This window comes from Streptomyces sp. BRA346 (assembly GCF_052851135.1).
The window spans coordinates 1-54,914 of record NZ_JAIWIH010000042.1 but is presented as its reverse complement, the minus strand read 5'-3'; the positions used below and the strand labels follow the sequence as shown (position 1 = coordinate 54,914).

The following is a 54,914-nucleotide window of genomic DNA, read 5'->3' as shown; positions in this document are numbered from 1 at the left end:
GCTTCGCCTCCGAGGTCAACCTCACCGTCCTGGACCACCAGAACGTCCTCGACGACTCCGGCCTGATCGACGACGCGACGTACGACGACATCGCCTCCACCTTCTGACGCCGGCACGTATGGCACGGCGTACGGCAGACGCAAGGCGGGCGGGCAGAGGACAAGGTCTCATCTGCCCGCCCGCCCCTGTCCGGCGTCAGCCGTTCCGGTAGCGGAGCAGCAGCATGGCGGCATCGTCCTGCAACGGGCCCTCCACATGCTCCATCAGATCCCGCCGCACTGCGGCCAGCGTCGCGTCCGGGGCACGGTCCGCGAGTGAGCCCACCCGCTGCTCCAGCGGATAGAAGCCTCCCGAAGGAGCACGAGCCTCGGTCACCCCGTCGGTGTAGAAGAGCACCTGGTCACCCGGTGTGAAAGGCACCTCGTACGGCTTCGGCCCCGATGTCTCGTGCATTCCCAGTCCCAGCGGCAGTGCCCGCCCCGGTGGCTCCAGATACCGAACCTCCCCGTGCTCCGGCAGAATCAGCGGCGCGGGATGACCGAAGTTCAGCAGGGTGATATGAGCGCCGTCTCCCGCCTGGGCCAGCACAGCCGTGACGAACCTCTCCCGGGTCAGATGCCGTTCCAGAGCCCGCTCCAGTCGTTCACCGACGGCCTTGAGGTCCGGTTCGTCGTACGCCGCCTCACGGAATGCACCCACGACCACGGCCGCGGTTTCCACCGCCTCCAGCCCCTTGCCCTGCACATCCCCGACAATCACCCGCACCCCCTGTGGCGAGGTCACCACCTCGTACAGGTCTCCGCCGATGCGGGCCTCGGCCACGGCGGAGGTGTACGAGACCGCCACCCGCAGTCGCCCCGCACTCCGCGGCACCGGCCGCAGCAGCACCCGCTGGGCCACCTCCGCGATCGACCGGACGCTGGCCAACTCCGCCTCACGCCGCTGCCGCAACACCGCCGCCACGAGACCAGCGGCCGTGACGCCCGCCACCGAGAGCAACGCGGTGAAACCGCGGCGGGTGCCGAACAGGCCGTCGAACACGCTGAGCCCCAGGCACAGGACGACAGCAACCACACCGATGACAGCCGTGCGCCGCCACCCTCCGGTGAGCCCCGCGAAGGCCGGCCCCAGCGACACCAAGGGCAGCAGGCCCACCCCAGGTCCCGAGGTGAGGTCCAGTACGGCCACGACCGCCATCACCCCGAAGGGTAGAACGGCCAGGAGCAGGGAGTCCTTCGGATCGTTCTCCTCAGCCAATGAACACTCCCGGGGCGTCGCGTGGAACGTGTACCGCCGCCACCGGCGCCGGCGCAGGCAGTGGACGGATCTCTTGAGCCTAAGCAATGGAGTGGGAATACGGGGGCACATCCCGGACACGACGTGATCAACCCAAGCTCGTGATCGCTCCACCGGTGGGAGCCCCGCGCCCCAGGAGGCGGCGCGAAGGCGACGACCGTCGGCCCTTGCGCTCAGCATCCGCCCTTACCCGCAGGATGCCGGACTTGAAGCACCAGCAGGCCGTAGACGACGCACGCGAAGCCCTTCGTCCCGAACCAGACCGCCGCCAGCTTCTCCCGCCGCGCGAAGCGCGCGCCGACCAGCGAGATCAACAGCGCGCCCAACACCGGCAGCGCCGCGAACTTGCTCAGCTCCGCCGACCGCCTCGCGGCTCGGCGCCGAGCGCCGGGAGCCGCATCAGTCCGTTCACTAGCAATGCAACACAACGCGACGCCCAGCGCCAAGCCGCAGACCGCACCGACCTGGAAGGACGTCGTCCAGTCCAGCCCCGCCAGGAAGTGGGTGATGAGCGCCATCCCCACGAACCAGGGGATGCACAAGCCAAGCACGCGCGGGGTTATGCCAGGCGCCGCGCAGGGCGAGGAACGAGGCGTGCATGCCGTCGGTGAACGGCACCGCTCGCACGACGCGGCCCTCGCCATCTACCTCATGCGCCGCAGACGAGGGTCAGTGCCCTGGGAGGGCACTCCACACCGACATCACCCGGCCGGGCCGCAGAATCCTGATTTTGCGCCCTTCGCACGACGGGCAGCGTGCGTGCGCCAGTGGGGATTCGACTCGGTGCCCATGGACGAAGTAGACGGTATGCCGCAGACCGTGGACATCAGCCGGGTGCCGGATCTCGTACTCCTCCTCCCAGCCATGCCCGCACGTGAGACAGACGAACGCATAGGCTTCGAGAGTCGAGTCGCCTGCTTCTCTCCCGTTCATGATCACCGTCCCTACCGGCCCGAAGGAGCCAGAAGACTGCCCTTCCCTTCTAATTATTGCACTATGCAAACGGGTCGTCGAGGTTGAGCCCCATCGCTTGGCGAGCTGACCACACCGCCCTTGCGGCGGAAGGCCGCCAGGTGACCTCGGGCGCTGGCCACGGCCTTCTGTACGCGGGTGGAGCCGGTGACTCCGGTCATGCCGTCCAGGGCTCGTGGCCAGACGCGAGGGTGGACACCGGGTCGCCGCCAGTAGCCGGTGTCGCGTCCCGAGGCGAAGAACCATTTGGTGCCGCGGGCCACCGTTTTCTCCTTCTCGCCGTTCTCGTAATAGAGGCGGGCGGCAGGGTCGACCCGGTGGGTGCGGAGCTCGCCGGTTGTGGTGTCGACGGTCTGGGTGTGCTCGGCTTTGGAGGGAGCCTTGGGGACGGTCGCGTCGCCGACGAGAAGCTGGCGTCGTTCGGGCCGGCACCAGTTGCGGGCGGTGTCGATGGGGAACAGACCTTGCTCCAGCGCCTGCTGGATGGCACGACGCTCGAAGAGGCCTTGCAGCACATCAACGTTTGGGGCCAGAAGATGCTCCTCGGCGTACAGGTACTGGCCGCGGCTCGGAGGTGTGGTGGGCAGCAGGGCTGCGGTCCTGCGCCCTGCGTTGCGACGTACTGATGCGCGCAATCTGCTCCACTGCTTGTCGGTGAGCGCACCGACAGCAGAGCGTTTGGATCCGGTGACGGGCATGAGCGAAGCGAGCAGTAGGCAGACGACAGGCGGGTAGCGGCAGGGACAGCCGCCCGTCTGAGGCGTTACCAGGTGTTCCGCCATTTCGTAGCTGAGGGGGTACTCGAGGCAGTCCTCGATCCTGTGGGGCTCGAATCATCGGCGCGCCTGGTCAAGAGGCATATCTGTACTTGTTGATCACGCCGCCGAGGAGGCGAGTGCGCAGGACTTTGCGGCTGGTCGGCTCCAGGACTGTAGGTGGTGGCCCGTGAGCTTGGGGGAGTAGTTGGCGTCGGGCCCGGTGGGGGCGGTGCGCGTTGTAGTGCCTCTGGTACGCGGCCAGGACCTGGCGTGCGTGAGCTTCGCCGAGGATGAGTGTGTGGTCGAGGACTTCTCGGCGGAGGGTGCCGATCACTCGTTCGTAGTGGGCGTTGGCTTTGGGCGCGCGGACCGGTGTCTTGATGATCTCGATGTCCTCGGCCTGGAATACGGCGTCGTGGAGGAAGTCGCAGGCGATCAGACCGGTGGCCTGCGCAGAGAGGAATTCTCGCCAGGTTGGGCCACTGCGGTGGGGTGTCGGATCGATTCCTGCGGCGTGGAGGATCTGCCAGGCGGTCGACGCGGCGATCGGGTGTCCGAGCCGGGCCAGTTCACCTTGAATCCGGCGCTGGCTCCATCGGCTGTTCTCGCGGCCGACATCCGGTAGAGAAGCGACACGACCGTCGAACCAGGATCGCAGTGCTACGCGGAGGCCGTGGCCTTTTGACCAGCAGTGACGATTATTCGAGCCCGACAGGGTGAAGGCACCTGGGGTGAACGTCGAGGAGAACCGAAGACTTGTGACCAGGCCCCGACCTGCGCGGATGATGTACCGGCATCCGCAGTGCCGATCATGGTGCCGGCGGGCTGCCCCACGCGAGCCGCACTGATCAGCCAGTCTCATCGAGCGGGCCCCGCGCCAGTTCCGCAGCGTCGTGGTGTTGACCCCGAGGTCTCACCGCTCCCCGGCGACCATGGCACCCGTCCCCGTCAACAGAACGCTGTTCTCGTCAGGAGTGGAGGAAGCCGAGGTCCACGAAGCCGGGCTCCTCCTCGTCAGAGTCCATGTACGAGTCGACGTCCGAGGCTGCGGCGAGGCGCAACTGCCAGGTGCGGATGACGCTGTGCAATGGGGTGAGGCTGTAGCTGTGGCGAGAGTCCTCCAGGGCCTTCGCCCAGTCCCGCTCGAAGGCCGGTGCCCAAGTGTCGGCACGGTGGTCGGTGCGCAGCTGGGCATATATCTGCGCGGGGGCGGTCGGGGCCGGCGGGGCGATGGCTTCCTCAGGCTGCGTGCTCATCGGTTCCTCCAAGCGGGTGGCACCGACACGATAGCCGCCATCGGGATGATGGAAAAGAGGTGCTCACTGCTCCAACGCCCTTTCTCAGTTCAGGAAATCCCCGGGTTCCTCCTCCTGTCCCTCCTCTTGGCGCCGGCAGTCGTCGGCGACTGCCGGTTAGTCGCGTTCGGCGTTGTTCTTCGGATGAGAACTCAGACGCCGCCTCAAAGCATCCAGCGAGCCGCGCAGAAGGCATCTCTCATCTGTACGAGAGGCACTCTTATACCGCGGATTCGATGAGAACTCACGGCAGTCGCCTCCCCGCGAAGCGGCTCAGTCGGCAGCCGTCATGGTGAGGGGAAGGCTGGTGGTGCCCCGGATGAAGTTCGACCGCAGGCGCCGTACCGGGCCGGAGACCGCGAAGGATATTCGACGGTCGGTCATGTGCCGTACCAGGATGCCGAGTTCCACCTGAGCCAGCATCGCACCAATGCAGCGATGGATACCAACGCCGAACGACAGGTGCCGGTTCGGTGTACGGGTGATGTCGAAGGTGTCCGGATCAGGAAAGCGGGTCTCGTCGAAGTTCCCCGAGGCGTTCCACAGGGTCACGGTGTCACCGTCCTGGATCAACCGACCGTCGATGGTGAATTCGCGGACGGCCTGGCGCATGACGTAGGCGTTGGTCGAACTCCAGCGGAGCATCTCGTTGACCGCGCTGTCCGTGAGTTCCGGGTCGGCCTGGAGAAGTGCCTTCTGCGCCGGGTTCTGGTGCAGCGCGAGAATGCCGGCGCAGGCCGTGTACGAGGAGGTCTCGTTGCCGCCGACGGCGACATTCAAGCAGTTGAAGAGGATGTCCTCCTCCGGCCAGGGGCGTCCGTTCCGCCGGGCTTGCAGCAGCATGCTGACGAGGTCGTCCTTCGGGTTCTTCCTGCGATCCGCCAGAAGTTCCGCGAAGAATTCGAAGATTTCGGCTTGGACCACCGCGAGCCCGATCCGTTCGTCCTCCCCGGGGTCGACGAAGACCGGGTCCCGGAAGCCGATCATGCGCCGGGTCATGCCGATGAGCTCATGGGCGTCGGTGTGGGAGACGCCCATCATGGTCATGATGGCGCCGGCCGGGAGCTCCGTGGCGATGTCGGTGGCGAAGTCACAGCCGCCGTCGGCCACGGCGCGGCGCACCGCGGTATCCACCAGAGTGGTCACCTGGTGAGCGATCCGTCGCAGCATCCCGTTGCTGAAGGCACGGTGCACCTGCTGGCGGATGTGTCGCTGGCGCGGGAGGTCGGAGGCCACGAGCATCCGGCCGGCGGAGGGATCAGCGGCGCTGCGGAACGATCCGCCCAGCATGGGCCCACCCTCGGAGCTGAGCGAGGTGTGATCGTTGTACGCCGTCTCGATGTCCGCGTACCTGGTGAGCGCCCAGAAGCCGCCGCCGTCGGGGAGCGGGTGCCAGTGCACCGGGTCGTTCTCCCGCAGTTGCCGGAAGATCATCGGGGCGTCCTCGCCGAGGAACAGTTCGGGGTCGGTGAGGTCGATCGTGGGCGTGGTCATACGAGATCGTCCTCCTTCTCGGACAGCACGAGACCGGTTTTGGAGCGGACCAGATCGGCAAGTGCCGACAGCTCACTGGTCACCAGGATTTCCCGGTTGCTCACCTCCACGCCCAGTTCCTTGACGATCCGCCGCCGGAGCCGGAAGGCCTGGAGGGAGTTGCCGCCCAGAGCGAAGAAGTCATCGGTGAGGCCGACCTCGTCCACCGAGATCAGGTCCTTCCAGAAGTCGGCGAGCCGGATCTCCACCGGGTCACTCGGTGCCACCCGGTCGGCGCGGTGCTTCTGGTGCTCCGTCACGATCTCCCGGAGCCGTCCCAGATCCCGCTTGCCGCGGTCGTTGGAGGGCATCTCCGGGATGCTGATGAAGGCGCTGGGAACCATGTACTCGGGCATCGAGGACGCGGCCGCTTCCCGCAGGTCGGCGAAGGAACTGTCGCCGTACAGCACCACGAGTGCGGCGAGATAGCGGTCGACTCCCTCTCCTCCCACGACCACGGCCACATCACGCACATGGTGGTGACGGGCCAGCTGGCGTTCGACCTCTCTCGGCTCGACCCGGTAGCCGCGTATTTTGACCTGGTCGTCCGCCCTGCCGACATAGCGCAGCAGTCCGTCCTCCCCGCGTACCGCCAGATCCCCGGTGGCGTACAGCCGGCCGCCCGGAGTGCCGTGGGGGTCGGGAAGAAACCTCTCCGCTGTCAGTCCCGGCTGGCCGTGGTAGCCACGGGCCACGCCCGGGCCCCCGATGTGGAGTTGCCCGACGGAACCCGGTGTCACCTCGTCAAGATTGTCGTCCAGGACGTACAGGCCGATCCCCTCCAGCGCGCGGCCGATCGGCACGCTGCCGTCGTGTTCCGCATCGGTGACCGGGTGGGCCGAGCAGGCTGTGGCCGCCTCAGTGGGGCCGTACAGGTTGACCAGTTGCCCGGTGAAGCCTGCCGCGAGCAGGTCACGGCAGGCGCCCGGCGACACCACGTCGCCGCCGGTGGCGAGGATCCGGAGTGAGGAGAAGGTCTCCGGTTGCTCATGGGCCAGATGGTTGAAGGCCAGCGTCGGTACGAGCATGGCGGTGATCCGGCGCTGCTTCAGCTCGCGCCGCATGTCGCCGCTGATCAGGTCCGGCATGGTGGGCAGGGTCACCACTTCGGCGCCTGCCGCGAAAGCGCACCAGGTCTCCCAGTGGAAGGCGTCGAAGGCGAGGTTCGAGACATGGCCGACCCGGTCTTGCGGAGTGAGCGCGGGCAGCGTTGGGTTTTCGGCGAACTGGACCAAATTGCGGTGTTCCAGGAGCACCGCCTTCGGTATTCCCGTGGATCCGGAGGTGAACAGCACACTCGCGGCCTGCCGGGGCGTGGCCGCCGCGGCGGGTCCGGGCTTCGGATCGGCGTGGTCGTCCGCCACGTACTCCATGACCCGTGCCGTGGCCAGATCGTCCAGCCGGCCTGTCATCTCCGGGTGGGTGATCACCACAGAGGCGCCGCTTCGGTCGATCAGCAGACGCAGCCGGTCGTCGGGGGCCGCCGGGTCCAGCGGCACATACGCGGCCCCGGTCTTGAGGACGGCCAGCAGGACGACGAACGGGGCGACCCCGCGGGGCAGCAGATAGGCGATGTGGTCGCCGGGGCGGACGCCGCGTGCGAGGAGCGCCTGGGCGAGCCCGTCCGAGCGCCGGTTGAGCGCAGTGTAGGTGTAGGTGAGCTCGCGGTCGGAGACCGCGGGCCTGGCCGGATGGCGTTTCACCGTACGGCTGAAGAGTTCCAGCAGGGTGCCCTCGTCGCCTTCCGGCGGGGCGAGGGCGCCGGGGAGCCGTTCACGGCCGCGCCGGTCGGCCTCTGCCAGGCACGAGGCGTGACTGCCCTGATGGCCGGCCGGCCGCCAGCCCGGTGGGACCGGCCGGGTCACGGGCCAGACGCTGAGGTCGCCCTCGGTGTTCTCGACCAGCGAGTGGTTCGCGGAGCCGCTGTCATGCATGGACGTTCTCTCCTGCTCGGTGGGGGGAGGCTGCCGGCACGTCCGCCGACAGGGACGGGATGTCGACCCGGATCCGGAATTCCTCCGCCATACGGAGGAATCCGGGGCGCCACCGCAGGTTTTCCGGTTCCGTGGCGAGGGCTATCCGTGGGTAACGCCGCAGCAGGGTTCCGATGGCGCACTCCGCTTCGATCTTGGCCAGCCTGGCTCCGAGGCAGTAGTGGATGCCATGGCCGAAGCCCAGATGGATGGTGTCGGGCGACCGGGTGATGTCGAAGCGGTCCGGGTCGCGAAATGCCCGTGGGTCGCGGTTGGCAGCGGCGGTGGCGATGATGACGGACGAGCCCTTGGGGATGGTCACCCCGCCGATCTCGATGTCCTCCAGGGCGACCCTGTTGATGCCCGGGTTGATCGGCCCGTCGTAGCGCATCACCTCGTCCGTCATGGAGGACAGCAGCCCGTGGTCGGCGCGCAGGGCGGCCATCTGCTGGGGGTTCAGGTGCAGGGCGAGGACCGCGTTGATGATCAACTGCACCGTGGTCTCGTGCCCGGCGAAGATCATCAGGCCGGCCATCGCGACCAGTTCCTCCTCGGAGAGCCGACCGCCCTCCTCGGTGGAGTGGATGAGATCACTGAGCATGTCGTCGCGGGGATCGTCGCGTTTGTCGGCCAGCAGCTGTCGCACGTAGCCGTCGAAAGCCTCCAGGTTCCGGATGGTCTCACGGGCCCAGTCGTCGTCGTCCATGAAGCCCGCGAGCACCGCGGCCGCGCCGCGGAACACCTCGACGCCGTCCGCCGGCACGCCCAGCAGGGTGCACACCATTCGGATGGAGAGCGGGTAGGCGAGCGTCTCCAGCAGGTCGAACTCGTCCTGCCCGGCCACCGCGTCCAGCAGGGTGTCGGTGACTTCCTGGACCGTGGGGCGCAACGCCTCCATGCGCTTGGCGCTGAACGCCCTGACGACCAGCTTGCGCAGCCGGGTGTGGTCGGGCGGGTCGAGGTTGGCCATCGCCCGGCCCTGTACGGCTTCGGCCCGCTTGATCGCTTCGGTGACCAGGCCGGTTTCCGGCCCCTGGGGGTTCTCGCCCTGGCCCATGACGGCGAAGAGGTCGCTGCTGAACCGGAGATCGTTGAGCGCCGCCAGTGCCTCGTCGTAGCGGGTGATCAGCCAGCGTGGCCGTCCCAGGCCGTCGAGGAACTCGGCCCGCTGGACCGGGGCTTCCTCCCGCATACGGTGGAGAAGCGGAAAGGGGTCGGCGTTGAACGTATTCGGGTCGATCGTCACCATCAGTGATTCTCTTTCTGCGATACGGGGTCGTGCTGCCGCAGGGCCCGGTTGAGATGTCCGGCGAGGTCCGGGGCGTTGCGGCCGTCCATCACGGTCCAGTGGTCACCGGCAATCGATCGGACCTCCACGGCGGTGTAGAGGCTGCTCAGGTCGCGGCGCAGCCGCAGGCGGGCGCGCTCGTTCACCCCGGCCTTGAGGATGACGGCGGGGCAGCGGACCGGTTGGGGGACGTAGCGCAACATCGCATCGATGCTGCGGTTGTGCACGGAGACGAAGTTGCCGGCCGTCTTCTCGTGCCGTCCGGCCCTGGCCCGCTGCCTGCGCCAGCGGGTCACGTCCGCGATACGGAGTATCCGGTCGTCCGGCTCTGAGCTGTCCGCGCTCACCGTCGGCTGCGCGCCGCCGAACCCGAACACCGCCTGGGTCTTGTAGACCAGGCCGCCGAGGAGAAAGCTGGGCTGGGTGGCCATGGGCATTCCGCCGGTGTTCGGGAGATATCCGTCCACCCCGATCAGCACGGCGACTTCCCCGCCGTCGGTGATGATCTGACGGGCGATCTCGTGGCTGAGCATCATGCCGAACGACCACCCGCCGAGCAGATACGGGCCGTCCGGTTGGATGCTCCGGATCAGCTGGACATGGTGGTCCGCGATGTCTTGCAGCCGATTCAGCGGCGCGCGTCCGTCGTGCAGACCTGGGGTCTCCAGGCCGTAGAAGGGTCGGTCGCCGATATGTTTGGCGAGTCCGCGGTAGCACAGGGCGCTGCCCGCAGCTGGGGCGGAGAAGAAGAGCGGGGTGCCCTGGCCGGTGTCGTTCAGCACCATGAGGTTCGGTGTGCCGGCCAGTGTGGTGGCGGCCGTAGCCGACCGGTGCGGTGCGGTCTGTGGCTGTGTCCGGTGTTGTGGCCGGTGCTGTTCCGGCTGCGGTGTGCCGGGCTGCGGGCGCGGTGCGGAGCCGACCAGGCCCGCCAGGTATCCGTAGGTCGGGTTACGGGTGAAGTCGGACATCGGAACCTGTATCCCGCACACGTCCCGTACCCGGGCCAGCAGATGGACCGCGGCGAGCGACTCGCCCCCGAGGGCGAAGAAGTCGTCCTCGGGCCGGGCCTGCGGCACACCCAGTTCGTGACGCCACAACTCCTCCAGGGCGGCGGTGGTCCCGCCCGGGGCAGCGTCGGCCGGGGCCGGCTCCACCGCCTCGGCGGCCGGGGCCGCCGGCGGGGCTTCTTCCGCGCGAGGGGCCGGGGCGGTGTCGGCCGGCGCCGAACGCGCGGGCCGCGGGGCTTCTGGGACGTCGGTCGGGGCCATGGCCGGTGTGGCGGAGGCCGGGACGGTGTCCGGAATCTCCGGTGCGCGCAGCCGGACCGTGCGCGGCAGCCAGGGTTGGCCCAGTGCCTGGGGCAGCGCGCCGAGTACCGCGGAGCCGAACCGGTCGGCGTGCAGATGTGTCCAGTCCGCGTCCGCCGGGGAGTCCAACAGGGCGCGGGTGGCCCCGTCCAGCGGGCCTGTGCTCAGCAGCACGCCCGGGGTGGCCGCGAGTGGTCCTTCGGAACGTAGGGACTTCCAGCGGGCCGTGGCGTCGAGTGCCGCCCGCTCGTCGGGCGAGCGCAGCACGGACAGCACGAGATCCGCGTCGGCGCCGAGCGGCGTGGCGGGGGCCTCGTCCGCCGTGGGGGAGGGCGCCGCGATCATCAGCGTATGGTCCGAGGGGACGCCGTCCGGGACCACAGTGATCTCCGGCAGTCCCGACTCCGCGAGGGCCCGCTGCCAGGTCGCCGTGTCCAGGACGATCGAGGTGCTCCGCATGTCGTCGTCGAAGTCCCACCAGCCCGGTGCCAGTCCCCACAGCAGATGGCTCCATCGCGTCACCTTGGTGACCTCGACGAGGGAGAGCGCGCCGGCCGGTGACAGCAGGTTCCGCAGATGCCCCAGGGCGGTATGCACCGAGGGTGCGACGTGGATGACGTTGTACGCGATGATCAGGTCGAAGCTGCCCGCCGCCAGTCCCTGTTCCACCGGGTCGCGGGTCATGTCGTAGGTGGAGAAACGCACCCCGCCGATGCCCTTGGTACGTGCGTACTTGGCGGCCCTGCGCACCAGCAGCGTACTGATGTCGGTGAAGTGGTAGTCGACATTGTCCCGGTCCTGCCAGCCTTCGAGCAGTTGCCAGGTGAACAGGCCGTGTCCGCCGCCGACCTCCAGGATCCGCAGCGGGCGGTCGCCCCAGGTCCGGTGGAGTGAACGGACCGTCTCCTGAAGGGCGTTCAGGCAGAAGCCGCCGTCGTAGATCTCCAGCCGGTTGTCCGGCAGCCAGGAGCGCAGCATGCTGTCGTCGCCGTCCGGCCAGAGCACGGCGACCGGTTCCTTCTCACCGTCGAAGACCGCGGGCAGTTCGGCGGCGATGCTGTCGAGAAGCCGGTGCAGGCCGTCCACCTCTCCGAGGCCGGCGCCCGCTGCCAGCAGTTCCTGCGGACCGGTGACGACCCGGTAGCCGTCATCGGTGCCGCTGCCCGCCGGTTCGGGCCGCAGGACGTCTTCCTCGACGAGAGAACGCAGCAGGAAGTCGAAGAAACGGGGCAGCCGGTCACCGGCGTTGAGCCGGCGGCGCAGTTCGGGCCCGGCGATCCGGTCCCCCGGGCGCAGTCCGGCGCGGTCCAGGACGAAGCGGGCGATGAGGCCGCCGCAATAGCGGTCGACCGCGGCCGTCAACTCGGGCCGTTGGGAGAGCCTGGCGGCGCCGGGCCGCCAGGTCTGGGCGGCCGCCACCGCGCCGGGAGACGGCCGCGCGGGCAGGGAGCCACCGCCGAGCAGGGCATTGACCCTGACGCCCGCCGAGGCGAGGTCCGCGGCGAGCACGGTGGCGTCGGGGTCGTCGGTGACCAGCGCCACCCGGGGGGTGTCGGTCACCGGCTCGACAGGGACCGACTGGGGCAGCAGGGACCACCAGCCGCTGCCGCGCCAGGCGTAACGGGTGGCACCCGGCCAAGGGGCGGGGAGCCAGTCCGGGCGGCCGTCGTGGCCTATGTCCAGGAGCGTGGTCCGGTCCCCGGCGGCCTCCCGGTGGCTGAGCCATTCGGCAGCCGCCGACTGGATGCCGACCGGTCCTGTGCTGTCGTCCAGGACGTCGAACAGACCCCTGCCCAGCAGCAGCAGGTGGACTCCGGCGGTACGGGCCCGGTCGGCGAGGCCGGTCAGCGCGTTCCAGTCGTCGTCGTCCGGCAGTTCGGCGACGACGACGGGCGCGGTGAGCCCGGCGAACCGGTCGTCCGTGGCCGGCAGGCCCAGTTCGGCGGCGAGTGTTTCACCGACCGCCGCGGCGCTGGTCGCGGACAGTCGCCTGGAGACCGAGGTCCAGGCGTCCGTGGTCAGTGTCGGGTGGGGCCCCGCGGCGGGGGACACGGGCTCGGGGCCGGGGCGCCCTGCCCCGGCGGGGGCGGCGGCGGTACCGGCCGTGGGGGTGGGCCGGGCGGGGAGCGGTTTCGGCTCGTAGGGGTGCGCGGGCAGTTCCGTGATGGAGGGCTCGTCCTCGTCCAGCAGCCCGGCCAGGTCGACGTCGACTCCGTACTCCCAGAGGGTGGCGCAGAGTTCCAGAACGCTTTCGGTTTCCTGGTCGGCGGCCCTTCCCAGGGCCGGGACGGCAGGGGTGGCGGTGTTCCAGCCGGGGTGCATCCGTACGGCGCGCAGCGTGCTCTGTCCGGGGCCGAGTTCGACGACGAGGTCGCAGGGGGTGTCCAGGAGCGAGCCGATGGCGCGGTGGAGCTGGACGGTACCGCGCAGATGGCCGGACCAATGGCCGGGGTCGGTGAGCTGTCCGGGTTTCACCGGCTCGCCGGTGAGGGTGGAGACGACGACGGTGTCCCCGGTGTCCGTGGCGCCCGTGGGGGTGGTGGCCACCTGGGCCCGGAGTTCCTCGGCGGGGCCGTCCATCATCGGCGAGTGCGAGGCCCGGTCGATGTCCAGAAGCCGGCAGGACCAGCCCTCGGCGACCCAGGTCTCGTACGCCTTGGTCACCGGTTCCGGCTCGCCGGACAGCACGAGCTGATGGGGGGCGTCGATGGCGAGGGTGACGCCGTCCGGCACGTGGAGCTCCTTGCCCGGCTGCCGTACGACGGCGACCATCCGGCCGGGGGCGGCGGACAGCATCGCCCGGCCCCGCAGGCGGACCAGGGCCAGGGCGTCCGGGAGGCTCCAGATCTCGGAGAGCGCGGCGGCGACGTACTCGCCGACGCTGTTGCCCATCATCGCCGCGGGCCGCACTCCCCAGGCGCGTAGCTGACTGCCCAGCGCGTATCCGAGGGTGAACAGGGCGAGTTGCTGGAAGGTGATGTCCTCGACGGGGGCGGGCCGGCCGGTGACCAGGGCTGCCAGGTCGATGTCGTAGCGTTCCAGGACGATCTGCGCGGCCTCGTCGAACACCCTGCGGAATTCGGGCAGGATCCGGTGGGCTGCGGCTCCGGCGCCCTGGTAAAGGGTGCCGTGGCCGGGGAAGACGAAGGAGACGGCGGGGGTGGTGCCGTCGTACCGGACCGGATCGCGGGGTGTGCGCAGGGCGGCGGCGAGTGCGTCCCGGTCGGCGGCGACGACCGCCGTGCGGTGGGACAGCCTGCGTCGTCCTTCGGCCAGGGTGAAGGCCACGTCGCCGAGGCCGTCCCCGGAGGAGCTGGTAACGGACGCGGCGGGGGCGGGCGTGGCGATCGCGTCGGCGACCGATGTCCGCAGCTTCTCCAGCGCCCAGGTGCTCTTCGCGGACAGCGGGAAGATCCGGGGCCGGACGGTCTGGCCGGGCCGGACGGAGCGTGGCGCGCTCTCCAGGACCACATGGGCGTTGGTGCCGCCGATGCCGAAGGAGCTCACACCGGCGAGCAACGGCCCGTCGGTGTCCCATGGCTGTACCTCGGTGGCGATCCGGAAAGGACTCTGCGCCAGGTTCAGGTCCGGGTTGGGCGAGCGGTAGTGCACCGTCGGGGCGATCTCCCGGTGGCGGAGCTGAAGGACGGTCTTGATCAGTCCGGCGACCCCGGCGGCCGCGCCGGTGTGGCCGATGTTGCTCTTCACCGCGCCGAGCCAGGTGGTGCCCACACGGTCGGTGCCTTCCCGGAAGGCCGAGGTGAGTGCCGCCACCTCGATCGGGTCGCCGACCTTGGTCGCGGTGCCGTGCGCCTCGATATAGCCGACGTCGGCGGGGTCGACGCCGGCCCTGCCCAGGGCCAGCCGGATGACGTCCCGCTGCCCGGTGACCGAGGGCGCTGTGTAGCCGACCTTGGCTCCGCCGTCGTTGTTGAGCGCCCAGCCGCGGATCACCGCGAGGACCCGGTCCCCGCTCGTCAGCGCGTCCTCCAGGCGGCGCAGTACGACCACCCCGGCCCCGCTGCTCGGCACGGTGCCGCAGCCGGCGGCGTCGAAGGGACGGCAGTGCCCGTCCCGGGACATGATGTGGCCCTCGCTGTACTGGTAGCCCGTCCACTGGGGCAGCCGCAGCGATACCCCCCCGGCCAGGGCCACGTCGCAGTCCTGCGACAGGAGGCTGCTGCATGCCTGATGGATGGCGACCAGGGAGGTGGAGCAGGCGGTCTGCACCGCCATCGCGGGGCCGTGCAGCCCCAGCTTGTAGGCGACCCTGGTGGCGACGAAGTCCTTCTCCACCCCGATCACCCGGCTCAGCAGTTCCCCGTCACCGGGTGCGTGATCCGGCGTGATGTCGCTTCCGGCGTAGACCCCGATCCAGCCGTTCAGCCGGTCCGGGTCGATGCCGGCGTCATCGAGGGCAGTGGACGCCACTTCCAGGAACACGCGCTGCTGCGGATCGATGGTGGCCGCTTCGGCCGGGCTGTAGCCGAAGAAGGAGTGGTCGAACCGGTCACCGCCATCGATGGTGCCGCGCACGGGGATGTAGTCGGGGTGCCGGCTCAGTGCGGGATCCACCCCGGCCGCGAGGGACTGCTCCACGGTGAACCGGGTCAGTCCTTCCCGGCCCGCCCTGAGATCCGCCCAGAAACCGGGGATGTCCGTGGACCCGGGCATGCGCGCGGCCATGCCGATGACCGCGATCTGCTGATTCGTCGTCATGAGTTTCGGTTCCTCCGGGGAGTTCCATGCGCAGCGGGCGACTGCCGCGGTGCGGGGGATCGCCAGCGGGCGGCCCGTGCGTCGATGTCGTCACGGGAAGCCGGTGAGGACGCGGCCGCGCCGTCGCTTCCTGGAGTGAGGAAACGGGCGAGCTGGCGTACCGTCGGGAATTCGAAGAGCCGGTGTACGGGGATCTCCCGGTCCAATTCCTTCAGCAGACGGGCATGCAGAGTGGCCAGCTTCAGGGAGTTGCCGCCCAGGTCGAAGAAGTTGTCCGCGGCCCCGACCCGTTCGAGGTCCAGGACCGCTGCCCAGACGGCGGCGATCCGCCGTTCCAGACGATCCGAGGGTTCCACCCAGTTGCGCGCGCCCGCCAGGTCGTCACGGCCGGGCCGGGGCAGCCGGGCCACGTCGACCTTCCCGTGCGCGGTCGTGGGCAGTTCGTCGAGCCACATCAGGGCATCGGGCACCAGGTGCGCGGGCACCCGGGCCGCGAGCCCGTCCAGGACACGTCGGCTGTCCCGGCCGCCCTGGGCGGCGGGGACCACATGGGCGACCAGGGTCGTCGCGTCCCCCGACACGTAGGCGCGCTGCACCAGGGGATCGGTGAGCAGTCCCGCCTCGACCTCCTGGGGTTCGATCCGGTGACCGCGCACCTTGAGCTGGCGGTCCATACGGCCGAGGAACTCCAGTGTTCCGTCCTCCCGCCAGCGGGCCCGGTCACCGGTCCGGTAGACGGGGCCCGGGGCTCCGTCGGGGCCGGTCGGCAGGAACCGCTCCCGGGTCAGCTCCGGGTTGCCCCGGTACTCCAGGGCGATGCCGACCCCGCCGATGAGAAGTTCACCGACCACTCCGGGCGGGCAGCGGCGCCCGGCCGGGTCCACGACGTATACCGACTTGCCGGTGATCGGGCGGCCGATGATGTTCAGCGGCGCGTCCTCGGGTGTCGGGCCGGGCTGCCAGGTGGCGACCACACTGCCTTCCGTGGGCCCGTAGTTGTTGGCGACCCGGTAGCCGAGACCGGCGGGCGGGCGCCGGGTCTGGGCCGCGGCGGCGAACAGCATCCAGCGCAGCGCGGGAAGGTCTGCTCCGGTTCCCCACACCGCCTCTGCGACCGGAGTGGACAGATAGGTCATGGTGATGCGCCGCTCGGCGAGCCACGGTGCCAACTCGGGCACCACGACGCGCTTCTCGTGGGCCACCACACAGGCTCCGGCGGCCAGATAGGGCCAGATCTCCCACTGGGTGGCGTCGAAGCCCACGCTGGACAGATGGCTCGCCCGGTCCTGAGGCGTCACGTCGTACGCCTCGGCGTGCCACAGGGCGAGCTGGGCCAGGCCGTGGTGGCTGAGTACGGCTCCCTTGGGCCGTCCGGTCGTCCCTGAGGTGTAGAGCACGTAGGCGGGCGCTTCGGGGTCAGGGGTGTGCGGCTCGGGCGCCGCGGTGTCCCCCTCGTACGCGGACGGGTCGCCGACGTCCAGGACCGGGATGCGCCCGGTGTCGGGACGTCGGCCCGGTCCCCTGATGACGGCCCCGGCCGCGACGTCCTCGAGGGTCAGCCGGATGCGCTCGTCCGGGTAGTCCGGGTCGATCGGGCAGAATGCGCAGCCCGCATACCAGGTGGCGAGCATGGCCGTCACCAGGTCCTCACCACGGCCCAGGACGATGGCCACGATCGGCTCGCGTCCCTCGACGGCGATCCGGATGCGGGCGGACAACTGTAGGGCGCGTGCGTGCAGTTCGCCGTAGCTGAGAACGCCCCTGGAGGATTCGACGGCCGGTGCGCCGGGCTGCTCGGAGATCCGCTCGGCCAGCAGCGCGGGCAGCGTGGTGGCCGGCGCGGCCGGTGCGCCGTTCTCGAAGGCGGTGATCCGCCGGTACTCCTCGGGGCCGAGCAGAGGCACCGCGTCGACGCGTTGCGACGGCGGGCCGCACAGCGCCTCTATCGTCCGGCCCAGCAGTCCGGCGAAGGCCCGGGAGACCTCGACGGAAATCCGGTCGCCCCGGTATGCGATATTTCCGGTGAATCGTCCGTCTTCCTCGCGGAAGCTCACGGTCAGCGCGAACTTCGCGAGATGGTTCGCCTCCGGGTCCTCGAAGACATACGGGGTCACCTGGCCGGGGCCCACCGGCACCGGGGTCACCGGCTCCGCCTCCACCGCGAGCATGACCTCGACGTAGGGGCTCCAGCCCGGGCGGCGCGGCGGGTTGAGGCGCTCCACCACGTCCTCGAAGGGGACCTCCTGGTGGTCGATCGCGTCGAGGACGGTGTCACGCAGCCGACCGAGGAGTTCGCCGACGGTCTCGCCCTGCCGGGTCGTGGACCGCAGTACGGCGGTGTTCAGCAGCGGCCCGATGACATCGGCGTACTCCTCATGAAGTCGCCCGGCGACCGGTGTTCCGAAGGTCACGTCGTCCTGACCGGTCCAGCCGTGCAGTGCGGCGGCGAGCGCGGCCGCGAAGACCATGGCCGGGCTCACACCGTGACGCTTCCCCAATTCCGCCAAACGGTCTGCAAGTTGCGGGGGCAGGGGTACGGGAGTCGTGCCGTTCGGCCCGGGGGTGAGGGGCGGTTCGAACCCGGGGTGGGCGGGGGCACCGTCCAGTCGGGCGGCCCAGTGGTCGAGACCCGCGGGGTCGACCGGGTGGCCGACCGCGTCCCGGTACTGCGGCCGCAGCGCCGGCGGCGGCCCGGAGGGGGCGAGCGACTGGGCGTAGCAGTCGGCGAGTTCGTGCAGGAAGGGGTGGGCGGAGCCGCCGTCCCAGACCAGGTGATGGGTGTTGAGCAGGAGGAGCTGTTCCTCACCCGGCAGGTCGAACAGGGTGACGCGCAGGAGCATGCCGGAGCCCGGGTCGACGGGTTCCCGGGCGGCGGCCCGCAGCCGCTCGGTCACCTCGCGGTCCCGGTCGTGCCCGGCGATCCCGGTCAGGTCCTGGTGGGCGACCTCCGGCTGCCAGGGGGCACCGGGTTCCTGCCACAGGGCGCCGTCACGCTGGACGAAGGCGGTCCTCAGGATCTCGTTGCGCTCGGTCATCCGGTACAAGGCCGTGCGCAGGACGACCGGATCCAGCCGTCCCCGGACCCGCCACACCATCGGCACCTGGTAGAGGCCACCGCCTTCGAGGAATTGTTCGTCGAACCAGATCCGCTGTTGGAAGCCGGAAGCGGGCAGCGGCCCCCCGGACGCGGTCGGCGCGGGGGCCGCCGCGGGCAGCGGTCCGTCCGCGAGCCGGTCGAAGGCGTCGGCGAAGTCCTGGAGCACCGGGTGCTCGAAGAACATCCGCAGCGGCGGTACGTCCCTGTCGAGCCGCTTGGCGATCTCCCGCAGCGTCCGGGCGGCGAGCAGGGAGTGGCCGCCGAGTTCGAAGAACGACTGGTCGGCGCCCGGGGCGCGGACCTTCAGCAGGTCCGACCAGACCTCGGCCACCGCGCGGGCGGTCACGGTGCGCGGCGGGTCGGTGTCCTGGCCGGTCTCCAGCGGCGTTCCGACCTCTCGCAGCCGCTTCGTGTCGATCTTCCCGTTGACCGTCAGGGGGAGGCTCTCCACGGTGAGGAACCGGGCCGGGAGCATGTAGTCGGGCAGGCGCACCGCGAGGTGACGGCGGAGGGTCGCGGTGGTGGGCGGAGTACCGTGCGGCACCAGGTACGCGACGAGTTGCTGGTCACTGCCGGGGCCTGCCTCGGGCAGGACGACGGCGCCTTCGACCGCCGGATGGTCGAGCAACAGGGCCTCGATCTCGCCGGGTTCGATCCGGTAGCCGCGTATCTTGACCTGCTGGTCGGCCCGTCCGACGTACTCGACGGTGCCGTCCGGCAGGCGGCGGGCCAGGTCGCCGCTGCGGTACAGGGTTCCCTCGCCGAACGGGTTGGGGAGGAAGCGCTGCGCGGTCAGCTCGGGCCGGTTGAGATATCCGTCGGCGACGCCGAGACCGCCCACCCAGATCTCTCCGGTCTCGCCGGGCGCGAGCGGCTCCCGGTCGGGGCCGAGGATGAAGAGGCTGGTCGTCGGCAGCGGTACGCCGACATTGCTGCGGCCGGTCTCGATGTCCCGGTCGGTGATCTTGCGGAAGGTGGTGTGGACGGTGACCTCGGTGATCCCGTACATGTTGACCAGGGCCGTGCGCGGGTGACGGGCGGCGAAGCCGGCGAGGTGTCCGGGATCGAGTTTCTCGCCTGCGAAGATCACGTAGCGCAGGGAGTCCAGCGGCGCCTGCCCTGTCCCGTGCACGCCGGTGAGCTGGGCGAAGGCGCTGGGTGTCTGGCTGAGTACGGTGACGTTCTCGGAGCGCAGCAGGGCGAGGAGGCGCTGCGGGTCCTGGGCCTCGTCGCTGCCCACCACCACCAGTCGTCCGCCGTGCGCGAAGCAGCCGAACATCTCCCAGACCGAGACGTCGAAGGCGTAGGAGTGGAACATCGTCCACACGTCGCCGGGACCGAAGTCGTAGGGCAGCCGGTCGTTGACCACCAGCCGCACCACATTGCGGTGAGTGATCACCACGCCCTTGGGGCGCCCGGTGGTGCCGGAGGTGAAGATCACGTACGCGGGAGAGCCGGGGTCGATATCCGGCAGTTCCCCGTCCCGTGCGTCTCGGAGCTCGTCCAGCGCGATCACCGGACCGGTGAAGCCTGCGACGTCATGGCGCCCGTCGGCGACCAGGCAGACCGCCGCGCTGTCCTCGAGGATCATCTGATGGCGCTCCGCGGGCGCCGCCACGTCCAGCGGTACGTACACCGCTCCGGCGAACAGGGTGCCGAGAACCGCTTCCACCTGTGCGATACCTCGTGGCAGCAGCAGTCCCACCAGATCGCCGGGGCGCACGCCCCGGGCGGCGAGCCCCCGGGCGAGGGTCCCGGCGCGGTCGGTCAGCTCGGCGTAGGTCAGTCGCTGCGTTCCGTCCGAGACGGCGATCGCGTCCGGCGTGGCGGCCGCGCGTGTCCGCAGCAGTCCGGGCAGGGACGTATCCGGGAAGTCCGCGTCGGTGGCGTTCCATGCCAGTTCCTTCGCCAGCAGTGTCTCGGGTGACGGCCGGTCTGCGGCGGCGATGGAGTCCGGGGCGGGCGCACCGACCGTGCCCTCGAGGTCGGCGATGAGTTCGGCCAGCGCCACCGGGTAGGCGGCGGCCAGTTGTTCCACGGTGTCGCGTCCGACGGCCCCTGCGGGGTCTTTCCAGATCACGCTGGTGCCGCGGGGGTCCTCCCGCAGCATCACGGTCAGCGTGTGGTCGGCGTAATCCTCCGTGGCCAGCAGGCGCAGCACTGCGTCGCTGTCCGGGCCGGTCAGCCGGAGTGCGGTCAGATCGATCTCGTCCTGCGGAGGGGCGGGCCAGTACTGGAAGATGACCTGGCCGACGTGGGCGCGGGCCTGCTGTCCGGTGAGCCCGGCGGCGCGCAGCAGCGCGGGGTAGGGCAGGCTGCCGTGCCGGACGGCGTCGCGCAGATTGTGGTGGAGGTCCCGCAGGACCTGACGGTTGCTGATGCCGCTGGGCAGCCGGTGGCGCAGCGGCAGTACGTTGGAGAAGTAGCCGACGCGGTCGCGCAGTTCCCGGGTCCTGCCGTGGTACGGCGTGGGGACGATCAGGTCCTCCTGGCCGGTGCGGTCCCGGATGAGCAGGCAGAAGGCGGCGTACAGCGGGATCATCGGGTGCACCCTGGCGGCGGTGGCCGTCTCGTGGGCGGCGGCGATCAGCGCGGGGTCCAGGGCGACTTCGTGGAACGTGGGCTCGCCGGGCCCGCCCGGCAGCTTCAGCGGCGCGGGGAGGTCCTCGCCCAGCGTCCGGCGCCAGTGTTCCCGGTGCTTCTCGCCCTCCGGGCCGTGGGTCAGTTCGTGCTGCCTGCGGGCGAACTCGACGTGGGCCGCGGTGCTATCGGCGGGGCCGAGGTCCTTCCCGGCGTAGGCGTCCCGGAAGGCGGCCAGGAACGGGCCGCAGGCGCGTCCGTCGAAGACGATGTGGTGGACGTCGATGAGCAGGACCACGTAGTCGGGCCCGTGCAGCACCTGGATCCTGGCCAGCGGCCCCTGGCGCAGGTCGAAGCCGGCCGCGCCGTGGCGGCTCACCGTCTCGGCCCACGGGCTGTCCGTCCGCACCTCGGTGACCGGGATGGCGGGGGCGTCGTCCCAGCGCAGTTCGGTCTCGTCCCCGCTCTCCACGATCCTGCCGCGCAGCATCGGGAAGCGTTGCCCGAGCGCCGACGCCGCCGCGTGGACCCTTTGGAGGTCCAGCTCGCCCTCATCCACCAGCATGGGCATGTGGATGATGTGGCTGGACCGGTCCGGGTCGACCTGCCAGTGCACCCAGACGGCCTGCTGGTCGACGGAGAGCGGAAGCCGGTGGCCGGGGGTGGTCGCCGTGCCGGTCCGGGAGGCTCCCGGCGACGGGCTCTCCTGGCGCCGGTCCTTTTCCTTGTTCATCGCTTCCCCGGGTGAGTGTCGGCGGTGGGCGGTACATCAGTGATCACACCTGTGATCAGGGAGGCGTACGTGTCGTCGCCGCTGAGCCAGGCGTCGCTCACGGCGGCGTGATCGGGGCCGGCCGTCTCGGGCTCGGCCTGCCGCCACAGGCCGGCCAGGCGGTCCCTGGCGTGCGCGCAGTGGACGGCCGCGAGGTCCTGGGCCTCGGTGCGGCCCTCGTGGTGCAGGCGTGCTGCCTTGGCCAGGACCACGGACATGGTCAGGATCTCGTCGGCGATCCGGCTGAACGCGATGAGGCGGTGCTGGTGTTCGTACAGTCCCGGCGCGGGATGGTCAGCGGCGAACTTCTGGCAGGCGGCGCCGAGGCGCCGGGTCTCGGCCGCGGCGAATCGCAGGTGGTCCGCGTTCGACGGGTCGAGGCCGTCGGTGCACGGTTGTTGTCCGCCGTCCTGCGAGAGGGCGGCCGATTGCCCGGCATGGTCCGGTCCGTAATAGGTGAACTGACTCATGCGGGCGGCCCAGAATTGGAGCAGGAATGACACTCCCCCGGAGATCCGGAGGTTTCTGGCGTCCCGGTAGAAGCGTTCCAGCGGAAGGGCCGGCGCGCCGCGCCGCGCTTTGCTGGGAGCTGTCTCGAACCCCTCTCCGGCCAGCAGATCCATGGTGCGGTCGGCGGCCCGCCAGCAGATCTCCGCACTGATCGCTTTGGTGACGTTCTGTTCGAACGCCACGTTGAGCCCGAGATCGGGTTGGTCGGCGGGGAGCAGACTCCATTCGGCGAGTGCCTGGATCGCGAAGACATCGGCCATGGTGGAAGAGACCATGTGCTGGATTTCTTCCCGGGCACCCAGTGGGCGGCCGTCGATCGTGCGCCGGTTGACGAAGTTCCTGGACCATTCCAGGCAGAGTTTGGAGATGGCGAGTGAGGGGGCGGTGATCAGATGCAGTCGGCCCCGGACCACGGCCATGGTGAGTTCCGGGGTGATGCGTACCTCGGTGTCCGGGTCGACCTCGACGATCATGCGTTCGCGGGGCACCCGAACGCCGTCCAGCACCAGTGCCGCATTGGGGAAGCCTTTGACGCCCATGAACTCGTGGCGGGAGCGGATGCTGAACCCCGGGTCGGAGGTCTCCACGAAGAACAGCCGGGGCCGGTCCTGCCCGTCCTCGTCGAGCATCGCTGAGACGGTCACGATGTCCGCGATGGGGCCGTTGCCGATGTGGATCTTCTCGCCGGTCAGGAGGAACGCTTCTCCGTCGTCGGTAGGGACAGCGCGGGTCTGCCGGGCGCTGTTGGAGGCGCCGGCGGGCTCGGTGTCGGCGGAACCGGAGATGATGCCGTCCAGCAGTCGCTGTTCGACGTAGGAGTGCAGTTCGCCGGGCGGCAGCGCCCGCAGGTATGTTCCGGAGCCGACGGCTGTCTGGATCCCGAGGACCAACGCGACCGGCACCGACCAGCTCGCCGCCGCCTGGACGACCCGGAAGGTGTTGTAGCTCGAAAGACCCAGGCCGCCTATGTCCGGGGAGTCCTGGAGATTCAGGAATCCGGTGCGGCGCAGCTCCTCGAGCAGGCCTTCCGGGAGTTCCCGGGTGGCGTCGACGGCGGTGGGGTTCACCCGGTTCCTGAGGATATCTGTCAGGCGTTCCACTGCCGCGTCTCCCGCCTTTTCATCAGCGGAATCCTGTGCAACGAAATTACTTATCATGTCCCATTCGAACCGACCCTGGTAGATCCCCTCCAGGAAGCTCGGAACCCCGTGCCGATGGAATAGGTTAACCGATTTGCTGTCACTCACTCCGGACCCTGCCTATGACGATGGTTCCTGCCGTCAGGTCAATTACACATAACTCTAGCCAGAGATTTTCGAGCACTTCGTGTCCACCTATGCACACTCTGGATGTTTAGAACGAGACAGGAGGGGAATCGAGGGTTCCGTAAGTTTTGTTCACCATGCGTTCGACCAGACGCCACCGGTGAGCGGGTGAGACCAGCAGGAAAGATTGGTATGCGGCCCGGCTGGGGCCCGGCGTCCGGTCAGCTCGGCCCCGGGACGAACAGCCCCGGCGCAACGGCGCCATCCCCGCGCCGCCTTCCGGCGTATTCGACGACTCCGGTATCGGCGCTCAGGTCCGTCCGGTCGGCAGGCTGCCACGCAGAGGCCTTCGGCAGGGCCCGGCAGCGGGTGAGTGCCCCCGTCTTTCCGGTGAACGTGCCGCGGGATCACGCGAGCGGCGGCCGGAGCCGATCACCCTGAGTCCCACCCTCGTCGTGGCGGACGGCACGGAGAGTCTCCCGCTGCCCGGTCGGAGCCGACGGTGAGTTTCCCTCCCCGCGCGTTCCTGCGCGGGAACACGTTTCCGGACGGACGCCGGCACACCGGGAACCACAGCGCATCGGGCGACGGCGATGAGACCGTACGGAGCATCGACGCCCGCGCCGGACCGGCGCCGGGCATCGGGCCGCCCGGCGCCGCTTCGCTATCCGCCCGTGCGAGGTGGCGTCCTCCCGTCCGCGCCGACGTCAGGCCGCCGCGTTCCTTTCCTCTATCAGCTTCGCCATGTCGCCGATCGTGGGGGCGGCCAGCAGCTCGTCGTCAGTGATCGTGATCGTGAAATCCTTCTCCAGGATGATGGAGAGTTCGACGATGGACAGCGAATCCAGTTCGGCCTCCTCGACGGTGGCCTCCGGGGTGATCTTCTCCGAGGTCGCCTTGAGTTTGCCGACCAGTACTTCTTTGAGCGTCTCGAACATGGGACGGTCCCATTCCTCTGTGTAGGGGGCGTTCCTGCGTGTAGGAGGCGTCAGGCAGTGGGCAGCTTGGGCCAAGTGAGCGTGGCCGCGCCCCAGGCGAGTCCACCGCCGAACGCGGTGAGCAGGGTCCGGTGCCCTTCGGCAAGACTGCTGTCCTCAGCGGCCTGGGCGAGCAGCAGCGGGATGGAGGCGGCGCCGGTGTTACCGACCCGGGAAATGTTCGACAACCGGTGCCCGGCCGGTATGGCCAGCTCGTCCGCGACGGCCTCGAGGATCCGGGCGTTGGCCTGGTGGGCGGCGAACCGGTCGACGTCTTCCAGACACCAGCCGGCGGACTCGACGGCGTGCCGGGATGCCGCCGACATCCGCTCCACGGCCTGCCGGAACGTGTCACGTCCCTCCATCTGGAAGAACTCTTCGCCCGGGCCGCAGGACCGGCTCCGGGAACGCTGGCGTGAACCACCGGCCGGCACCTGGATGAGGTGTGCGAACCTGCCGTCGCTGCCGAGTACCACGGGACCCACCGCACCGGGCTCGTCGGCCCGGCCCGCTCGCAGCACCACGGCGCCCGCCCCATCCGCGAAGATCACCGCTGTGGAACGGTCCTTCGGGTCGACGATGGTAGTGAAGGCGTCCGCCCCGATCAGCAGAACCTGCCGCGCCGTCCCTGAGGCGATCAGCCCCGCCGCTGTCGCCAGACCGTAGAGGAAACCGGCGCAGACCGCCGAAATGTCGAAAGCCGGCACTCCCACGAGCCCGAGACGGGCCGCCACGTCCGGCGCGGTGGCCGGGCAGGGCCGGTCGGGAGTGGTCGTGGCGAGCACGACTGCTCCTATCTCCCGATCGTCCGCGGATCCCAGTGCCCTCCGGCCCGCCTCGAACGCGAGATCCGATGTGGCCATACCGGGGGAGATCACGTGCCGGGTTCTGATGCCGGTACGGGTGCGGATCCACTCGTCCGACGTGTCGAGGCGGGCGCACAGATCGTCATTGGTGACAACGTCCGGAGGCACCCATCCGCCGACACCCGCCACCACCACCGCCCGTTCCCTCTCCTCGTACCTCACCGGCATGTACGAACCTCCCTGGTCAAGTGGTCATGCCCGCCCGGGCGTCGGCAGAATTCCACGCACTCGTCGATGCCCACCAAGAATCCCAGTGAGCCTCGCCAACGAAACAATTCGCCGACTTACTGCCGCCCATTTCCTACTCCATGCAAGGGAATCCCCCGTCATCTTAATCACCCATGACCCTACTCGGAGATTTCCGAGAATTTCGTGTCCACCTATGTACACTCCAAGCGTTTAGGGCGGGACAGGAAGGGAACAGGGGTGTATCTTGCATGGCGAGGCGTTACGGCAGGGGTGGGTCCCCGCCGCCGGACATGAACGGGAACACCCGGACGCGGAAATGCCGGAGGGGCGGGCCCGAATCGGGCCCGCCCCTCCGGGACGGTGTGGCAGGAGGCTGCCGGTTCACAGGGCGACAGTGGGTCCTTCCGGCTGGCGTGACCGCTGCTCGACCACCAGGCGGCTCAGTTCCTCGGTATTCGCCTCGTCCATCCGCTCGTAGCCTTCCTCGGTGATCGACGCGACGATCGGGAATATCCTCCGGGAAATGTCCGGGCCGCCGGTCGCCGTGTCGTCGTCCGCCGCGTCGTACAGCGCCTGAAGCGCGGCCAGCGCGGCTTCCCGGCGCGAGAGCCCCGGCCGGTAGAGTTTCTTCAACGCTCCCCGGGCATAGGGAGAACCGGATCCCACGGTGTGGAAGTCCTGCATCTCGTACGGCCCGCCGGTCACGTCGTAGCTGAAGATCCGACCCTGCTTGCCCTCCGGGGCGAGTAGGTCGTACCCGGCGAGCATGGGTACTACGGTGAGACCCTGCATGGCCTGGCCGAGGTTGTTCCGGATCATGGTGGCCAGCCGGTTGGCCTTGCCGTCCAGGGTCATCGCCGTACCCTCGACCTTTTCGAAGTGGGCCAGCTCGACCTGGTAGAGCTTCACCATGTCCAGCGCGAGACCTACGGTTCCGGCGAATGCCACCGCCGTGTGTTCGTCCGCGGGATACACCTTTTCCAGATCACGCTGAGCGATGAGATTTCCCATCGTCGCGCGCCGGTCACCGGCCATCATCACACCGTCCGCATATGTGAGGGCCAGCACGGTGGTACCGTGGGGAATCTGATCCTCTGTCAGCCCTGGGGCTCCGGCGGCACGCTTCCCGCGACCGGGCATCAGGTCCGGGTCGTACCTCTCTATGAACTCCATGAACGACGACGTTCCGGTGGTGAACAGCCAGGGCGTCAGCGGCTGCCCGCCGGTAGTCCCAGTCACTCGGTGTCCCCTTTCTGTGTGGGCCGAAGCTGTTCGGAACCTACCAAACATCCGATCATCGGAAACCCTCCGCGGCCAGCCTGTCGGTCAGTTCCCGAAGCCGGACCGCCGGTTCCGGCCTGTCGAAGAGATAGAAATGGCCACCAGGGAATCCCTCGTGGTCCGGCTGCTGAGCACACGACTCGGACCAGGCCAGCCGGTCCGCCTCGGCCAGGGTGAAGTCGTCCAGCCCGTACCAGACCAGGTACGGCACCCTGGATGGTGGACCGGGCGGCAGGATGTAGGTATCGGCCAAGTGCAGATCGTGCCCGAGCTGGCTGACGGCGGCTTCCGCGAACTCCGGGTCCTCCAGGAACTCCGGGGCGGTGCCGCCGAACGTACGCAGATCCTCCATGACGCTGGAGGCGGACCGCACAAGGAATGGAGCGGCGGGCATCGAAGCCTCCCCGGCGGCCACCACCGGCCCCTTGGACGCGGAGACCACAAGCGTCTTGACCAGTGCCGCCCGGTCGGGCGGAAGCGCCGCGACAAGATTGTGCGCGAACAGGGCGCCGAGGCTGTGCCCGATCACCACGGTTGGCCGGTCGACAAGGCGGAGAAAGTCCGGAAGGAACCGCTCATACGCCGAATGAAAATCGGCGGCTGGCGCACTTTCCGACTCACCGAACCGCCCTCCGAGCTCAAAGAGGAATCCACCACAGTCGTCCGGAAGCTCCTTCAGCGCCGGCAGAAACGAGGAGGCCGATCCCCCGGCGTGATGGAAAGCGATCAATCGGACCGGAGCGTCGGCTCCCGGAAGACTATGGTATGTCACAGGCGTGGCCACGGTATGCATCACCCTTCAAGTCGGAGGAATGTACTGTCAGGTGGCCGGCGGCCACGTTCCGACCTTGAGCAGGCCCACCGAATAAGCCTTGGAGACCAACTCGGTCCGGTTGTCGGCCTGGAATTGCCTCATTAGCTCGCCAAGATGGTACGAGATACCGTTCTTGCTCATGTGGAGCTGGGATGCCAGTTTGGCGGTGGACAGGCCACGCGCCACCCCCTCTAAGATCCTGCGGCCCATCTCGCTCAGAGTGGCCTTTTTGCTCTTATCGCTCGCGCCCACCGTCAAGCTACCGTCCGGCTGCCATAAAGCGATCAGACCAGGGCCTCCCTCGAATCCGCTCACGGCCACACCCACCAGGTTTCCAACGACGAACCCCCCGTTCCCCCGAGCCATGGCGACTTCCTCGGAGAATCGGATCCGCCGACCCTCCAGAACTTCGGTCATTAAATAACTCAAATACTCCTTTGCTCCCGGATGAATGAAACCGGAGAGATGCTCCCCGATGACTTTCTCCCTCGCTCCCGAGAAGTAATGAAGGAAACTGGGACTCGCCCACAGGATTCCCCCCTCTGCGTCAATCACGGCCATGCTGATTCCGGATTGCATGAGCAGCGCCCTATGGAATGTTTCCACGTCGTTAACGGCTATAGGCACAACTACCCCTTCGATCGAGTATGCCCAGAAACGGCGACGAGTGAACAGTAAGCGAGCACTTGAAGAGCAAAGCACGAGCGGCGCCGACACCCGCTAGATTGCGCCACAGCAGCGAGCGGCCCAAGGGTATATGCCAATCCGCAAGTACCTGCTATGCACAACTTATCGTAGGATCTATGCGCCGCGCCGTGCATCACGGACGATCCCAGGAAATCACAACACTTTCCAGGGGCCTGATGTCGGCGTCGAACATATGCACGATATAGTCGGAGGTTGGGGCGTTTTTGTGGGTAAGTGCCCTTTGTATTCATGACTTATGCGCAACCGTGAATTCCCGGTCGCAGAACGCGTGCCCCGACCCGGGTGAGCCCCCCGGGGAAGCGGAACCATCAGTGCGCCCCACTGCCCGACACGGCGACCCCCGCCTGTGGTAGCAAGGCGGGACTGATCCGTCGCGAAGGATTGAGCGCGCTTGGTCGAGTGCTGCCATTGCGTCGGTCAGGCGTAGCAGCTCCCGGTTTTCCCGGTCAGTGCGTGTGTGGGGCACGCCGCCCCGCGCAGGTCGTTCAGAGGTTTGGTTTCTTCGACTTCCACTCCGGGGCCGCGTGGGACGACTTCCGCGAGGGCGCCGAGGATGCTGGACAGGTCTGATTCGAAGCTGGTGATGTCGAAGTAGGAGCGGTCGGCGTCCAGGGTGGCGACAAGTTTCCCGGGCTCGGTGCTCAAGGCGAAGGAGTGCAGGCCATGCCGGCGTCCGAGCTGGCGAATGGTCGTGGCATTGGCGCGGAGCTTTGCGGTGGTGGCCGACCTCACGGCTCATACTCCCCAGCGCTTTCGGGCACCGGAATCGACAGGGGCCAGAATATCGGAGTGTGGCAGCAGGGTGGGCCTGCTCGGGAGGGGGCTGGGAGCGGTGTCCTCTTGCTCCGTACGGCGGTGTACGACGATCGGACATCGTCAGCGGGCGAAGCATCGCGAACGCGTTCGTCACGCCGAGTAAGCCGGCCGCAGCAGCACGGTCGATCATCTTGCCGCGGTCGCGCCAGCCTCGCGAGAGCGCCTGTTGTGGCGACTTCGCCGGTCGACCTCCGGTACACCGTGCGCGCCACCTCCCACCAGGGCGGGTGCCATTTACGGAAAGCGCACTGCCGCCGCTGGGCTCGCGTCTTCGTATGCCGAGGCCAGCGCCTGCTCCGGATCGCTGATCGACGTGGGTGTCGGTTGCAGCGGCCGGGCGTCCGCATCATCGGCCGCCTCGGGCCGTCGCTCGCGCTCCGGCCCCGCACGCGGTTCCGCCATTCCGCCGTGGTGATCGTCGGCGGCATCCTGGCCCGCACCGGCCCGGCGCACTGGCACTCGCACTGGCGAGGGCCGGCTCGTGTTCGGAAGCGTTTTGGGCCTCCGGCGGAGATCGGTCGTGGGCGGGGTGGCGGGTGTGCCATGGTGATCGCATGACGTGGAACGGTGAGGAGTACCAGGCCCGGTTCGACCGCATCGCCGTCGAGGGAGGGGATGTCCATGGTGAAGCCGCGCTGGTCCGTTCCTTCGCCCCGTCCACGGTCCTCGACGCGGGCTGTGGCACCGGGCGGGTGGCCATCGAGCTGGCCCGCCACGGGATCGCCGTGACGGGCGTGGACGTCGACGAGTCGATGCTCGCCACCGCCCGGCGCCGGGCGCCGGGGATCAGCTGGTACCAGCGCGACCTGGTGGACCTCGACCTCGGGCAGTTGTTCGACGTTGTGGTGATGGCGGGCAACGTCCCCCTGTTCACCCCGCCGGGAACGGAGCCGGCCCTGGTGGCCGGGGTTGCCGGTCACGTCCGTCCGGCTGGGCGCCTGGTCGCCGGGTTCTCCCTGAACCGCGGTTACACGCTGGACGACTACGACGCTCACTGCCATGCGCAGGGACTCACCTTCGAAGCCCGGTACGCGACGTGGTCCCGGGACCCTTACACCGGCGGAGAGTACGCCGTTTCCGTGCACCGCAGGCCCTGACCGGCCACCGCCGGGCCCGGCGCTCAGGACAGTGCGCCCCGGAGTGCGTCGGCCAACTCCGCCGGACGGTCGCGCAGCAGGTTGTGCTCGGCGGCGATCAGCGCGGTCGTGTGGCCGCTCGTCGTCAGCGCAGCCCACGCGGCGATGTCCTCCTCGGCGACGGTCTCGTCCTCCGTGGCGCGGATGGCCAGGATCGGCGACGCCACGGGTGGCCATCGGGTGGTTCCGGCAAGGTACTCAGCGCCTCCCGCCCGGGCAGACGGATCGCCACCGGGCGGGGGTCCGGAGCCAGGGCCCGGCCCAATGCCAGCACCGCCCCGACGCCCGCGCCCGCGTGCGGGAACAGGTATGCCACCCGCCCCGGCCGCTCGGCGGGCACGAGGTCCACCAGCCAGTTCTCGCTCACCGCAACTCCTTCGTCTCTGCCGGGTCCAGGACGGCGGCGAGGGAGCGGAGGTAGTCGCAGGCGGTATTCAGAAGGCGTTCCGCCTGGCCGCCGTCGCCCGCGTGCGCCAGCCGCAACCTCATCTCGTCCCCCTTCGTGTACGCGCTGAACTCCCAGTGAAACGGCCTGGGGTTATCCGGGGCCCGGTCACCCCGGTGCGGCAACGGGACTTCCACCAGGCTGTCGTCGCCCCGTCCGGCCGTGCCGGTGAACACCGTTCCGAGTCTGCCCAGGTAGTTCACGCTCACCCACGGGCGTTCCGCCTCCGCGGGCCGGGACCGAACGGCGGTGTCCGAGGCGCCGTACCGCACAACTAGGCCGTGTTCGAGGGCATGGCGTGAACGGGCCTCCCGGGCACTGTCGAGCGCCTCGCGCGGCTCGGCATCCGGTGCGGCGTCGACCAGCACGAGGACCAGGGTGGTGAACCAGCCCACTGCCCGCGACAGGTCCGCACCGCCGACCACCTCCTCTTCGCGACCGTGCAGTTCCATCACGACGCGGAGCCCGCGGCAGCCCAGGTCGGCGGCTGCGCCCGCTGCGGCTGCCAGCACGGCGTCAGCCGGGTGCGCGCCCCGACTCCGTAGGCCCTCGAGCAGGGAACGCCAGGGCGATGAGACCGCACCGAAGCAGCGACGGCCTCGTCATCCTGGTGATCAGGTCCTGCGCCTGGGCCCCGGCCCACCAGCCGATGGATCCCGCGAGCAGGGGCAGGCCCGCGGCCGCGGGCCCGAAGCCGTGGAGCGTGGCGAGGGACAGCGGCACGACGGAAGCAGTTTTGAAGCGTTACGGGGCCTGCTCGACGATGCTCTTCAACTCATCGACGAGCTCGAAGAAACCGGGCGGGGAACTCGGGGCCCTGAGCGGGGATACGGGCGGAGTCGTTGTCGTCCATACCGGCCTGGTCGCGTGCCCGCAACCAGGCGTGACGTTTCGCAACCAGGCGCTCCGCCATGACGGGTGAACGGACATCGCGGAGGCCGCCGCTCCGCTGCGGGGCGGCGGCCTCCGGTGGTGAGGGCTGTCAGGCCGGGGGCGGGTTGCCCGGCTTGCACTCCGGGATGCCGTCCTGCCAGGCGCCGCCCTTGAGGTAGATGTTGCTGATCCACCCCTTGCGGTCCGAGAGGTAGCTCCAGGCGTCGTTGGTGTAGCCCTCGGAGGTCATCGTCTGGGCATGTTTCTGGCACTGCACGCGCACCTGGCTCGGCGCCGGCAGCGTGCTGACCACGGGCGCCTGCTGCGAGGCGTCCGCGCGGATCTTGACGTTGTCGCCCCAGGTGCCGCGGTAGTCGGGGCTGTCGCCGATGCCGCCGCCCGGTTCTGTGGCGCACTCCGGGACGCCGTCGAGCCAGGCTCCGCCGCGGATATAGATGTTGGAGATCCAGGCGTTGTGGTCGGGCAGGTGGGACCAGGCGTCGTTGGTGATCCCGCCCGAGGTGACCTGCTCGCCGCGGGCCTGGCAGTCGATCCGCAGCTGCGTCGGCCCCGGCAGCACCTCGGTGGCCGGGGTGCCGGTCGACGGGCCGCTGCGCAGCTGCACGTCGGTGCCCCAGCTCATGTGCTCAGCCCCGGGGTCGCCGCCGGCCGGTGGTGCGGGAGATCCGGCGTCGCCGGAGCAGGCCGGGATGCCGGGGAGCCAGCCTGGGCCCTTGACGTAGACGTTGGAGATCCAGCTGCCGCCGTGGTCCGGCAGGTGCGACCAGACGTCGTTGGTGTAGCCGTCGGCCGTCACCGTCTCGGCGCGCATCTGGCAGTCGATGCGGATGCCGGTCGGGCCGGGGAACGTCGTCTGCACCGGGGAGCCAGCGGCCGGCTCGGTGTGGGTGTTGACGTTGGTGCCCCAGGTGGAGTTCGGGGCGTTGCCCTGGCCGCCGCCACCGCCCTGGCCGCTGACACGGACGGCGCCGGCGTAGTCGTCGTGGCTGCGCAGCTCGGCCACCCGGATCTTCTCGTTGGACTGCGGCGCCTCGGCGATCATTCCGTTGCCGAGGTAGATCGCGACATGGTGAATGCTGCCGGGGCCACCGAAGAACACCAGGTCGCCGGGGAGCAGCGCGGCCTCGCCCTGCTGGGCCGTCATGCGCACCGGCCAGGAGGCGTTGTACATCTGCGAGGCGGTGCGGTCGCCGAGGATGTCGTGCCCTGCCGCCTTGTAGTACGCGTAGCGCACGAAGCCGGAGCAGTCGAAGCCCTTGCGCTCAGGGTCGAACCGGCTGCGCTCGGGGTCGGAGGAGTCGACGTGCCCGAAGGTGGCCTGCGGCGGGCTGACACTGTGGCCGCCGCCCCAGGTGTACCAGGTGTCGGCGGCGACCTCCGCGCACGCCTCCCGGATCGCGGCGGTGGACATGCCGTCGGTGGGGCCGTGCGGGTTGCACGACTTGTCGTTCGGGTCGAACAGCGTCGGCGGCGGGTTGTCCGGCCGCGCGGCCGCGGGCGGCGGCGCCTGCGGCGGTGCCACCGGGCCCTTGCCGCCGCCGGCACCGCCCTGGCCGGGCGCGATCGGCGGGCCCGGCGGGGTCTGTGCGCGGTGCTGCTGGTGCTGGACGGCGCGGTTGACGACGCGTTTGCCCATCTCGACCGGCGTGGGTCCGGGCTCGTACGGATCGGAGCGAGCCTGGTCCTCGTAGTCCCTGTGCGGACCCTGACCCATGCCGAGCCTGAGGAGCTGTGCGGTGAGCTGCGCTCCTGCTGGTGCCCCGATGCCCAGCGGAGGACGCTCCGTGTTGCAGAAGGAGTCCTCGGTACGGCAGATGTCGAAGTACCTGCCGTTCCCGCCCAGTCCGGAGAACTCCTCCGGCACCATGATCCGGCCCAGCGCCCCTCCGAGCCCAGGGTCGGACTCCACCGATTCAGGTTTGGGCGGCCGCTCGAACTCACCGGGGAGGACCGGGCTGTCGTACCTGATCGGTTCGAAGGACCCGGACTTCGTCTCCATCTGGCGGGCCTCGTTCGGTCGGCCGGCCATCCCGCGCTGATTGTTCATCCGGCTGGGGTCCGCGATGTTCAGGATGCCGGCCACCACGTCCTGGTGCTCCTTCACCAGCGGCTCCTGCATGGCCCGCTTGATCACGTGCGCGCCCATGGAGTAGCCGGCGAGGATGACGTTGGTGCTCGCCCCGCAGGTCCTGTCGTACCACTCGATCCGCTGGGCGAGCAGGCCCTGGGCCGCCTCCACGTTCGCCCAGTAGTCCGACCTCCCGGAGTTGTACGGAAAGGCGTGGAGGTCGACGAGGTACTTGCCGTTCGGATGCTCGTCGGACGGGACCGGGGGGCGGGGGTTCACGTTGGGCGGCGAGGTCCCGATGCCGTGATCCTCCAGAGCCTCGGTGATGCCCCACAGGTAGGGGTTGAGCTGCGGATGGCCGAAGGGCTCCTGGGCCGAGAGCTGGTGTCCCCCGCCGGCCAGGCTCAGGACCACCCAGTTCGCGCAGTGCGAAGGCTCGAAGTCAGGCGCGTTCGACGGGGGAGGCTGCGTCGGTGGCGGAGGCGGCGGCGGTTCCGCGGCGGCCTGCTGCGCGGGCGCGGAGAGCAGCGTGCCCACCAGCGCCACGGCGATGAGGAGGGCCCGGGCAAGCAGTGTGGGCGCGGGCGGTCGTGAGCGTGCCAAGTCAGGATCCCCCGTTTTCGCGGTATGCGATGCCGGTACATGCCGATCAATCACGCTGGCAGCCTCGCCAGGAGGGCCTCAACTTCCCTTACTGAACCATCGGTTGATGGTCACCACACCTTCACGTCGGCAACCCCCCGGCCACCAGCCGTCTGCGGCCGCGCTGCGCCACGCGGGTGAGGCGCTCCGGGCCGCGCTCAGCGCTTGATCAACCGCGCCTCCCGCAGGGTCCTTTGCATGATCGCGATGTGTCCGGGTTGGCCAGGCTCGACCGAGGGCCGTGAGCGGGCGGAGGAAGTCCCGTGCGTGTTGCCGGAGTCCGGCGGCGATGCCCAACGGTCATGGACTCATTTCGACGTAACGTCATTACTCCTCCTGGCTGAACGTTGACCTTGGGCTTGGCGGTGCGGGGGATGGTGCGCGTCCCCGCTGCCAGGCGGGTTCCTCAGGTGCGAGCCCACTTCTGGTGCGGCCGGCCGTTGCAGGTCCACAGGATCACCGCGGTTCCGTTGGCGGTGCCCGCCTGGCTGACATCGAGGCACAGTCCCGAGTGAACGTTGCGGATCGAGCCATCGGAGGTGAGCGTCCACTTCTGGTTGTTCTGTCCGTTGCACGGCCAGGTGACCACAGGGGTGCCGTTGGTGGTGCCCTGGTTGTAGGCGTCCAGGCACTTGTCGCCGTAGACGCGGATCTCGCCGCCAGGCCACGTGGTCCAGGACTGGTTCGCCGCGGTGTGGCAGTCCCAGATCAGTACGGTGGCGCCGGACGCGGTGGAGGCGTTGTCGACATCCAGGCAGCGGCCCGAGCCGGCACCACGCAAGCGGGATGTCGTGTTCTCCAGCGGGGTGCCCCCGGACACCCGGTACAGAGCGACGCCATGTGCCGGCACGCTCGCGGAGATCTGACCGCCGGTGGTGGATGTTGCCCCGGTCCACAGGTCGGTCAGGGTCAACGTTCCGCCGGACAGCCCGATCTGGGCCGCCGTAGTGGTGATCGCGGTGGTTCCGCCGCCGCGGTTGAACAGACCGACGGCGACCGAGCCGTCGGACAGGGGTTTGGCGAACACCTCGGCGGCGCCGTCGTCGCGCACCCGTCGTCCGCCCGCGCCCAGGGCGTCCTGGTTCACGGCCAGCAGACGTGGGTTGCGCAGGATGGCGCTGACCTCGGCGGACATGGTGCGGATGTCGTTGCCCGCCATCAGGGGCGCGGCCATCAGAGCCCACAGCGCGAAATGTGACCGGGACTCGGTCAGCGTGAGCCCCGGTCTGCCGACCACCAGCATGTCCGGGTCGTTCCAGTGGCCGGGGCCGTTTTGGGCGGCCAACGGAGCGTTGATGTCGACGACGTTTCCCACGCCCATCGGATAGCTGTTGGTGTTGCCGTTCTGCCAGATGTCCAGCAGGTCCTCGGTGGTGCGCCACAGGTCGGCGACCTGACCCCAGTCGTAGGTGGGGCCGGTGACGGCGTGGAAGCTGTTGGGGTTGATGCTGTAGACGATGGGACGTCCCGTGGCGCGGAGGGCGTCTCGCATGAGCGTGAACCGGGCGATCTGCTCCTCGCGGGTGCCCTCGGGAGAGCACCAGTCGTACTTCAGATAGTCCACGCCCCAGGAGGCGAAGGTGTTGGCGTCCCGCACCTCGTGTCCGCTGCTGCCGGTTGAGCCGGGGTAGGTGCCGACGCGCTGGGCGCAGGTGCGCTCGGTGGGCACCTGGTAGATCCCGAACTTGAGGCCGCGGCTGTGGATGTAGTCGCCCAGCGCCCTCATGCCGCTGGGGAACTTCGTCGGATGCGCGCGCAGGTTGCCTTGGGCGTCGCGCTGGGGATCGAACCAGCAGTCGTCGACCACGACGTAGTCGTAGCCGGCGTCCCGCATGCCCGAACTCACCATGGCGTCGGCGGCCTGTCGGATCACCGTCTCGTTGACGTTGTTGCAGCCGAAGCTGTTCCAGCTGTTCCAGCCCAGCGGCGGGGTGAGCGCCGGGCTTCCGGGCGCGGCCTGAGCCGGCGGCTGGGCCGGCACGGAGGAGAGCAGCGTCAGCGCGACAGCCGCCGCTGCCAGCAGGCGCGGCAGACGTCCGCGCTTCCTGGAGCGGTGAGCGATGGGCATGGGCATGTACCTCTCCTTTCACCGGGATGGAAAGCGTCATCAGACGTCTGTACTCGAGCCCGCGGTCATGTGAATGTCCGGTCGGGGTCACCGGCGGACGACCGCGTTCAGGGCGTGGTCAGTTCGAAGCGGCTGACGGTCACCGTGCCGCCGAGTGCCCGGGTGGCGTGGTTGAAGATGGCATAGCGATAGCCCATGAAGAACTGCCAGGCGTTGTTGAGGGTGAAGGCGGGGCCGAGGGGCGCGTAGGTGCTGCCGTTGATGCTGTAGGAGAACCGGGCTTGGCGGCCGGTGCCGGGGCGGATGTCGGTGGCGGCGCGCAGCCAGATGCGGGTGCCGGTGATGGCCGTGGTGGCGCGCTCGGTGCCGGTGCCGGTGGTGTTCCAGTTGCTGTCCATGGTCAGGCCGTCGACCATGGCCAGGCGGGTCGTGCCGTTCTCGCGTTGGAGGCCGATCCAGGCGGAGGAGTCGCGAAGCATGGCGAGGCCGGCTCGGTCGCCGTCGCGCATCTGGGCGTGGTCGAGGGTGATGGTGGCGGTGGAGCTGGGGCCCTGGATGCGGTGGGTGAGGGTGTTTCGGGCGGCGTAGAGGTCGTTGGTGACGGTGGCGGTGGTCAGGCGTAGGCCGTCGTTGACGGACCATCGACCGTTGTCGGGGTTGTGGTTCCACTCCCAGGCGGGTTTGAGGGTGGTCCCCTGGAAGGTGTCGACGCCGATGAGGGGTTCGACCTGACGGGGTGGTGGGGGGAGGTCGGGAGTGGGGTAGGCGGTGCCCCAGGCGCCGTTCACAAGGTGCAGCTGGGGCCAGCCGTCGGATGTCCAGGTGACGGGGGCGAGGGCGGGGACGCGTCCGCCGGGATAGGCGTCGACGAAGGCCAGGTAGTACCACTGGCCGTTCTGGGTCTGGACGAGTCCACCCTGGTGGGGGACACCGCCGCCGGGGATCGGTCCCGGCAGGTCGAGGAGGACCTGGCGGAGGGTGTAGGGGCCGAAGGGGCCCGAGGTGGACTTGAGGATGTACTGCCCGTTGGCCGGGCGGGTGAGGAAGATGTAGTAGTTCCCGTTGATCTTGTAGAAGCGGGAGCCCTCCAGTGTTCCGATGCCGGCGGGGGTGGAGAACACCTGCTGGGCGCGGACCTGGCTGCGGGCGTCCGGGGAGAGTTGGGCGACGCTGATCTGCGTGTTGCCGTAGGCCACGTAGAGGGTGTCGTCGGTGTCGACGAGCAGCCCGGCGTCGTAGTAGACGTGCGGCAGGTCGGCGTGCCGGGTCCAGGGGCCCTCGACCGACGTGGCGGTGTAGATGTAGGTGCGGGCGAAGTCGATCTGGCCCAGCCAGTAGAACGTGCGGTTCCTCGGCCGGTAGGCCAGCGACGACGCCCAGATGCCCCTCACGTAGCCACGCCCGCCGTTCAGGTCGTACTTGGCCCCGAAGTCCAGACGTGGTACCGAGTGGCCGGCGAACTCCCAGTTGACCAGGTCGTAGGAGCGCAGGATCGGTGCACCTGGCGAGTAGTGCATCGTCGAGGCCGAGTAGTAGTACGTGTCACCGACCCGGATGATGTCGATGTCGGCGAAGTCCTGCCAGATCACCGGATTGGTGAACGAGGCGGCGCCCACATGAGGCTCCTGGGTCGCCGCACGAGATAACGCGGCGTGTGCCGACTGCGCGCTGACCAGTGGCATCGCGGCTCCTGCGGCCAGTCCGGTGGCGGTGGTCAGTATTCCCCGGCGGCTGGGGACGTGTGGCTGTTCGGATGCGGGCACGGGTATCACTCTTCTCGGCGGGTGGGACGGAGGGCCGGGAGTGCGACGTGGTGCGCGGTTGTTGCTGCTCCGAGCGCCCGGGCCGCTTCCACCGGGCGTTCGCTTCGGGTCTCCATACGTCGGATTCCGGAGGTGCGTGCTCGCCATGCCCCGTGGATCTCGTCGGGTTGATCGGGTTGATGGTGGACGACGGCCGGAGCTCCGGACGGATGTGGGAGCGCTCCCATGGCAGTGTGTGCAGAAAGATCCCTCTTCACCGCAGGCTCCTGAGCGAATGATTTTGGGGAGTTCTACCGATCGTTATGGCGGTGAGGGGACCGTAGAAGTACCTCCTTGTGCCGTCAAGCCCCTGCGGTGGCCCTTGTTGCGGACAGCAGTGTTCTCTTCGAAAGGATCGGAGCGGCCAGTACACTGCCCCGTAGGTGCTCAGCCGACGGCCGCCAGGGCGAATCGCTGACCATCGCGCAGATCGCTCAGCGCGCCGGGGTCTCCGTAGCCACGGTCTCCAAGGTCGTCAACGGGCGGGCGGACGTGGCCCCGACGACCCGCTCGTTGATCGAGGGCATCATCCGCCGGCACGGGTACCGGCGGCAGAAGGCGGCGGGCCCCGCCGCCCTGCTCGAACTGGTCTTCCACGAGGTGCGCGGGCCCTACCCGACCGAGATCTTCCGCGGCGTCCGGCGAGTGGCCGCCGAACACCAACTGGCCGTCGTGGTTTCCGAGTTACGGGGCCGCCACACCCCGGAGCGAGGCTGGGTCGAGGGTGTGCTGGCCCGCCGCCCGACCGGTGTCGTCTCGGTGTTCTCAGGACCCAGCGGCGAGCAGGCCGAACAACTGCGCACCCGGGGCATACCGTTCGCGCTCGTCGATCCGACCGGGGATCCCGACCACGGCGCCCCGTCGGTGAGCGCGAGCAACTGGAGTGGCGGGCTGTCGGCGACCGGCACCTCCTGGAGCTCGGGCACCGGCGCATCGCCGTCATCACGGGAGGGGAGCACGTCCTGGCCGGCCGGGCCAGGCTGGACGGTTACCGGGCCGCCCTCGACATGGCCGGCATTCCGGTCGACCCCGCCCTCGTCCGCGTCGGCGACTTCCAGATCCTGGACGGACTCAAGCACACCCGGGACCTGCTGCGCCTCCCGGAGCCGCCGACCGCCGTCTTCACCGGCAACGACGGTCAGGCGCTCGGCGTCTACCGCGCGGCGGCCGAGGCCGGGCTGCGCGTTCCCGAGGACCTGAGTGTCGTCGGATTCGACGACCTCTTCCCGAGCCGGTGGCTCACCCCGCCCCTCACCACCGTGCGCCAGCCGCTCGCCGAGATGGCCGCCACCGCCGCCGGCATGGTGATTGCCCTTGCCCAGGGTCGGCCGCTCGAGCGCGGACGTGCGGAGCTCGCCACCGAACTTGTCGTCCGCGGGAGCACCGCTCCTTTTCGGGGCTGACGATCGAAACGATCGCGACCCGCTGACCAGGGCGGACACGGTCCGGAAAGGGCAGTTCGCCTCTGAAGGGTGTCCTTATTGCCGTACGGCGACCGACCAGGGGCTTTGCGATCGTTTGAGTATGGGCATGATCAGTAGTTGTGGGACTGCGACGGTCGATCGGCCGCGATTGTCGTGGGCCGAGCGTGCCGTGTTCTCCGCCCTCGCCCGGCACCTGCCACCGGTCTTACGCCGCCACCGGCTGGTCACTCCGGGCACGCTGCTGACCTGGCACCGGCCTCTGGTGCGCTGGAAGTGGCGCCAAGCACCGGTCATACCCGTGTGCCGCTCGAAAAGTCATCGCTGCATGTCATGCCGCGTATCTGTGCTCGTTGATGAGGGCGCCGAGGATCCGGGTGCGTAGGACTACGCCGGTGCTGAGGTCATGCGTCGCGGCGGGTGGTTCGTGGTTGTCGGGTGGTAGTTGTCGTTCCGGGTCGGGCGGGCGGTGACTCCGGTGATGTGCAGCCGCCGGGTGCCGTGCTTGAGGAACACCAGCGCGTACATCCGGCGAACCAGAACCGGTCGGCGGGCTCATAACGCACCGGTCCGGCCAACTGGCGGCGTAGGACCGCGTTCTCGTGCCGCAGCACCAGCAGTTCCGCGTCCTTCGCCGTCCCGCGGCGGAGGAGCACCGATGGAACAGCCAGCAGCTTCCGGGTCACCTTGTACAGCAAGGCGGCACGAGGGTGCGGTTCCGGATAGACCGCATTTCCCAGCACCACGGCGCAGTGGCGGGCCCGGGCAGCCTCCAGGGCACCGGAGTCGACAACTGCTCGATCCACATACTCCGCTTCGCATCCAAGTGGCTTCACGGCAATATCGGCAATGCTGCGCTCACGATGCAGCCTCGGAACCACTCACGTCGAACCATCTCCGCCAACAACAGTGGCGTGGTGAAGGCCGCCGCGGTTCCGGCGACGGCGCGCGTGACGGTGGCTCGGCAGCCTGCCCGCCGGAGTGGCCGTGGACGTCCTGGACCAGCGGCGCGGCCGCGCGGCCGCGGCACGTTAGCCACACGGCAGCGAACGTTAGGCGCGGGTTAGTCAGTCATTACTGCCATCAAGCAAGGTGGGAATTGAGTTCACCAGGTCAGCAGCCGTTCTGGCCAGTGCCGCGGCGGCCACCGCCATCGGCATGGGGTCGGCGCAGGCGGGTGCGGCTTCGGTGTCTGCCCAAAACGGATACATCCACTTTCCGACACGATGGAGATGCTGTGAATAACCACTTCGCTCGGCGTATCGCTTTCGGTGCGATGAGTCTGGCCGGTATTGCCAGCGCGTTCGCCGTGACCGCTCCAGCCGCCTCGGCCGCGCCGGCGGCCGACGGTAAGGTGCGTGTCTGCAACCACGCGAGTGGCTACCGTTCGTTCGTCGCCTTCACCACGAGGAAGCACACGACCGCGGTCGCTCCTGGCCACTGCTCTGCTTGGCGGCCTTCGATCAAGGTCGGCGAATTGGCCTATGTCCAGGGCCTAAAGAAGGGCGACGCTTTCCAGATGGGATCGTACAAGGTGCCCACTGGTAGCTATCAGGTGGACACCCGCGGAACCCCCGGAACCGCGACGTTCCGCATCGTCCACAAGTAATCCACTGCTCGACAGTCGGAACACCGTCCTGCCGGGTACGTACCCGGCAGGACAGTTCGGTGAGTGGTTCGGGCTCGGTGAGTCGGTTCGGTGCCCGTTGTCCGAGGGATCGGTGCGGCCTGTGTCCGTTGTAGTGCTCCGCACTCACTGACGACGAGGCGTAGGTGGCGCTCTCCGGTGATCAGGATGCGGTCGGTTGCCTCGCGTCGGCATGATCCGATCCAGCGTTCTGCGATCGCGTTCATCCATGGCACGGCGGGCAGGGTGGGGACCATGCGTATGCCGGTCGCCTGGAAGACGGAGTCGAAGCTGTCGGTGAAGTAGGCGCCGCGGTCCCGGATGAGGAATTTGATCGACTCTGCGCGGTCGCCCAGGTCCATGAGGTAGTTGCGTGCTTGCTGGGTGATCCTGGGGCCGGTCGGGTTTCGGGTGATTCCGGCGATGTGTGCGCGGCGGCAGTCGTGGTCGATGAAGAACAGTACGAACCAGCGTCGCAGGAAGACCGTGTCGACGTGGAAGAGGTCGGTGGCCAGGATGGCGGAGGCCTGGGCTTTGAGGGAGGCGGGCCAGGAATGGTCGCTGGGGCGCGGGGTCGATCCCGGCGGTCCACCTGTCGCCGAACCGGCGGGCGACTTCCCGCTCTTCGCTGTGGGCCAGGCGGACGTACACGTACACCGGGACGGGGAACATGATCAGGGTGGCCAGGCTGCGGCGACGAGCCAGAAGCCCGCGCTGATGGCGACATAGCTGGCGAGGCGGAAGGGGCTCAGGTGGGGGTCACCTCTCCAGCCGATGTGCCACAGGCCATAGGCGGCTTCGTTGATCTGTCGGGTCTCAAGCCGGTGGGCCAGGCGCCGCGCGCTCAGTGTGCCGATCAGCGTGATCGCGCCACAGCGGTCAGGAGCGGTCGTTGCCGCCTTGGTCCATGCCCCGCATCATCACCGCCATCATGGCCACGCACATGATGGCGATGACCAGGAAACCGGTGCTGAGGACGCCGGTGACAACCAGCACGACCACGGCGATGATCATCGGGACGCAACAGGCGAGCATCAGCCATCCGTGCTTGCTCCGCTTGTCCTGACCGGGCGTGGTGGGGTGGCTCATGGTCGGCTCCGTCGGGTTCGGGGCACGTGGCCGAGCTTGGCGTACAGCGGGCAGTGCCCGGTCGCCCCCGTGATCAGCAGATCCAAGCCGGCCAGGAGCAGCAGCACCTCCAAGACGACGGCAAGCGCGCCGCCGGCGCCGGTGAGCAGGACGATCGCGATGATGGTGGCGGCCAGGCCCATCAGGGCGCGGCCCGCGCGCTCGGCGGGGCTGATGTTCACCGTGCGCCAGGCAAAGGTGCCGGGCCGGTGGGTGGTGGGTCCGGTCATGGTGACCTCCCGGTGGAAGGGCATGGGGCGCGGGCGGGGCGGCCCGGTCAGGGTGGTGCGCCTGGTGGTGATCCTCGGAGGGTGGCCAGGCGGCGGTGGTATTCCTCTTCGTCGATCTCGCCGCGTGCGTACCGCTCGGCGAGGACTTGCTCGGGGCCGCCGGGCGGGGGCGTCTTGTGCCAGGCGGTGGGCCCGCCACCTGGCGTGGTGGGGCGGTTCAGGGCCCGGTAGAGCAGGACGCCGATGGCGATGATCACTGCCCAGAACAGCACCATGCTGATCGACATTGCGAACCAGCCCCAGCCGTTCATGCCATGGCCGTACCAGAACATCATTCCCGCCTCACTTCCCCAGGTCAGCCGGGCTCAGGACACTCGGCCGACCGTTGGTGAAGTTGTTCTGCCTGCTGTCATCGTCGCTCGCGCCTGCCGGGTGTGCTGGGGCCTGCCGGTCCCGGCCAGTGGGCCGGTCAGCCCTTACCCGGTACCGGTAGCCGCGAGCGACGCTGGGAGGTAGGGGGCGGGAAAGGAATGTTCTGCCATGAACGCCCTGGATCTGGTTGTCATCGCCGCCGCCGTTGTCGTGGTCGCCGGGCTGGGCTGGTATTTCTTCGGGCCGCGCCGGGCCCGCACCGCAACGGTCGAGGGCGGGGTGCAGCGGGTGGGCATCACGGTGCGCGGTGGCTACAGCCCGAACGTCATCCGGGTGCGCCAGGGGATGCCGGTGGAGCTGGTCTTCGACCGGCGGGAGTCCGGGGAGTGCACCTCGCGGGTGGTCTTCCCGGACCTGCGGGTCAGCGCGGGCCTGCCCGCCCACACGCGCACGACGGTGCGGCTGAGGCCCGACGAGGCCGGGTCCTTCGGGTTCGCCTGTGGGATGAACATGATCCACGGAACGCTGCTGGTCGATCCGGCCGCGCCCCCGCAGGGCGGCGGCGGGCAGACTTTCTCCGGCGGCGGCCAGGCTCCGCCCGCCACCGCCGCCGGACCGGTCGGACCTTCCCCGGAGGGCGAGGGCGCGGCGGACGCGGAGGCTACGGAGGCCGCCGAGCGGCGCGCGGAGATCCGTGATCTGACCCGGCGGGTCGCGGTGGGCGCGGTGCTGACGCTGCCGGTGCTCATCGCGGTGATGGCGCATGAACTGTTCGGCGCTGTCTGGGTGCCGGGATGGATGCTGAACCACTGGTTCCAGCTGGCGCTGATCACGCCCGTGATGTTCTACACCGGCCGTCCGATCCACACCACCGGCTGGCTGGCCCTGCGGCACCGCTCGGCCGACATGAACTCCCTGATCACCCTGGGCACGACCGCCGCCTACGGCTACAGCCTGCTGGTCACCCTCGCCCCCAGCCTGTTCCCGGCCGGGGTCCGCGCGGTGTACTACGAGGCGGTCGGGGTGATCCTCACCCTGATCCTGCTGGGCAGGCTGCTGGAGGCCCGGGCCAAGGCAGGCACCGGCGAGGCCATCCGGGCCCTGCTCGGGCTGCGGGCCCGCACCGCCCGTGTGATGCGGGACGGCACCCCGGTGGAGATCCCGGTCGACGACGTCGCTGTCGGTGATGAGCTGCTGATCCGTCCCGGGGAGAAGGTGCCGGTCGACGGCGACGTCCTGGCCGGTTCTTCGGCGGTGGACGAATCCATGGTCACCGGGGAACCGATGCCGGTCAGCAAACACCCCGGCGATACCGTCATCGGTGCCACGGTCAACGGCACCGGATCCTTGCGGGTGCGCGCGGCGAAGATCGGCACGGAGACCATGCTGTCCCAGATCATCCGCCTCGTGCAGCAGGCCCAGGCGTCCAAAGCCCCGATCCAGCGGCTCGCCGACGCGGTCTCCGCCTACTTCGTCCCCGCCGTGATCACCGTCGCGGTCGCCACCTTCGCCGTCTGGTTCACCCTCGGCCCCGCCCCGGCCCTGACTCTCGCCCTGGTCGCCGCTGTCGCCGTACTGATCATCGCCTGCCCCTGCGCGCTGGGCCTGGCCACTCCCCTGTCGATCATGGTCGGCACCGGCAAAGGCGCACAGGCGGGCATCCTCATCCGCTCGGCCGAGGCCCTGGAGACCGCCCACAAGCTCGACACCATCGTGCTGGACAAGACCGGCACCGTCACCGCGGGCAAGCCCGTCCTCACCGACGTGCACCCGACCGACGGCTACGACGAGAGCGAACTGCTGGCGCTCGTGGCAGCCGCCGAGGAAATGAGCGAACACCCCCTCGCCACCGCGATCGTGGCCGGCGCCCGGCAGCGGGGCCTGGACCTCCCGGCAGCCGACGCCTTCGACTCGGTCACCGGCAAAGGCGTCCGCGCCACCGCCGACGGCCACACCATCCTGGTCGGCACCGCCCGCCTGCTCGGCGACGCCCACCTGAACACCGGTCCACTCGATGGCGTCGCGGCCGACCTGTCGGCCCAGGGCAAGACCCCGGTGCTCGCCGCCGCCGACGGAGCACCCGCCGGGGTGCTCGCCGTCGCCGACACCGTCAAGGACGACTCCACCGCCGCCATCGCCGCCCTCCAGCGGCTCGGCCTGGACGTCGTCATCATCACCGGCGACAACGCCCGCACCGCCGAAGCCATCGCCCGCCAGGTCGGGGTACGCCGAGTGCTGGCCGAGGTGCTGCCCGAACACAAGGCCGATGAGATCCGCCGCCTTCAGGGCGAGGGCCGCACGGTCGGCATGGTCGGCGACGGCATCAACGACGCCCCCGCCCTGGCTGCCGCCGACGTCGGACTCGCCATCGGCACCGGCACCGACGTCGCCATCGAAGCCGCCGACATCACCCTCATCTCCGGCTCCCTCAGCGGCGTCGTCACCGCCGTCCGGCTCTCCCGGGCCACCATGCGCAACATCCGCCAGAACCTGTTCTTCGCCCTGATCTACAACGCCATCGGCGTCCCCGTCGCCGCCGGCGCCCTCTACCCCCTGTGGGGCATCCACCTCAGCCCCGTCATCGCCGCCGCCGCCATGGCCCTGTCCTCCCTGTCGGTCGTCACCAACTCCAACCGCCTGCGCCACTGGCACACCACCCCACCGCCGCCCGCCGCACCTGCCCGCGCCGAGCCCCGCACGGAGTCCGCCGAGCACCTCACCCAGGCTGCGAGCGGCACCCGTGAAGGAGGCCCACCGCGATGACCACCGCCGACCACCACGCCACCCGGGAACCGCGCGCCACCGGGGAACCGGCACCGCCCGGATACACCGGCCACAAACCCGACCACCTCGCCCGGCTCCACAAGATCGAAGGCCAGACCCGCGGCATCACCCGCATGGTCGCCGACGACCGGTACTGCATCGACGTACTCACCCAGATCAGCGCCGTCACCCACGCCCTGCACCAAGTAGCCCTCGGCCTCCTGGAAGACCACATACGCCACTGCATCACCACCGCCGCCCGAGCGGACCCGACCCACGCCGAGGCCAAGCTCGACGAACTCACCCTCGCTCTCCGCCGCACGCTCCAACTGTGAAACGGCAGAAGTGATGACACATAGATGGGGCGCCCCAGCGGTCGCCGTCCAGGGGTTGGCGAACACCAGCCGCCGCCATGAGCCGGTCAGCAGATCAGAGGCAACTTCCTCGGCGCCGACCTTGTTCTGGCCGATCAGGTCCGGCAGCTGCTTGAGGGCATGAACGACCGGCCGATGACGACGCCGGACCGGTGTGTACATCTGTAGCGGAGAGAACGCGAAGGCAGTCGCGCACTTGCTGGGTGAGCGCGGTCAGCGATGCGGATGGGACGGCTTTCGGAGCGATCGGATGCTCGATGAGCCGGGCGGAGTGGGGCAGTTCCGTCAGGTCGGCGGTCAAGCGCTCCCGGCACTCCTGGAGGGCGGCGCGGGGGGCGGTGCGCTGTCCGTGCCGCATCACGGTTTCCAGCAGGGGCACGCTGTGAGGCGGAGGCGGTTCGTCGCTCAGGGCGATCAGATCCGGGTGTCCCGGACGGCGGTAGACCTGTTTGGGCCCCGGAGCGGTCACTTTGGCAGCGGAGAGCTTCATCACCGGCCGCCCGTCGTACTGGACCATCTTGTACGCGGAGTCCAGGTACGGGGCATCCGCCGAGACGCCGACCCGCGTTCCCACCGCGTAGATGTCGATCGGGGACTCGGAGCGGACCAGCCGGTCCACCGCGTACTCGTCCAGACTGCCACTGGCGACGATGCGTACTTCCGGCAGTCCGGCGCCGTCCAGAATCGTGCGGGCCCTGGCCGCCAGCGCGCCGAGGTCGCCGCTGTCCAGCCTTACGGCCGATCCGGGGCCGCATTCCAGGTCGCTCAGCACACGCGCCGCCGTGCGGACGCCCCGCTCGGTGTCATACGTGTCCACCAGGAGTGTCACCGGTCCGGGATGGGTGCGGGCGAAGGCGCGGAACGCCTCCTCCTCCGAGGCGAACGCCTCCACGAACGAATGGGCCATCGTGCCGATGGCCGGCAGACCGCAGGCGGCTGCCGCGGCCACGTTGCTGGTGCCCGCGAACCCTGTCATCGCGCCCAGCCTGGCGCACTGAAATCCGGCCTCGGGCCCGTGCGTCCGCCGCAGGGAGAAGTCCACGACAGGGCGGCCGGCCGCCGCGAGTACACAGCGCGCGGCCTTCGAAGCGATCGCGGTCTGATGGCTGAGCTGATTGAGCACGTACGTCTCCACCAGCTGGGCCTGGGGGAGTGGCGCGGTGATCTCCAGCAGCGGTTCCCCAGCCAGCACGACCCGCCCCTCGGGCACCGCCCGAACCTCGCCGGTGAACTCCAGACCGGTGAGGGCTGCCAGGTCGCTGGGCGGACGGTGCAGTACCTCCGCGAAGGTGCGCGTGTCCTCGGGGCCGATGTGAAAGGTGGAGAGGAAGTCCAGCGCCGACTCCAGGCCCGCGCTCACGAGAAAACCGCGGCCAGGCGGCAGGTCCCGTACGAAGAGACTGAACGTGGCCGGGGCCGTCATTCCCTCCTCCAGGTACGCCGTGGCCATCGTGACCTCGTACAGGTCGGTGGTGGTCGCGTCGGACATCTCGCTCACCGCCTCGTATCCCGGCCGTCCGATGTCCAGGATCGGACCGGCGGGAAGGGACCGGCCATGGGCCGAAGGGCCCCGCCGCCCCCGTCGGTCGGCATGCGTAGTCGGGGCGGCGTTCCCATCATGGGACGAGGAGATGAGCGCCCCATGCCGGAGTGGACCTGGGAGTACCGCGGCTATGACCCGGCCGCCGAACGGCTGCGGGAGGTGCTGTGCACCCTCGGCAACGGCTATACGGCGACCCGCGGCGCGGCGCCCGAGAGCCGCGCCGGGCGGGTGCACTACCCGGGAACGTACGTGGCCGGGTGTTACGACCGGTTGCGCTCCGCCGTCGAGGGCCGCGAGGTCGAGAACGAGGACCTGGTCAATCTGCCGAACTGGCTGCCGCTGCGCGTGCGGCCCATGCGCGATGACGGCACCGCCGGGGCGTGGCTGTCCCCGGACACCTGCGTGCCGCTCGACTTTTCGCAGGTCCTGGACATGCGCACGGGAATGCTCACCCGGACGGTCGGCTATCGCGGCCCGGCCGGGCACCGGCTGGGGGTGGAGCAGCACCGGCTGGTCCATATGGGCGACCCTCATCTGGCCGCGTTGCGCACTGTCCTCACGGCGGAGGGCCGGGCGATCCGGGTGGAGGTCGAGTCGGCCCTGGACGGGGATGTGCGCAACACCAACGTGCGCCGCTACGAGGGCCTCGGAGAGCGTCACCTGACCGGGCTGCGCACCGGTACGTCCGGGTCCGGCACCGCGTGGCTGCGTTGCCGGACCCGGACCTCGGACATCCGCGTCGCGCTGGCCGCGCAGACCCGGGTCACAGGGGCGGAACCGCTGTCATACCGCCTCAAGCCCGGACGGCGGCGGGCGGTGCACACGCTGACGATTTCCGTCGAACCCGGCCGCCCAGTCGTGATCGACAAGATCGTGGCACTGCACACCTCCCGCGACCTGGCGATCGGCGATCCGCTACAGGCGGCGGTGGAACGGGTGACGACGGCCGGCGACTTCCCCGAGCTGCGCGCCTCACACGAAGCGGCCTGGGCCCGGCTGTGGCGGCGCGCCGAACTCGACGTGCCGGGAGAGCCCGGCCGCATCCTGCGGCTCCATCTCTTCCACGTGCTCCAGACCCTCTCGCCGCACACGGCCGACCTGGACGTGGGCGTCCCGGCGCGTGGTCTGCACGGCGAAGCGTACCGGGGGCATGTCTTCTGGGACGAGCTGTTCGTCCTGCCTTATCTGAACCTCCACTTCCCCGAAGTCTCCCGGGGCCTGCTCACCTACCGCCACCGGCGCCTGCCGCAGGCGTGCCGCGCCGCGCGGGAGACGGGCCACCGGGGTGCTATGTATCCGTGGCAGAGCGGGAGCGACGGCCGTGAGGAGACGCCGCGGCTGCACCTGAACCCTCTGTCGGGCCACTGGCTGCCGGACCACTCCCGGCTTCAGCACCATGTGAATTCCGCGGTGGCGTACGACGTGTGGCAGTACTGCGAGGCCAGCGGCGACATCGAGTTCCTGCACACCAAGGGCGCCGAGATGATCCTGCAGATCGCCCGCTTCTGGGGGAGCCTGGCTGATCTGGACACCGCGCTCGGCCGGTACCGGATCCGCGGTGTGGTCGGCCCGGACGAATATCACGACGCGTACCCGGGCAGCTCCCGGCCGGGGCTGGACGACAACGCGTATACCAACGTCACCGCCGCCTGGGTGCTCGGCCGGGCAATCGAACTCGCCCGCGGCCTGCCGGTGTGGCGGCGGCAGGAACTGCTGGAGCGGCTGGCGCTGGACGACGCCGAACTGGCCCGCTGGGAGGAGATCTCACGGCGGCTGTACGTGCCCTTCCACGCCGGAGTCATCAGCCAGTTCGACCGTTACGGGGAGCTGGCCGAGCTGGACTGGGGCGCCTACCGCGCCACGTACCCGGACATCCGCCGCCTCGACCGGATCCTCGAGGCCGAGGGCGACTCGGTCAACCGCTACCAGGCGTCGAAGCAGGCCGATGTCCTCATGCTCGGATACCTCTTCGCGCCGGAGGAACTGGCCGCGCTCTTCCGGGCGCTCGGATACATGGTGGACGACGTGGTCTGGCGCCGCACCGTGGACTACTACCTGAGCCGCACCAGCCACGGCTCCACCCTCAGCAGCCTGGTGCACGGCTGGGTGCTCGCCCGCACCGAGCGTGCGGCGGCCTGGCAGTACTGCCTCCAGGCGCTGGAATCCGATGTCGTCGACATCCAGGGCGGAACCACGCCTGAAGGCATCCACCTCGGTGCCATGGCCGGAACCCTGGACCTGGTCCAGCGCGGACTGACCGGGCTGCGCACCCACGACGGGGCCCTCCATCTGGACCCGGCCCCGCTGCCGGAAATGCCTGCCTTCCGCTTCTCCCTCCGTTACCGCGGCCACTGGGGAGTGAGCCTCCGCCTGGAACGCGGCTGGCTTCGCGTCGCTGTTCCCGACTCCGATCACGAGCCGATCCGGTTGGTACTCCCCGACCGGACGGTGATTCTCGCCCCCGGCCAGAGCCACGCCCTGCGGTTGCCCCACCGCTGATGCGGTCGAGCCCGCAACTCGCCCGTCGACCGGGGCGGTGGTTCGAACGGTTTTGGGTACTCCCCATGTGCAGAGGGGCTCGTTGTGAGACGAGGCAACCGCCATGATCTTGATGGACAGGCGTGAGCGCGTCGTCGTTGACCGCTGTTCACCGACTTGAAGGGCATGGATGGGGCACGACGACGGTTGCGGTGGTGCCGAGCGCGCCGGCGTCCGGTTCGCTGTGGTCGCTCGGGTCGGTGCTCTCGAAGGGCGTGGGGCTCGGCGAGATCCCGCGTACCCATCACCGGGCCACCTTCAGTTCCCGCCCTCGGCACGACGGTGCCCGGGGCTGGGCCGCTGGTAGATGTCGGGAACGCCGTCGGCGTCCTCATCGCAGGTTTCCGCCTCCCACAGTCGGCGGTAAGTCCCATTGCGTCGCTTGATCAAAATCGCGGCCGCCGCAGCGGCGATGAGAGAGCCCAGCAGCACGGCGGCTTTGATGTGCTCGGCGTCGGCCGGTACGGGGAAGGCGAGCTCGCCGATGAGCAGGGAGACGGTGAAGCCGATCCCCGCCAGCACCGCCAAAGCGAGCACATCGGCCCAGGCAAGATCCGGGTTCAGCCGTGCCCGGGTGAACCGGGCCGCCAACCAGGTACCGGTGAAGATCCCCACTGTCTTGCCGACGACCAGGCCGAGCACCACGCCCAGCGGCTCCGGGCGGGTGAACACCTCGCCCAGCGCAGCGGCCGAGATGCTCACGCCGGCGGCGAACAGGGCGAACAGTGGCACCGCCACCCCTGCCGAGACCGGCCGCAGCAGATGCTCCGTGCGCTCCCCCGGGGAAGCATCCTCGCCCTCGTGGCGCGTGGTGCGCAGGATCAGTCCCATCGCCACACCGGCGACGGTGGGGTGCACGCCACCGTTGTGCATCAGCGCCCAGATGGCCATCCCGAGCGGCACGTACCACCACCAGCCGCGCACCCTATGCCGCTGAAGCAGGGACAAGACGATCAGCCCGACCAGTGCTCCGGCCAGCGCGTACGGGTTGAGGTCGGAGCTGAAGAAGACCGCAATCACCAGGATCGCGCCCAGGTCGTCGACCACGGCCAAGGTCAGCAGGAAGGCACGCAGGGCGGAGGGCAGGTGAGTGGAGAGGACCGCAAGGACGGCGAGGGCGAAGGCGATGTCGGTGGCCATCGGCACCGCCCACCCTGCCGCAGTCCCGCCACCGAGGCCGATGGTGGCCAGGTAGAGGGCGGCCGGCACCACCATGCCGCACACGGCGGCGACCACGGGCAGGGCGGCGGTGGCCGGAGTCCGCAGCTCGCCGACCACCAGCTCGCGTTTCAGCTCGATCCCGGCGACCAGGAAGAAGACGGTCAGCAGCCCGTCGGCGGTCCAGTGCCCCACCGACAGGTCCAGCCCGAGCGCCGGTATCCCGAAGTGGAAATCGCGTATGTGCTCGTAGGCGCCGCTGAGTGGGCTGTTCGCCCACACCAGCGCCACCACGGCCGCCGCCAGTAGCAGCAGCCCGCCGACGGTCTCCGCGCGCAGGGCCCGGGCCACCTGCACCCGCTCCGGCCACGGCAGGAGACCGAGGAAAATCGAACGTTCGCGGCGGGAAGCACGCATCCGGGGGCCTCCGGGGCATCGACGGTACGGGCACGCGGGCCCCTTTCATCGCCGACCAGACTTCCCGGCACACCTCGCATCTCTTGACGCGCTCTTTACACACTATCTGTTCCGGCGCGGCCGGGACCAGGCCGGCCTCGGGTGGGGCCGGAGTCCCTACTATTCGGAGTACGGGGGCGCGGGGAACACCGAAGGCGACGGCTTGCAGAGCCTGCTCTACGACGCGAAGCTGCCGGGCTCCAACATCTCGTACCGAGCGTTCCGGTACGAGTGGACCCGCACGCCGTACTATCCACCGAGCGCGGTGGCACGGGCCCGCGGGGGAGGCAGCGTCGTCTACGCCTCCTGGAACGGTTCGACGCAGACCAGAGCGTGGCAGGTACTCGCCGGATCCGATCCCGACTCCCTGTCGCTCGTCGTCAGACGCGCGTCACGGTCCGGATTCGAGACCCGCCATCACCACGAACAGCCTCGGGCCGTACTTCCAGGTCAGGACACTGGACGCAAGGGGAAGAGTCCTCAACACGTCCAAGGTCGTGAAACGGTCCAGCTGACGGGCTGCCAGAGGACAAGGCAGGCGGGCGGGAAGATGCGCCTTGCTGAGCTGGTGTCCGCCGGAGTTCATGAACGGTGTCGGCTCCCGTCGGCCCGTTTCCTGTGGCCGGGTGGCTCCGCCCGCCGGACACTTGAAGCGGCGGCCTGATCGGAAACGCTGGGGGAAAGCCGACGAGAGGAGGCAGGGCCGTGCCTGAGACTCCGCACATCGTGAGCGATGTGATGACGCGAACGGTCGTCGCTGTCGGGCGGGACGCGCCGTTCAAGGAAATCGTGCAGACCCTGGGCCAGTGGCATGCAAGTGCCATGCCGGTCCTGGAGGGCGAAGGGCGGGTGGTCGGAGTCGTCTCCGAGGCGGATCTGCTGCCCAAGGAGGAGTTCCGGGACAGTGACCCTGACCGTTTCGAGCAGATGCGGCGCCTGCCCGACCTCGCGAAGGCGAGGGCGGTGACGGCGGAGGAGCTGATGAGTACCCCCGCGGTGACCGTGCACACGGATGCCACCTTGGCCGAAGCGGCCCGGATCATGGCCATCAGGCGGGTCAAACGGCTTCCCGTGGTCGACACCGAAGGCAAGTTGCAGGGCATCGTCAGCCGGGGCGATCTGCTGAAGGTCTTCCTCCGGGCGGACGAGGACATCGCGGAGGAAATCCGCCGCACGGTGGTGTCCTACCTCTTCCCCGGCCTCGGGCATGCCGTCCACGTACGGGTGGACGAGGGCGTGGTCACGCTCAGTGGGGAGCTGGGCGACACCGCGCTGATTCCCGTGGCCGCGCGCCTCGCCCGGGCCGTGGAGGGCGTCGTGGACGTCCAATGCCACTTCAGGGCCGCCGGGCGGACTGAGTCGGCGCGATCGTCCTGAACGGGTCTCGCGTCGCCGCGCCGACAGGGCTACGGCTGGATGTCCAGTACCTCTTGGACCGGCCGACGAGGCGTCTGCGTGCCAGGCTCGCCATAACCCAGCCGCAGCACCATCTGTACGTACGCCGAGCCCGACATCGGGTCACGGAGCGGCCAGCGCAGGTCGCGCCATTCCAGGGCCTGGGTGACGAACGAGGTGGCAAGTCCGTCGAGCGTGGCCTGGAGCAGCACCCGTTCCATCGCCTGGCCGGTGCGCAGCCAGTCCTCCGGCCGGTCGCGCCCGGTACTCAGCAGGGCCAGGTGTGGGGTGGCCTCGAAGTCGGCGGCCGGGCGGCCGGGCACCGGTTCGCCGCCCGCGAAGTCCCGCACGGGCGCCTTGCCGATGCGGCGGCGGGGCCCGAAGGCGTGCTCCGGAACTCCTTCAGTGGCAGGCCGCCTATCGTGCGCCCTTCGGGTGAAGCGGGCCAGGTCCGCCGCGACCCCGGAATCGGTGAGATTGCGGGCTTCGGCCTCCAGCAGCAGGTCCAGAACGGCCTGTAGGTGCCACCCCGACGCGAAGGACAGCGAGACGTGCTCCCGGCGTGCGGCGGCCGCGAGGGCGGTGCGTACGGGATCGGGCAGGGGAGTCTCGGCGAAGGGATTACGGCTGGTGTGCCGGTTGTGCACGGCCGGGTACAGGGCAGCCGGATCGTCGTCACCGCCGTCGAGCGGGCCGGTCAGCGCCACGGAGGCCAGCAACATCGGGTCTGCCGGATCGGGAAGCAACCGGATCGTCGCCCGCCAGCCCTCATGCGCGACCGCGACCCGCAGATTCATCAGGGCCGCGCCGCATCCGACGTGCAGGGCGCGCTGTTCCGGGTCGGAATACGGCAGGGAGCCACGGAGGTCTCCTCGGACATGGAAGACGCGCCTGCCCCGGAAGTACTGGAATCGCCACGGCTGGGCGTTGTGCATCGACGGGGCGGTTGTGGCGTCCTGTACCAGAGCCGTGACGACCTCGTCGGGCGGCGGTTGAACACTCACCGATGTCCGGGGGCCGCGGGGCCCCGAGGTCTTTCCGACGCGTGCTCGATGTGGTGAATGTGTGCGTCAGGCCCCGGGAACACGAGGCTGACTCGATCCGAGTCCGACCATCGCACGTCATAGGGAGGCGTTCCGTCGTCATGGTGGAGCCCGACGATCTCACCGTCCCGCCTGGCAGCGCCGGTGGTCGGGCTTTCGATGATCAGTTGGTCACCGACATGAGCGTGCATCGGGGGTCCCTCCTTTCCGGTTCCCTTCTCCACCATGGCACGGCGGGTGAGTGCTGCCCTGGGCCGAATGGCCGACCGGATGGGCCGTGAAGCCCATGTGGAGGCCACCATGGGTTGCGACGCTCGGCAGCCGGGAGGCCGACCGGGGCGGTAGGAGCCCGGAAGGAGACGGCAGATGCACCACAGAACGGTGGGAGAACTCATGACCCGCGGTGTGGTCCGGGCGCCGCGCGACATGCCGTTCAAGGAACTGGTCATGCTCCTCGCGGAGAACGACGTCACGGCGGTTCCGGTCGTGGACGCCTCCGACCGTCCGATGGGCGTGGTGTCCGAGGCGGACCTGCTCCGCAAGGTGTCGGGCCAGGCCGATGTGTCCGGCCGGGTACTGCTCCCGCATCCGGAGGCATGGGAGCGGGCGAAGACCGAGGGAGCGAGGGCGGAGGAGCTGATGTCGGCCCCCGCCGTGTGCGTACGCCCCGAGTGGACGGCTGCCGAGGCCGCTCGCCTGATGGCCGTCCACGACATCAAAAGGCTTCCCGTCGTGGACGAGACCGACACGTTGCTGGGTATCGTCAGCCGCGGTGATCTGCTGCGGGTCTTCCTG

Annotated in this window: 35 protein-coding genes and 4 pseudogenes; 8 read left to right on the top strand and 31 right to left on the bottom strand. The window is 69.4% G+C overall.

Going from position 1 to position 54,914, the window contains the following annotated elements:
• Positions 1–195 precede the first annotated feature (195 nt).
• The 17 genes and pseudogenes from LCH29_RS36955 to LCH29_RS36875 form a co-directional block, all read right to left on the bottom strand.
• Entirely contained in the window at positions 196–1,197 is a 1,002-nt protein-coding gene (locus LCH29_RS36955; protein WP_446466053.1) for a PP2C family protein-serine/threonine phosphatase, read from the bottom strand.
• A gap of 272 nt (positions 1,198–1,469) precedes the next feature.
• Positions 1,470–1,814, bottom strand: coding sequence for a hypothetical protein (locus LCH29_RS36950; protein ID WP_446466050.1), 345 nt, complete (start codon positions 1,812–1,814; stop codon positions 1,470–1,472).
• Between the two features lie 468 nt (positions 1,815–2,282).
• Entirely contained in the window at positions 2,283–2,966 is a 684-nt protein-coding gene (locus LCH29_RS36945; protein ID WP_446466049.1) for a hypothetical protein, read from the bottom strand.
• 151 nt (positions 2,967–3,117) lie between these two features.
• Positions 3,118–3,642: pseudogene (locus LCH29_RS36940) on the bottom strand (integrase core domain-containing protein); the annotation flags it as partial.
• A 352-nt stretch (positions 3,643–3,994) separates the two neighbouring features.
• Positions 3,995–4,282, bottom strand: a complete 288-nt coding sequence (locus LCH29_RS36935) for a DUF6247 family protein (protein WP_446466048.1) — start codon at positions 4,280–4,282, stop codon at positions 3,995–3,997.
• A gap of 312 nt (positions 4,283–4,594) precedes the next feature.
• Positions 4,595–5,815: a cytochrome P450 gene (locus LCH29_RS36930; protein ID WP_446466047.1), complete on the bottom strand. Its 1,221-nt coding sequence runs from the start codon at positions 5,813–5,815 to the stop codon at positions 4,595–4,597.
• Entirely contained in the window at positions 5,812–7,788 is a 1,977-nt protein-coding gene (locus LCH29_RS36925) for an amino acid adenylation domain-containing protein (protein ID WP_446466046.1), read from the bottom strand. The genes LCH29_RS36930 and LCH29_RS36925 overlap by 4 nt, the downstream gene beginning before the upstream one ends.
• Positions 7,781–9,076, bottom strand: a complete 1,296-nt coding sequence (locus LCH29_RS36920; RefSeq protein WP_446466045.1) for a cytochrome P450 family protein — start codon at positions 9,074–9,076, stop codon at positions 7,781–7,783. Before LCH29_RS36920 ends, LCH29_RS36925 begins: the two co-directional genes overlap by 8 nt.
• A complete protein-coding gene (locus LCH29_RS36915) occupies positions 9,076–15,141 on the bottom strand; it encodes a type I polyketide synthase (protein WP_446466044.1) in 6,066 nt (2,021 codons plus the stop codon). The genes LCH29_RS36920 and LCH29_RS36915 overlap by 1 nt, the downstream gene beginning before the upstream one ends.
• On the bottom strand, positions 15,138–21,551 hold the full coding sequence (locus LCH29_RS36910; RefSeq protein WP_446466043.1) for an amino acid adenylation domain-containing protein: 6,414 nt from the start codon (positions 21,549–21,551) through the stop codon (positions 15,138–15,140). Before LCH29_RS36910 ends, LCH29_RS36915 begins: the two co-directional genes overlap by 4 nt.
• Positions 21,548–23,347 (bottom strand): acyl-CoA dehydrogenase family protein, encoded by a 1,800-nt coding sequence (locus tag LCH29_RS36905; RefSeq protein WP_446466042.1) that lies wholly within the window; start codon positions 23,345–23,347, stop codon positions 21,548–21,550. Before LCH29_RS36905 ends, LCH29_RS36910 begins: the two co-directional genes overlap by 4 nt.
• Before the next feature lie 725 nt (positions 23,348–24,072).
• A complete protein-coding gene (locus LCH29_RS36900) occupies positions 24,073–24,303 on the bottom strand; it encodes an acyl carrier protein (RefSeq protein WP_446466041.1) in 231 nt (76 codons plus the stop codon).
• 50 nt (positions 24,304–24,353) lie between these two features.
• On the bottom strand, positions 24,354–25,376 hold the full coding sequence (locus LCH29_RS36895; RefSeq protein WP_446466040.1) for a beta-ketoacyl-ACP synthase III: 1,023 nt from the start codon (positions 25,374–25,376) through the stop codon (positions 24,354–24,356).
• 402 nt (positions 25,377–25,778) lie between these two features.
• A complete protein-coding gene (gene prcB, locus LCH29_RS36890) occupies positions 25,779–26,636 on the bottom strand; it encodes a proteasome subunit beta (protein ID WP_446466039.1) in 858 nt (285 codons plus the stop codon).
• Between the two features lie 55 nt (positions 26,637–26,691).
• Positions 26,692–27,408 (bottom strand): thioesterase II family protein, encoded by a 717-nt coding sequence (locus tag LCH29_RS36885; RefSeq protein WP_446466038.1) that lies wholly within the window; start codon positions 27,406–27,408, stop codon positions 26,692–26,694.
• A gap of 90 nt (positions 27,409–27,498) precedes the next feature.
• Positions 27,499–28,098, bottom strand: a complete 600-nt coding sequence (locus tag LCH29_RS36880; protein ID WP_446466037.1) for a LuxR C-terminal-related transcriptional regulator — start codon at positions 28,096–28,098, stop codon at positions 27,499–27,501.
• A 519-nt stretch (positions 28,099–28,617) separates the two neighbouring features.
• Entirely contained in the window at positions 28,618–28,932 is a 315-nt protein-coding gene (locus LCH29_RS36875) for a hypothetical protein (RefSeq protein WP_446466036.1), read from the bottom strand.
• A gap of 638 nt (positions 28,933–29,570) precedes the next feature.
• Here LCH29_RS36875 and LCH29_RS36870 point away from each other — a divergent pair.
• On the top strand, positions 29,571–30,113 hold the full coding sequence (locus tag LCH29_RS36870; RefSeq protein ID WP_446466035.1) for a class I SAM-dependent DNA methyltransferase: 543 nt from the start codon (positions 29,571–29,573) through the stop codon (positions 30,111–30,113).
• Between the two features lie 23 nt (positions 30,114–30,136).
• Here the strand turns inward: LCH29_RS36870 and LCH29_RS36865 are convergent, their stop codons facing one another.
• From LCH29_RS36865 to LCH29_RS36845, 5 genes are all read right to left on the bottom strand, one after another.
• Positions 30,137–30,319, bottom strand: coding sequence for a hypothetical protein (locus LCH29_RS36865; RefSeq protein ID WP_446466034.1), 183 nt, complete (start codon positions 30,317–30,319; stop codon positions 30,137–30,139).
• Positions 30,320–30,515: 196 nt separating this feature from the next.
• Positions 30,516–31,109 (bottom strand): hypothetical protein, encoded by a 594-nt coding sequence (locus LCH29_RS36860; protein ID WP_446466033.1) that lies wholly within the window; start codon positions 31,107–31,109, stop codon positions 30,516–30,518.
• Between the two features lie 470 nt (positions 31,110–31,579).
• Positions 31,580–34,162, bottom strand: coding sequence for an NlpC/P60 family protein (locus tag LCH29_RS36855; RefSeq protein ID WP_446466032.1), 2,583 nt, complete (start codon positions 34,160–34,162; stop codon positions 31,580–31,582).
• A gap of 445 nt (positions 34,163–34,607) precedes the next feature.
• Complete coding sequence (locus tag LCH29_RS36850; RefSeq protein ID WP_446466052.1) at positions 34,608–36,269, bottom strand: glycoside hydrolase family 27 protein; 1,662 nt, start codon at positions 36,267–36,269, stop codon at positions 34,608–34,610.
• Between the two features lie 107 nt (positions 36,270–36,376).
• Positions 36,377–37,951, bottom strand: a complete 1,575-nt coding sequence (locus LCH29_RS36845; RefSeq protein ID WP_446466031.1) for a family 43 glycosylhydrolase — start codon at positions 37,949–37,951, stop codon at positions 36,377–36,379.
• 492 nt (positions 37,952–38,443) lie between these two features.
• On the opposite strand from LCH29_RS36845, the pseudogene LCH29_RS36840 reads away from it, so the two are divergent.
• Positions 38,444–39,474: pseudogene (locus tag LCH29_RS36840) on the top strand (LacI family DNA-binding transcriptional regulator).
• A 405-nt stretch (positions 39,475–39,879) separates the two neighbouring features.
• On the opposite strand, the gene LCH29_RS36835 reads toward LCH29_RS36840, so the two are convergent.
• Both LCH29_RS36835 and LCH29_RS36830 read right to left on the bottom strand, forming a co-directional pair.
• Positions 39,880–40,020: a hypothetical protein gene (locus tag LCH29_RS36835; RefSeq protein WP_446466054.1), complete on the bottom strand. Its 141-nt coding sequence runs from the start codon at positions 40,018–40,020 to the stop codon at positions 39,880–39,882.
• A gap of 2 nt (positions 40,021–40,022) precedes the next feature.
• A pseudogene (locus LCH29_RS36830) lies at positions 40,023–40,166 on the bottom strand (integrase core domain-containing protein); the annotation flags it as partial.
• Positions 40,167–40,729: 563 nt separating this feature from the next.
• Here LCH29_RS36830 and LCH29_RS36825 point away from each other — a divergent pair.
• The gene (locus tag LCH29_RS36825) at positions 40,730–41,101 is read left to right on the top strand and encodes a hypothetical protein (RefSeq protein ID WP_446466030.1); all 372 of its coding nucleotides are present in this window, start codon (positions 40,730–40,732) and stop codon (positions 41,099–41,101) included.
• 897 nt (positions 41,102–41,998) lie between these two features.
• Here the strand turns inward: LCH29_RS36825 and LCH29_RS36820 are convergent.
• Genes LCH29_RS36820 through LCH29_RS36810 form a run of 3 tightly spaced genes read right to left on the bottom strand, consistent with a single transcriptional unit; the run spans position 41,999 to position 42,812 of the window.
• Positions 41,999–42,208, bottom strand: coding sequence for a hypothetical protein (locus LCH29_RS36820; RefSeq protein WP_446466029.1), 210 nt, complete (start codon positions 42,206–42,208; stop codon positions 41,999–42,001).
• Positions 42,205–42,477, bottom strand: a complete 273-nt coding sequence (locus LCH29_RS36815) for a YgaP family membrane protein (RefSeq protein WP_446466028.1) — start codon at positions 42,475–42,477, stop codon at positions 42,205–42,207. Before LCH29_RS36815 ends, LCH29_RS36820 begins: the two co-directional genes overlap by 4 nt.
• A 47-nt stretch (positions 42,478–42,524) precedes the next feature.
• Positions 42,525–42,812 (bottom strand): SHOCT domain-containing protein, encoded by a 288-nt coding sequence (locus LCH29_RS36810; RefSeq protein WP_446466027.1) that lies wholly within the window; start codon positions 42,810–42,812, stop codon positions 42,525–42,527.
• A 205-nt stretch (positions 42,813–43,017) separates the two neighbouring features.
• Between LCH29_RS36810 and LCH29_RS36805 the strand changes: the two genes are divergently transcribed.
• Together LCH29_RS36805 and LCH29_RS36800 are read left to right on the top strand one after the other, a co-directional pair.
• Positions 43,018–45,612, top strand: a complete 2,595-nt coding sequence (locus LCH29_RS36805) for a heavy metal translocating P-type ATPase (RefSeq protein WP_446466026.1) — start codon at positions 43,018–43,020, stop codon at positions 45,610–45,612.
• Positions 45,609–45,947: a metal-sensitive transcriptional regulator gene (locus LCH29_RS36800; RefSeq protein ID WP_446466025.1), complete on the top strand. Its 339-nt coding sequence runs from the start codon at positions 45,609–45,611 to the stop codon at positions 45,945–45,947. Before LCH29_RS36805 ends, LCH29_RS36800 begins: the two co-directional genes overlap by 4 nt.
• Positions 45,948–46,041: 94 nt before the next feature.
• Here the strand turns inward: LCH29_RS36800 and LCH29_RS36795 are convergent, their stop codons facing one another.
• Entirely contained in the window at positions 46,042–47,475 is a 1,434-nt protein-coding gene (locus tag LCH29_RS36795) for a nicotinate phosphoribosyltransferase (RefSeq protein WP_446466051.1), read from the bottom strand.
• A 153-nt stretch (positions 47,476–47,628) separates the two neighbouring features.
• On the opposite strand from LCH29_RS36795, the gene LCH29_RS36790 reads away from it, so the two are divergent.
• Complete coding sequence (locus tag LCH29_RS36790) at positions 47,629–50,028, top strand: glycoside hydrolase family 65 protein (RefSeq protein ID WP_446466024.1); 2,400 nt, start codon at positions 47,629–47,631, stop codon at positions 50,026–50,028.
• Positions 50,029–50,325: 297 nt separating this feature from the next.
• Here LCH29_RS36790 and nhaA read toward each other — a convergent pair whose 3' ends face one another.
• Positions 50,326–51,642, bottom strand: a complete 1,317-nt coding sequence (gene nhaA / locus LCH29_RS36785; RefSeq protein WP_446466023.1) for a Na+/H+ antiporter NhaA — start codon at positions 51,640–51,642, stop codon at positions 50,326–50,328.
• Between the two features lie 744 nt (positions 51,643–52,386).
• On the opposite strand from nhaA, the gene LCH29_RS36780 reads away from it, so the two are divergent.
• Entirely contained in the window at positions 52,387–53,058 is a 672-nt protein-coding gene (locus tag LCH29_RS36780; protein WP_446466022.1) for a CBS domain-containing protein, read from the top strand.
• Between the two features lie 29 nt (positions 53,059–53,087).
• On the opposite strand, the gene LCH29_RS36775 is transcribed toward LCH29_RS36780, so the two are convergent.
• Positions 53,088–54,080, bottom strand: a complete 993-nt coding sequence (locus tag LCH29_RS36775) for an Acg family FMN-binding oxidoreductase (protein ID WP_446466021.1) — start codon at positions 54,078–54,080, stop codon at positions 53,088–53,090.
• 11 nt (positions 54,081–54,091) lie between these two features.
• A pseudogene (locus LCH29_RS36770) lies at positions 54,092–54,310 on the bottom strand (DUF1918 domain-containing protein); the annotation flags it as partial.
• 175 nt (positions 54,311–54,485) lie between these two features.
• Here LCH29_RS36770 and LCH29_RS36765 point away from each other — a divergent pair.
• Positions 54,486–54,914 (top strand): CBS domain-containing protein (locus LCH29_RS36765; protein ID WP_446466020.1); only part of this gene is annotated, 429 nt, incomplete at its 3' end.

Coding starts and splice junctions, on each gene's coding strand:
- LCH29_RS36955 (WP_446466053.1), bottom strand. CDS start 1,197: ATGGCGGTCGTGGCCGTACTGGACCTCACCTCGGGACCTGGGGTGGGC.
- LCH29_RS36950 (WP_446466050.1), bottom strand. CDS start 1,814: ATGGCGCTCATCACCCACTTCCTGGCGGGGCTGGACTGGACGACGTCC.
- LCH29_RS36945 (WP_446466049.1), bottom strand. CDS start 2,966: ATGCCCGTCACCGGATCCAAACGCTCTGCTGTCGGTGCGCTCACCGAC.
- LCH29_RS36935 (WP_446466048.1), bottom strand. CDS start 4,282: ATGAGCACGCAGCCTGAGGAAGCCATCGCCCCGCCGGCCCCGACCGCC.
- LCH29_RS36930 (WP_446466047.1), bottom strand. CDS start 5,815: ATGACCACGCCCACGATCGACCTCACCGACCCCGAACTGTTCCTCGGC.
- LCH29_RS36925 (WP_446466046.1), bottom strand. CDS start 7,788: ATGCATGACAGCGGCTCCGCGAACCACTCGCTGGTCGAGAACACCGAG.
- LCH29_RS36920 (WP_446466045.1), bottom strand. CDS start 9,076: ATGGTGACGATCGACCCGAATACGTTCAACGCCGACCCCTTTCCGCTT.
- LCH29_RS36915 (WP_446466044.1), bottom strand. CDS start 15,141: ATGACGACGAATCAGCAGATCGCGGTCATCGGCATGGCCGCGCGCATG.
- LCH29_RS36910 (WP_446466043.1), bottom strand. CDS start 21,551: ATGAACAAGGAAAAGGACCGGCGCCAGGAGAGCCCGTCGCCGGGAGCC.
- LCH29_RS36900 (WP_446466041.1), bottom strand. CDS start 24,303: ATGTTCGAGACGCTCAAAGAAGTACTGGTCGGCAAACTCAAGGCGACC.
- LCH29_RS36895 (WP_446466040.1), bottom strand. CDS start 25,376: ATGCCGGTGAGGTACGAGGAGAGGGAACGGGCGGTGGTGGTGGCGGGT.
- LCH29_RS36870 (WP_446466035.1), top strand. CDS start 29,571: ATGACGTGGAACGGTGAGGAGTACCAGGCCCGGTTCGACCGCATCGCC.
- LCH29_RS36850 (WP_446466052.1), bottom strand. CDS start 36,269: ATGCCCATCGCTCACCGCTCCAGGAAGCGCGGACGTCTGCCGCGCCTG.
- LCH29_RS36845 (WP_446466031.1), bottom strand. CDS start 37,951: ATGCCACTGGTCAGCGCGCAGTCGGCACACGCCGCGTTATCTCGTGCG.
- LCH29_RS36835 (WP_446466054.1), bottom strand. CDS start 40,020: ATGTACGCGCTGGTGTTCCTCAAGCACGGCACCCGGCGGCTGCACATC.
- LCH29_RS36820 (WP_446466029.1), bottom strand. CDS start 42,208: ATGAGCCACCCCACCACGCCCGGTCAGGACAAGCGGAGCAAGCACGGA.
- LCH29_RS36815 (WP_446466028.1), bottom strand. CDS start 42,477: ATGACCGGACCCACCACCCACCGGCCCGGCACCTTTGCCTGGCGCACG.
- LCH29_RS36810 (WP_446466027.1), bottom strand. CDS start 42,812: ATGATGTTCTGGTACGGCCATGGCATGAACGGCTGGGGCTGGTTCGCA.
- LCH29_RS36805 (WP_446466026.1), top strand. CDS start 43,018: ATGAACGCCCTGGATCTGGTTGTCATCGCCGCCGCCGTTGTCGTGGTC.
- LCH29_RS36800 (WP_446466025.1), top strand. CDS start 45,609: ATGACCACCGCCGACCACCACGCCACCCGGGAACCGCGCGCCACCGGG.
- LCH29_RS36795 (WP_446466051.1), bottom strand. CDS start 47,475: ATGTCCGACGCGACCACCACCGACCTGTACGAGGTCACGATGGCCACG.
- LCH29_RS36790 (WP_446466024.1), top strand. CDS start 47,629: ATGCCGGAGTGGACCTGGGAGTACCGCGGCTATGACCCGGCCGCCGAA.
- nhaA (WP_446466023.1), bottom strand. CDS start 51,642: ATGCGTGCTTCCCGCCGCGAACGTTCGATTTTCCTCGGTCTCCTGCCG.